The following is a 57,671-nucleotide window of genomic DNA, read 5'->3' as shown; positions in this document are numbered from 1 at the left end:
GTTAAATTTGGTGTGGCACTTACATCATTATTAATCATTATTTTTATTTCTCTTGGTTTTCTAGCCTTAAAGAATGGCCATGAAATGGTCAAGTTTTTTATCCCTGCTGCATTTATGGGCGTTGGTGGTGCGGCTATTTCTGCGGCAATAACGCAGGGGAACTTACCTTATAACACCTTATTATTTCATAGTATTGAGATAGGCATGCTCATTGAAATGTATATTTTGGCACTAGCTTTAGCCTTCAATTTAAAAACAATGGATAAAGCTCGAATTATTGCCGAAGTTAATGCTCAAGTGGACTACTTAACACAATTATATAATCGCCGTGCATTTACTAACATAGCTTCGTCACAATGGCATTTAGGAATTAGACAAAAGAAAATATCTGCTTTGATATTGTTAGATATCGATTGGTTTAAAAAAGTAAATGATGACCATGGGCATGCGGCCGGTGATGCTGTACTTAAGGCAATTGCACAGACGTTAAAAAAGCAAATTAGAAAAAGTGATGTTTTAGCCCGCTGGGGAGGCGAAGAGTTTATTATCTATTTGCCTAATACCAGCAAGTATGAAGCCATGCTTCTTGCAGAGGTTATTCGGAAAAAAATAGAAAAAATGATCATTATTATTGAAACGAAACCTTTAACTGTTTCAGCAAGCTTTGGTGTAGCTGAATACAGTATTGAAACTTATAAATTTGAAGATTTAATAAAGCTTGCCGATATTGCCTTGTATAAGGCAAAAAATAGTGGTCGAAACAAGGTTTGCGAAATACAAGAAAAAAACGACTCGAATGCAAAGCAAGATAAAAGTAACGTTCATTCTTTACGTTAAAGCCATTCTTAATCGAAGAATGTAAATAGTAAGTTAGTAAGCGTCATTGCAGTATAAATAAGTATTATTGGCTGAAACGCTTTCAAACTTTATTTATTAGATTGTTCCATTTGCTTTTCGGCGAATGCTTGCGTTTCACTCAAGGCTTCTATCAAGTTTTTTTCATTTGACAGTACCTTACTTATTTTTTTACCTAGAAAATTACCAATTGCTGGAAACTCTGCAATACCAACATACTGTATTTCTTGATAAGGGCTGTTTTTTAACGCTGCAGCTTGAGCGGTTGCGGTAATTATTTCATTAAACACAAAGTCACTAAACGGGGCTTTATCATGGTAGTGTTTATTATTATAGGTTGAATGTCTTGTTCCTGGCGGAATGGAGATCAAGTCATTATTTAAGGCGACTTCTGTTATGTAATTTTTTGAAGATGCCCACATAATAAAGTCTAAAGCTTCTTTATAGGAGTTTGACGTAATAGGAATTGCTAAAGACCAAATCCATAGCCAATTCGAGCCTTTATCAGCAATCTGCTTCGGAGCTTCAGCATATCCTACTTTATCAGATACAGTTGACAATTTAGGATTAAATAAAGTGCCGGCTGCTACTGTGGCATCAACCCAAATTGCACATTTTCCTTGCGAAAATAAGTCAAGATTTTCTTTATATCCTAAAGTGTCTGCATTTGGAGGGCCATATTTCTGCATAAGCTCTAAGTAGAATGAAACAGCCGAGTACCACTCTTTCGAGGTTAATTGGGGTTGCCAATCATTGTTAAACCATTGGCCACCAAAGCTGTTAACTATGGATGTGATTAATGCAACATTCTCGCCCCAAGCGGGCTTTCCACGTAAGCATATACTGTATATATTGTTATTTTTTTGCTTTAATCGCTTGGCTAAGATAAAAATTTCTGACCACGTGGGTTGACTAGGCATACTTATTTTTGCACTTTTAAATAAGTCTTTTCGATAGTATGTCATCGAGCTTTCAGCATAAAATGGTAGAGCATAGAGGCTATCTTTATATGTCAAACTCGTTTGTATTGGGGGAATTATATCCGCTAGATCATACTCTAATGGTAGATTTTTTATAGGTTGCAACCAGCCTTTTTCTGCCCAAAGCTTAGTTTCGTATGCGCCTATGGTCATAACATCAAATTGTCCAGCAGTATCGGTTAAGTCACTCATTAAGCGTAAGCGTAAAACCGATTCATCTAATACTCGCCACTCTAATTTAATGTTAGGATGTTGTGCTTCGTATAGTTGAGATAACTCTTTTAATAGCAGGAGTTCTTTATTGTTAACGGTTGCTATTCTTAATGTTTTTTTATCTTGTTTATCAGGAAACTCTAGTAAGCCATGCTTGTATAAAATGTTATCTACTTCCCCGGATTCTCTAATTTTCTTTAAACCTTGATTAAATGCTGTTAATACTTTTTCTACATCGGGTCGATTATTATAAAAAGCTAAATGAAAGCTTAAATATTCACTATTTCCAGAGATAAAATCCAATTCACCAATTAAGTATGGCAGCTTATTTACCATTAAGTCAGAAGCGGTATATTTATCTATAAAAACATAATCAAGCCGGCCAATTTCTAACATTTTTAATAGTTGCTCATGACTATTTGCTTCTATAAATATGGCATTTTTAAACTTAGGTTTGGCCACTTTTATAAAGGTACCTCGTAGCACGCCAATCTTTTTGGAGTCGAAAGACTGAGTAAAAGCCGTACTTTTTTTCTTCAACAACTTCAGTTGAATACCTGGTAATGGATCTGAAAGCTTAAAATAATTGGAAGATACCGTGTTATTTAAAACAGGAAAAACTCCTAGATAGTTTCCTTTTTGTCTGGCTGATTTAGCTCTTGCCGCAGGAAAATATGATATGTTTATTGTTATATTTGACTCAGCAAAAGCTGAAGAGATGATTTCGGCTATCGCACCTTCTTGCTCTAAATGAGAGCCAACATAAGGCTCCATCTCAAAACTAGCGAGGTTTAATTCTTTACTTTGTAAAGTAAAAGCACAGATAACAACGAGTAAGCTGATGTGCTTAATAAAGTTAAGATTATTACTCATAAATTTCCCCTAAAGTTATTCATTGATTAATAATGTTATTCTTAGGGGAGTGGCATTTTATGCTGCGTACGACTTTGAATGAGAATATACCCATTAGGTTAAAGCCAAGCGAATAAATCAAACACTTCTGATAATAAAATCGGTAATGGCTCCATAGAGCAGAACGAAAAATATGGCTACATTGAAATGTAAGCTTTATTGTTATTAAGCCAAACGGTAAAATTATTTTGGTCCGCCTAGGGCGGCTGGTTCTAGTAACTTCCATGTTTTACCTCTGTTTAGATTAGACTTTTTACCAAAGTGTATTTCACTGAGGAGTAAAGTTGATAATACTTAAAACAAAAAATGGTCTATCCTTTAAACGGCTATTACTTTAAATGAACTAATTTCAATGAAATACTTTTAATGTTTATATTCAGTAAAAAGGTGAAATTCCAGTTCATTGTTACTGAGTATAGTTATGAAATCACAACAAGCAAAAATAATTAATGTTTTTGAACAGTGAGTTATGAAACCATTCAATAATAGCGATTAACTGTATTCGCCCTGCGAACTTGTCATATAAAGCTAATGTAAAAAGACTTTAAAGAAAATTAAAATGGCAGAAAAAGTTACTCTGAAAATGGAATAAATTCATTGGAAGAAAGGTAGCAAAACTGCATTAGTTTTTATGGAAAGTATTACGAGGTTGTTAGATTTAAATGAAATAGGCTAGCCATTGTATTCGTTAACAGCCAAAACTATAACAAGTTTTGTGTAAGCCCCTAAATATATTGTAAGTAAGTTCTATTTAGGGGCTAAAATTTTAAATTTTATTGTTTAGCTAATATTGCGTCTATTACGACAAATGCTAATTAAACCTTTGGTTGAGCCATCCATGTCTAAAGGCATATCAATGTTAGAAAGCTTACTGAATATTTCATTGCCAAGCGCTTTGCCGAGCTCTACACCCCATTGATCAAATGAGTTTATTTGCCAAATAACCCCTTGTACGAACACTTTATGTTCATATAAGGCTATTAAACTGCCTAAAGCTTTAGGCGTTAATTGCGGCATTAAAAGTGTATTGCTTGGTTTATTGCCTTTCATGACTTTATGAGACGACAAATAACTTATTTCATCTGTACTGCACTTAGCTTTGGTCATGGCAGCGATTACTTGCTCTTCTGTTTGTCCTTCCATTAACGCTTGGCTTTGCCCTAAACAGTTAGCGATTAACATGTCATGATGATTTGAAATATCAGCATGTGGATTAAGTGGTAAAATAAAGTCGACAGGAATAGGCGTTTTACTTTGGTGTATCAGTTGATGAAATGAGTGTTGGCCATTAGTACCTTCACTGCCCCAAATAATTGGGCCGGTATCGTAGTTGGTTTCTTTATTATCTAAATTAACTGATTTACCATTACTTTCCATATCGAGTTGCTGAATATAAGCTGGCAAGCCACGTAAATAATGATAATAAGGTAATAACACTTGCGATTGAGCACCGTGGAAGTTTCTATACCAAATACCCAGTAATGCCATAATTACCGGCATATTTTCTTCAAATGGCGCTTGTCTAAAGTGTTCATCCATTTCAAATGCGCCATTTAAAAATGCTAAGTAATTATCATAGCCAATACCAATAGCAAGCGGTAAGCCAATGGCTGACCAAATAGAATAACGACCGCCAACCCAATCCCACATAGGAAAGATGTTTTTCTCATTAATACCAAAGCTTTTCGCCGCTTCAATATTGCTGGAGACACAAGCAAAGTTATGTTCAATGTCAGTCACTTTGGCTTGTTTTAAAAACCATTCTTTTGCTGACTCTGTATTTCTAAGGGTTTCTTGCGTGGTTAGCGTTTTTGAAGAGGTGATCACTAAAGTCGTTTCAGGATCTAAATCAGATAACACATCATGAATATGACAACCATCAACATTGGCAACGTAGTGCACGTTTAAATGTTTTTGACGATAAGGTTTTAACGCTTCAGACATAATTTTAGGCCCTAAAAAAGAGCCTCCAATACCAATGGCAACAATGTCGGTAAATGCTTTACCGCTATAACCTTTTGTTGTTCCTGATGACACATCATTAACAAAGGTTTTAATTTTTTCTAAAGTGTTTTTGACCAATGGCATGATATTCTCGCCATCAACATAAACCGGTTCATCAGAAAAGTTACGTAATGCTGTGTGTAAAACAGGGCGGTTTTCAGTGGTGTTAATCGGCGCACCTGAAAACATTTTTTCTATTTTCTCTTTCACGCCACATTGCTCTGCCAAATCGACAAGTAATTTTTTTGTTTCAGGTACTAAATGATTTTTTGAGTAATCTAGCGTAAGCCCAGATGCTGATATGGTGAACTTGTCAAACCTTTCAGGGTCAATTCGAAATAAGGACTTTAAGTGAATCGTTTTACTATCTAAGTAGTGAATTTGTAAGTTTTGCCACGCTAGAGTATTAGTCAACATGTATATTAAGCCTTATAAAATTTATGTATGTTTCAAAATGCGACATTGTTTGCCTAAGCATAGTCGACTTATTGTTATTGCGAATGTAGTTACGCTTTTGATTTATTGAATTTAATCTATGCCTAGTAGGCGTTCAGCGGTATATTCATTGGTAATTAAACCATTGATTAGTTTAGATCTTAGGGCACCTAATATCGCAAAAACTTTTTCTTCACCGGCAGCTATAGCGTAAACCGCTTTGTCAGAGTTTGCTTTTAATGGTGAACTGGCAACACGCTTATTCACTGCGCAGTCAATCAGGTTGCCGTTAACATCTAAAACCCAACTAATTAATTCTCCTACAGCGCCTTTAGTTTGTAACTCTTTTAGCTCTTTTGGGGTAACAAAACCGTCGATGTGCAGTGGAGAGTTAATTGCTAAATTACCGACACCAATAAAGGTTACATCTGCTTGTGCTGCTAAGGCTAAATTATTGGCAATATAACGCTGTGCATGTAACTGGTCTTTTTCTTCCTTACTATTTGGAAGCACAGGTAGTGGCATAGGGTAATGCTTAGCGTTAATGTGTTCAGCCATGCGCATTACAACATCGTATGAAGAGGCCGAACCATCGGAAGCCATATTGCCTAATAGTGCGACAATTTGATGTTGTTCACAGTTCAGTAAAGACAGTTCTTCAACGCAAGCACGAAGCACTCGTCCAGTGCCCATTGCTATTATTTTTGGCTCTGTTGCTTTTAGATGTAACTCTATTTCTTTTGCACCAGCTTGGGCAAGACCTAATGTAGAGGTAGGATCACTAGTATCGCTTGGAACAACAATACAAGACTGTAATCCAAAGCGTGTCTTTATTTTTAATTGTAAATCCATACATTTAGCGATTGGATGCTCAAGGCGCACTTTAATTAGGCCTTCGCTAACGGATAGTGCCACCATGCGTTGCGCTGATTGGCGAGAAACATTAAGCTTTTTGGCTATTTCTTCTTGAGTATTACCGGCAACATAATATAGCCAACCTGCTTTAGCGGCATCGTCTAACTTTCTTATTTCGGAATTCGAACGCTTTAACACACTTTACCTCTCGATTTTTGTAGATGAACTAAGCGAAGGTATCTGCTCAAATAGCTCAGTCCAATGATCTATAGTGGTAACATCTTCAGACATTGTAGTCTTTAAACCTGATAGGTGGCTAGCACCTGTATATCTTATTACATGCATGTTCGCCGCTAAACCAGCTCGAACGCCGGCGTTTGAATCTTCTATTACTAAACAGTTTTGTGGTGATACCGCCATTTTATTTGCAGCATGTAAAAATAAATCTGGCGCAGGTTTACCGTTTTTAACTTCTGAAGAGGTAAATACTCGGTTTCCAAAATATTGCTCTAGCTTAGTATAATGCAATGAGTTTTTTACTTTTTCAGGACTGCCGCTAGTGGCGACGCAAGTTTTAACGTTAATTTGAGAAAGCATCCACGCTAAGTCTTGAGTTTGTTGAAGTTCAACAGCAAATACTTTGATTAATTTGTCACGATAGTTTTCACGAAATTCAGCGGTTAATTTAACAGAAAAGTCTGAGAATACTTTAGCGGTAACATGCTCAAAATTATATCCTAAGAAGTGAGTAAGAAAATAATCTTGTGATACAGTTACACCAATCTCTGCTAGCATTTCAATTAGCACACGTTGGCTTAGCACTTCACTATCAACCAGCACACCATCGCAATCGAAGATAATTAAATCTATGGTGCTATTAATCGCTAAATCGTTGGCTTTCATTAATTTTATCTATTCTCATTACTTGTATGCTAGTTATTTAACTAGAATACAAGTTTTTGTAATCTATTGGAATTGTATAAATCATATTGGATTCATAAATTTTTCAATTTCATTTATCGATAACTCTGGGGTTGCGCCATGATTTTGTGCCACCATAGCGCCAACAGCACAGGCAAAATTAACTGCATATTGTGCATTAGTTGTATTACATAGCTGATAAATTAATGCACCTAAAAATGAATCACCAGCGCCTACAGTATCTACTACCTTTATCAGGTAGCCAGAATTATAATAATTTTGGTCATTAATTTTTAATAAAGCGCCATGGGAACCTTTAGTTACACATATATAAGGTGTATTCGTTTGCTCAGCAATAAATTCAAGATTTTGCTCTAATGAATTGAATTTAGAGCCCATTGCATGTGCTATTTCGTATAATTCATCGTCGTTGAGTTTGATAAAGTCAGCACTTTGCATAAGTTGGATTAACGTTTCAAGATCATAGTGCGGCTTACGTAAGTTGACATCAAAAACTTTAAATTGTGCGACTTCAATCAGCTGTTTTAACGTATTCAATGATACTTTTTCACGCCCGACCAAGCTGCCAAAAACAAAAATATCTGAAGACTTAACTTGCTCAATAAGGGCGGGAGTTAACGCTATGTTATCCCACGCGGTATCAGCAACAATTTCGTATGTTGCGCTGCCATTGCTATCTAAAGTAACTTCTACGGTGCTGGTTTTTTTATTGGAATTAACGGTAATAAAGTCAGTATCTATATTGCGCGTTTTAATATCATCTAATAATTCCTCTCCTAAAGCATCGTTGCCAACAGCACTCAGCATTTTCGCTTGAATACCGAGAGAATTTAAACGTAAACAAACATTTAAAGGTGCACCGCCCAAACGTTTTTCGCTAGCAAAACAATCCCATAAAACTTCGCCAAAACAGTTGATTGTTATTTCGTTAGGGCTTTTATGATTGATAAATAAGCTGTTCATTATTTTGTCTCCAGAGCAACTTTATTTGATTTTTGCTCAAGGGTGGTTTTCATTATATTTTTAATATTACTTGTAGGTACATAAAGTAAATTAATAGCGTTAATGTAAAGTTGACTGAAATCTGGCTGATCAATTAAGTCAGTAAACAAGCTGCTTAACTTTAAAAACGCGAGTTTATCTGAGCCAGTTTGTTGAGCGTATTCGTGTAGTTGTTCCTGCATGGCATCTTGAATATCTAAAGCTTGCTGCTGTTGGTTTACCTGTTTGTCGCTGTACAAACACCACGTTGCAATAACTAAAGCCGCTAATGAACAGTCACGCTTTACCGCTAAGTTTTCAGTTATAGTGGCAATTAAAAATTTTGGTAGTTTAGCTGAACTTTCGCTACAAATTCTAGCCAAGCTATCTTTAATATTTGGGTTGGAAAAACGCTCAATTAAGGTCTCTTTGTATGTGACTAAATCAATTCCGTCTAATTCATCTAACAAAGGTGTTACCTCTAAGTCCATAAAAGCGCTTAGATAATTTGCAAAGTCTTGATCAGACACGGTTTCATCTATGGTCGCGTAACCGTGAATAGAACCTAACAACCCTAATACTGAATGCCCAGCATTTAATAATCGAATTTTCATTTTTTCAAAGGGTGTTACATCTTGAACAAATTGTGCGCCGGCTAAATCCCAGTTTGGGCGACCGTTACTGAAGTTATCTTCAATTACCCATTGCGAAAACGACTCACAAGTTATTGGCCACTCATCAATTAAACCAAATGTTTCACTAACATAATCAGTATCAACTTTTGTCGTAACAGGTGTTATGCGATCAACCATAGCATTTGGAAAAGCTACATTTTTTTCTATCCATTGACTTAAGGCAGGATCTTGCTTTTCAGTCAGAGTGAGTAACATTTTACGTGTTACTGCTCCGTTATGTTGGATATTGTCACAAGATTGCACGGTAAAAGCAGGTAAGTTGTTTGCTTGACGAATTTTTAATGCCGCCGCAATATAACCCAAGGCTGTTTTTGGATCATTAGGGCTTGCAATGTCATGAATTATATCGGGGTTTGTTAAGTCGAGATCACCCGTATTCGGATGTAAATTATACCCACCCTCTGTAATGGTTAACGAAACAATTTTAGTGTCGTTATGGGCTAATTTATCGATAGCGGTTTGTTTATTTTCTGGGGCAAATATAAAGTCGATCATTGAGCCAATGACTTTATTATCAATTTGACCATTAGGATGACGTACGACCAGAGAATACAAATAGTCTTGCTTAACTAAAATATCGCGCAGGCCACGGTTATTTTCTAATAAGCCAATACCACAAATAGCCCATTGCTCAGAGCCCGGTGTTTTTAATAATTCATTTATATACATGGCTTGATGCGCACGATGAAAGCCACCAACGCCAATGTGCACAATACCGGCTTTGAGATTTTTTCGGTCATAATTCGGAATATCAATATGTTCAGGTAACTCAGCTAATGTTAACTGGCTTAAATGCTGAGTTAATGGCTGATTATGGCTGTTGTTTTTTGAAATATCATTCATGTTTTTGGCCTTGCTAAATAGGTTTGAACCTAAAATATAATTAGATGAACTCTGCTGCTATTCACCTATTTTTCTGTTGTTTGGGCCCGTTACATTGTTAGTATATTAACAATGTAACGGTGCATTTTTTTACATTAGCGAGTAAGTTAATTGCATAAACGCAAAGTAAAATGAGCTAGCTATTAAGGGCTTTTTGACGTTTAAGCGACATATAAGCACTGGCAAAGTAAGTAATGGTGAAAATAAAACAATAAAACTCAAACTGTGCTTTATTCGTCTCATATACCGCCATCGTTTCACTAAAAAACATTACCTGACATGCAAAAACACTAATCACTAATAGTGAAATTGTTGACACTGCATTTAATATCTTGCTGATAGTACTTGTATCTTCAATGAAGGGATTATCTGTAAGCGCTTGCTGAGTTTGATACAAAACAATTTCCTTTTGCTCAAGTGCTTCAGCGGCTACCTCGTTAGTGTAATCTTTATCTGCGCCGTATTTTTTTGCTAATACCGTATAAATAACAATGCTGAATATCCATGTAGGAATAAATAAGTAATAAAACGACATTACGTCAAGTGCATTTAAGCCAAAACCAAAAGCTAAAGCTAATGCCCAAGTAGCAATGGCAGGAATACTGCGAGATATATTTTGGTATTTGGCCCAATAACGAGTTAAGCCTAATTTGGGAAATAACATATGCTCAGCGAACACAATGCCGCCGACAGGTACAACTAATAAGCCAGCATAAGTAAGTAGCGGTAACATTTGTGAAAATACAAAGGGGAAGCAAGCAATTATTACGGTAACAATGCCAACTATCGCCGTGGTTTTTTCACGTGAATGGTTAACAAAAATTGACTGGGCTGCTAAACCTGCACGGTAAAGGTTTGCATTGGCTGTAGTCCAACCGGCAATAATAATAATAACAAAGCCTGTTAAACCTAAAGCATGGTAAGCAACATCGCCTGGATCTAATGAGGTAATGGTGGTTTTAAGTAATACTGCAGCACCTGCACCCATAATACCGGCTGAAATCCATGCTATGTAATGACCGAAGAACATGCCAACGCCTGACAATAAACCGTATCTTTTGCGTTTGGCAAATCGAAATATTGCCATATCAATAAGGCCAAAATGGGTAATTGAGTTTGCAGCCCAAGCAAAACCGATAACTTCTAACAACCCTATGCCACTTTCACCATCAGGGGTAAAGCCGGTCCAAATGGAACTGTCACCTATAGTGATAAAGTCCCCCCAACCAGTCAGCGTTGTGGACCCTAATACATGGTTCGATAATGCTGGAAATAAGGTGAATGAACCTGCAATAAATATAACAAACAACCAAGGCGCACATATTTTAGAGAAGTCAGCTACGGTGGAAAACCCATACATAGCAACAAACACCACAATTGAACCAACGGCAAGTACAATGGCAACAAACCAAAAGCTGCTGGGGTACCAATTGAGTTGTGCTGGAATATCAAACAAGAACCTAACTGCGGTGGATGATACGGTGATCATGGCGGCTGAGATCACTGAAAATATCACAACGTTTGCCCAGTTATAAAGCTTTGTCATTGAATTACCGGCAATCTTATTAAGGTAATTATATAAACTTAAGCGAGTTTCAACGGCTATTGGTGCGGTTAGTAACCACCAAGAACACATTGCTAATAAATTACCTATTAACAAACCTAATAAAATATCGGTAGTTGCAGCACCTAATGCGACAAAGGTCGCCCCGATAACAAACTCTGTTGCGGCAACATGCTCTCCTGCATACAAACCCGCAAAGTGCTTCCAGCCATGTAGTTTACTTTTTGCTACTGGCATTTGTTCTTCATTTATTTCACTAAATGTATTTTCTCTTTGAATATTAGCCATTTTCAATTCCTATTTATCACTGAACATTTATATTTAGCCAGCTTAGTGATAAGTTTGTAGACTAAAATTATTAATTTTTGATGTTTAAGTATTAATAATTCTATCGTTTTATTTCAGTTTACCCAAATCAATGTAGCTGATTAGATATTTAAGCTAACCATCTGTTTTATAACAGTTGATTATCTTTTTTAATGCTTTTATTAAAATAACTCTACGGCAACTTGCAGCGCACCATGGTTAAGTGCCGGGTTCCACATAGCGGTTGCTGAAACAGGGAACGAAGTATTTAAAAGGTTAATTTTTTTTGAGAAAGTAAAGCCAACATTATTAATATTGGCATTATCAGAGTAGAAGTTTCGTTTATGAACCGGAGAGAATGCACCACCTACAAAGGCATTAACTGTTTCGCCATTTTTTCCGTGCCAAACGGGGGCTGAAACCTCAATATAATTAGTGTAAGAGCGTTCTAGCTCGCCAGAACTATCATCTATATGCTTATCAACACCTTGTATTATAATGGCATAGTATAATGATATTGGTGTGTCACCAGCAAAAGTGTAGCCCATACCAAGATCGGTAAAGTTACCTGTTTTAGAGTCGTCAGAAGAGTAGTTGAATATATCAACCTCGTCATCGGCAATGCCAGAGTGATTGCCATGGTTCACTATTTCAACGAAAAAATTGTCTGAAAATTTATGCGAAGCATAGTAAGTAAATTCTTTGTACTCCCCGTTAAATGAACCACCTGCCCAAAGTCCGAATGTGGTGTTTTTATCTGCAGTTTTATACTCTAATGCACCGGCAGTCATCACACCGTCGGTCACGATAAAACCATGCCACAAATGATTGGTTTTTATGCCAAAACTTAAATCAAACTCACCACCAACCTCTGCCAATACTTGTGCACTCAAGCAGCAAGATAGCAAGGCTGTTGTCATCCCCAATGTTTTTATATTTTTTTTCATAGTTAACTCTTTCTATTTTAGTTTATCAGTAACTCTACAATTGAGTTACATTTATGTTTTTTACTAGCATAACGTGCAATTCGGGCAATTGCTCATTACGCAAGCATAATCCCATTAAGTTTTTGTGTCGTCAACCAGTTTGTTCGAAAAATGTACTGAATTTTTTCGGTAAATATTTTTTATATTAAATTTCAGTAGTTTATTAGATGGGATAAATGTGGCGCTAATGTCAGAATGGGTCGCTCTAGTTAAGAGGATTTTAGTTTTACTGCAAAATAAGTCGGTAGATAAAATAATGCCGCTTAGTAGAAGTCAGGTTGAGCAGTAAATGTAGCAGTGATTTAGTTACGATTTTTTAAGCTCGATACGTCTGATTATTTGAGACTCTTCATGATAAACTTCAGTATATTTTTAGAATTTAAGGAAAGGTAATGCATTTTGTCATTGTAGGGTGTGGTGCTGTTGGTGGTTATTTTGGTGGTCGTTTAGCACGACATGGGGAGAAGATTACTTTTATTGCGCGTGGTAAACAATTGCAAGCCATGCAAAAAACTGGCTTAACTATTAAAAGTATTGAAGGCGATGTGCACTTAGATAACCTTAATGTTGTTAATGCTGAAAACTTGAAACCAAACAGTTTATCTTCACCAGCGGATGTTATCTTTTTGTGTGTAAAGTCTTATCATCTACCAGAATCGCTTGCACAGATAACACCTTTAATCACTGAAAATACAAAAATTATTCCTTTATTAAATGGTGTTAATGCCGCTGAAATAATGCATGAGTACGGTGTAGCAAAAGAAAATATTATTGGCGGTTTAGCAAAAATAATAGCGGAGAAGTCTGCCGAAGGGGTGATAAATCATACCGGGGCTAAACCGCACATTACTTTAGGCTCATTTTCTGCTTCAACCTCAAAGCGCGCAGATGAGAAAACCCAAGCGCAAACAGCTACGCTAGTTATGGATGAAACTGCACAGCTTAGTGAAATAGCCAAACGATTAACCTTGGCAGGCATTAGTGTTGGCGTGACAAGTGATATCGAATTAGCGTTATGGCGTAAGTTTATACTTGTTGCAGCTTGGGGGGCTCTAGCATCGGCAAGAAAGTTAAATTTAGGCGAAATTAGAGCGCAAAGCCATATTGCTTTTTTACTAGAACGCATTGTTAATGAGTATGGCGATATAGCAAGAAAATCAGGTGTAGGCCTTGGCGACAAACATATAAAAGAAACCTTAAGCTTTTTATCACGCTTACCCGATAGTAGTGAAACTTCAATGCAACGAGATTTAGCCGCAGGAGCTAACTCGGAATTCGGCGTATTAATTGCCTACCCAGTTAAGCTCGTTGAAAAATTAAATTTATCAGCACCTGTGCTAATGCAGTGCTATGAAAGAATAACGAAAAGTCTAGCTTAATTGTTTTGGATCATTAAACCTTAACCGTCAATGCAAGGTGAAAGATAAAAAACTTATAATAAATAACAAATTCGCTATCGCTAGCACTTCAGAGGACGTTAAATTTATGCTATCGTATGGCGAATTTTTATCGTATTAATTAAGTGAAGATTAAATAATGTCAGAAAATAAACTTGAAACAATTGAACAACGCGTAAGCTACGGTGTAGGTCGTCAACTTGGTGACCAACTTCGTAACAATCCTTTTAAAGACTTTGATGTATCAGCTGTACAAGCTGGCTTAGCAGATGCTATTGCTAATACTGAAAGCCAAGTATCTGACGAAGATTTAAATGAAGCGTTTGGTATTGTATCTAAAAAGATGCAAGAGCTAGAGCAAGCTGAAGCTAAAGTTAAAGCAGCTGAAGGTGAAGCATTTTTAGTAGAAAATGCAAAACGTGATGAAGTAACTACAACTGAATCAGGCTTACAATACGAAGTAATTGCTACTGGTGAAGGTGAAACGCCAACAGCAGCAAGCACTGTTCGTGTTCATTACCACGGTACATTCATCAATGGCGATATCTTTGATAGCTCTGTTGATCGTGGCCAGCCTGCTGAGTTCCCAGTGGGCGGCGTTATCGCTGGTTGGACTGAAGCATTACAATTAATGACTGAAGGTTCAAAGTGGCGTTTATACGTACCTTACGGCTTAGCATACGGCGAGCGTGGTTCTCAAGGTGCAATTCCACCTTACGCAACTTTGATATTCGATGTTGAGTTATTAGCGGTTGTTAGCTAAATAAGCTTATTTTTAAAAGCCCTCAGTTGAGGGCTTTTTTATAAGCTCAATTTAAATATTAAAAAGAATTGATAGTAGAGCTAAAGGTATTAAGCTATTCATGCATACACAAGCAATAGAAGAGTTATTTCAGCATTATATAGTGGCGTTTCAGCAACAAGAAATGTCGGCTGTAAAACAATGTTATCAGTTGCCTTGTACGTTGCATACGCCAGATAAAGCAGTTTTAATTACTAATGACAAAACCTTTACAGAAGAATTTTTAGATATATTTACAGTATTATCACATGCAAAAATATCACATTTTTTGCCATTAAAGTCGAGCTTTAGTCAGTTAAAAGACGATGTCATACTTGCGTGTGTTGATTGGCAGTTTATTGGCCCTAATGAGGAAGTTTTTACGGACTTCTCTGCTTTTTACCATTTAGTTTTAACAGCAGGGCAATGGCGCATATTTAATGTAGTGTCACAAGAGCTAAGCCAATCTATTGATTTAGAAACCCCTTTTAAAATTGCTTATAAGTAGACTTATAGCATTACCGTATTAGGAATACGTTTTCATGAAAGTAAAAGTAGCTATTCTAGGTTGTAGCGGGCGTATGGGCCGCAATTTAATTCAAGCAGCAATAGAGCATAAATCTGTTGAGCTTGTCGGTGGAAGTGTTCGAGTTGGTTCATCATTCGAAAACTTTGATTTAGGCGAAATAGCCGGAGTTGGTGCTATAGGTCAAAAAACTACAACAGATTATCAAACATTATTAGCAGCAGATGTGTTAATCGACTTTACTTCGATTGAAGCAACACTAGAGCACCTTAATTGGTGTCAGCAACACAATAAAGCATTGGTCATTGGTACTACCGGTTTTTCTGACTCACAAGTCGAAACCATTAAAGCCGCAGGTGAAAAAATTCCCGTTGTTTTAGCGCCAAATACCAGCGTTGGCGTAAATTTGTTATTTAAACTATTAGAAGTTACCGCGAAAGCTATTGGTGACTATACTGATATAGAAATTTTTGAAGCGCACCACAGGTTTAAAAAAGACGCCCCGTCTGGCACCGCAGTTAAAATGGGTCAAGTAATCGCCGATACTTTAGGCCGAGATTTAAATAAAGTGGCAGTTTACGGGCGTGAAGGTATTACTGAAGAACGTAGTCGTGAAACCATCGGTTTTGCTACAGTTAGAGCAGGGGACATCATTGGTGAACATACCGCCTACTTTGCAGATATTGGTGAACGACTTGAGTTAACACATAAAGCGAGTTCTCGAATGACTTTTGCTCTTGGTGCAATGCGTGCAGCCTTTTGGTTAAGTGAAGCAACCCCAGGTTTTTATGACATGCAAGATGTATTAGGTTTAAAAGATTAGAAATCACTTAAGTGAATGAAACCTGACTAAATGGTTAGTATTTACGGGTGTTGTGTATAGTAAAGTGTTGTTTTTGACGTCTTTGTATCAATAACGTTAAAAGCATAGAGTTTTTTACAATTATTACTAGACGAAAGAAGCTTACAAGCGTAAAATAAGTGGATTTTGTCAAAAATTTACACTTCATGTTGAGCATGAGTAAATTTTTGGCAATTTTTGTGCGTATCGCTTTTATCATTAATGGTTAAGTTATTAGTTGTTTGGCCATTAATTTTCTTTCTTCTTAACGGAGGTTACATTGACTAAATCTGCCATTTTAGTGCTTGAAGACGGCACTGTATTTAAGGGCACCGCTATCGGTGCAGAAGGGACGGCTGTGGGTGAAGTAGTATTTAATACTTCAATGACAGGCTACCAAGAAATTTTGACAGATCCCTCTTATGCAGAGCAAATTGTTACCCTTACATATCCACATATAGGTAACACAGGTACCAATAGTGAAGATGAAGAATCTAGCACTATTTGGGCAAAAGGTTTAGTAATTCGTGATTTACCGCTACTCGCAAGTAACTTTCGTAATGAGCAAAGTTTAGCTGGCTACTTAAAAGCAAAAAATATTTTAGGTATTGCAGATATAGACACACGTAAACTTACCCGTATTTTACGTGAGAAAGGCGCACAAAACGGTTGTATAATCGCTGGTGAATTCGACGACGAAAGTGTTGAGGCAGCAAAGGCTTTATCTCAAGCACAGGCATTCCCTGGCCTTAAAGGTATGGACTTAGCAAAAGTTGTTTCTACGAAAGAATCATACCAATGGACAGAAGGCAGCTGGCAGTTAGGAAAAGGTCATGTTACACCTGAAAACTCACAGTTTCATGTAGTTGCATACGATTTTGGTGCTAAACGTAATATTTTACGTATGTTAGTAGACCGTGGCTGTAAACTTACCGTAGTCCCTGCACAAACCTCAGCTGAAGAAGTTTTAGCGATGAACCCAGACGGTATTTTCTTATCTAATGGTCCAGGTGATCCAGAGCCATGTGATTATGCCATTAGCGCGATAAAAACCTTCTTAACAACTGATATCCCAGTATTTGGTATTTGTTTAGGTCACCAACTGTTAGCTTTGGCTAGCGATGCAAAAACTATTAAAATGAAATTCGGTCATCATGGTGGCAACCACCCTGTGAAAGACTTTGAGCGTAATGTTGTGATGATCACTGCGCAAAACCACGGTTTTGCTGTTGACGAAAATAACTTATCTGACAACTTAAAAGTAACCCACACTTCATTGTTTGATGGTTCAATTCAAGGTATTCATCGTACAGATAAACCGGCATTTAGCTTTCAAGGTCACCCTGAAGCAAGCCCAGGTCCAACTGATGCTGCACCATTGTTCGATCATTTTATCGACTTAATCGTTGCTTCAAAAAAAGCTTAGCCCTTAGACAAGAGAAGAGAGAATAGAAAATGGCAAAACGTACTGATTTAAAAAGTATCTTGATCTTAGGCGCAGGACCAATTGTTATTGGCCAAGCATGTGAGTTTGATTACTCAGGTGCACAAGCCTGTAAAGCATTACGCGAAGAAGGTTACCGAGTTATTCTAGTTAACTCGAACCCTGCAACTATTATGACCGACCCTGAAATGGCCGATGCAACCTACATCGAACCTATTCATTGGGAAGTTGTACGTAAAATTATTGAAAAAGAACGTCCTTGTGCTGTGCTACCGACTATGGGTGGCCAAACTGCATTAAACTGTGCGTTAGAGCTAGAAGCTAAAGGCGTTTTAAAAGAATTTAATGTTGAAATGATTGGCGCTACAGCTGATGCAATTGATAAAGCTGAAGATCGTAGTCGTTTCGATAAAGCAATGAAAGCCATTGGTTTAGAAACACCACGCGCTGAAATTGTACACACGCTTGAAGAAGCGCACGCAGCAAGTAAAAATTTAGGCTTTCCGTGTATTATTCGTCCGTCATTTACTATGGGTGGATCAGGCGGTGGTATTGCTTATAACCGCGAAGAATTTACCGAAATTTGTACGCGTGGCTTAGATCTTTCTCCAACCTCAGAATTATTGATTGATGAGTCATTAATTGGCTGGAAAGAATATGAAATGGAAGTAGTTCGCGACAAAAATGATAACTGTATCATTATTTGTTCGATTGAAAACTTCGACCCAATGGGCATTCATACCGGTGATTCAATCACGGTTGCACCCGCACAAACGTTAACCGATAAAGAATACCAAATCATGCGTAATGCATCGATTGCGGTATTACGTGAAATTGGCGTTGAAACGGGTGGTTCAAACGTACAGTTTGGTATTTGTCCTGATACTGGCCGTATGGTTATTATCGAGATGAACCCACGTGTTTCTCGCTCGTCAGCTTTAGCATCAAAAGCAACCGGTTTCCCAATTGCTAAAATTGCAGCAAAACTTGCGGTAGGTTATACGCTTGATGAATTAACCAATGATATTACCGGCGGTAAAACACCTGCGTCATTCGAACCAACTATCGATTACGTTGTAACTAAAATACCACGTTTTAACTTTGAGAAATTTGCTGGTGCAGAAGATCGTCTTACCACGCAAATGAAATCTGTTGGCGAGGTCATGTCAATTGGACGTAATCAGCAAGAGTCATTACAAAAAGCTCTTCGTGGCTTAGAAGTTGGCGTTAATGGTTTTGATTCTATGGTTGATGTAACTCAACCGGGTGCTAAAACCAAAATTATGCACGAGTTACAAGAAGCTGGCGCTGATCGTATTTGGTATATTGGTGACGCCTTCCGCCTTGGTTTAAGTGTTGATGATATTTTCCGCTTAACCAAAATTGACCGTTGGTTCCTAGTACAAATTGAAGATATTATTTTAGATGAAGCGAAAGTTAGCGAAGGTGGCTTAAAAGTATTAACGCCAACTTATTTACGCAAACTCAAACGTAAAGGTTTCGCAGACTCACGTTTAGCTGACTTAATTGGTGTTGCTGAAGCTGAAGTACGTAAAAAACGTCATAATGCCAATATCTTCCCTGTGTATAAGCGTGTAGACACATGTGCGGCTGAATTTAGTTCAGACACGGCTTACATGTACTCAACATATGATGAAGAATGTGAAGCAAACCCTACCGACAAAGAATCAATTATGATCTTAGGTGGCGGTCCAAATCGTATCGGCCAAGGTATCGAGTTTGATTATTGTTGTGTACACGCAGCATTAGCATTACGCGAAGATGGTTTTGAAACCATCATGGTTAACTGTAACCCTGAAACGGTTTCAACCGACTACGACACATCTGATCGTTTATATTTTGAGTCAATTACTTTTGAAGATGTGCTCGAAATTGTTCGCATTGAAAAGCCTAAAGGCGTAATCGTACAATACGGTGGTCAAACACCACTGAAATTAGCACGCGCTTTAGAAGCTGCAGGTGTACCAATTATTGGTACTTCTCCAGATGCCATTGACCGTGCAGAAGATCGTGAGCGCTTTCAACAAGCGGTAGACCGTTTAGGTTTATTACAGCCAGAAAATGCAACGGTTACTTCTCTTGATGAAGCTATGGCAAAAGCTGAAACCATTGGTTTCCCTCTAGTGGTTCGTCCATCTTATGTTTTAGGTGGTCGTGCAATGGAAATAGTCTATGACTTAGATGATTTACGTCGTTACATGACGGAAGCGGTAAGTGTATCAAATGACTCACCAGTGCTACTTGACCATTTCTTAGATGACGCGATTGAAGTTGATATCGACGTTGTATGTGATGGTACAGATGTAGTTGTTGGTGGCATTATGCAGCATATTGAACAAGCGGGTGTGCATTCAGGTGACTCAGCATGTTCATTACCGGCATACAGCTTAAGCCAAGAAGTACAAGACGTTATGCGCAAGCAAGTTACGGACTTAGCGTTTGAGTTAGGTGTTATCGGCCTAATGAATACACAAATGGCAGTAAAAGATGGCAAAGTTTATTTAATCGAGGTTAACCCTCGTGCTGCTCGTACAATACCATTTGTATCAAAAGCAACCGCTGTACCTTTAGCTAAAATTGGTGCCCGTGTAATGGCAGGTAAATCACTGAAAGAGCAAGGTATTACTAAGGAAGTTATTCCGCCGTATTTCTCTGTTAAAGAAGTGGTTATCCCATTTAATAAGTTCCACGGTAGTGATCCTTTAGTTGGCCCTGAAATGCGCTCAACAGGTGAAGTAATGGGCGTTGGCGATACCTTTGAAGAAGCTTATGCTAAAGCTAACTTAGGTGCGGGTGTTTCTGTACCAAAAGATGGTCGAGCTTTAGTTTCAGTACGTCATAGCGATAAAGGTCGTGTGGTAGAGCTTGCTAAACAAATGGTTGCCTTAGGTTATGAACTTGATGCTACACATGGTACTGCGGTTATTCTAGGCGAAGCCAATATACCTTGTCGTTTAGTTAACAAAGTACATGAAGGTCGTCCACATATTCTTGATAGAATTAAGAACGGAGAGTATACCTACATTATTAATACTACCGAGGGTCGTAAAGCAATTGAAGACTCTAAAGTATTACGTGGTGGTGCTTTACGATACAAAGTCGCATATACTACGACATTGAATGCCGCATTTGCAGCGTGTCAATCACATGCCGCAGACGACCGAAATATCGTAAATTCTATACAAGAATTACACAAACGCTGTAAATAAATTGCTTGAAAAGTTAATTTGTTCTGCAATTTGAACAAATTAACGGTAAAGTAAACATAAGCGAATAATTTTCTAAAGGTGGTTACCTTCTATTATTTAGTATAGGTAAGCCGCCTTTATTGTTTGAAAAAGAAGAGTAAAATGACAAAGTATCCGATGACATTGCTTGGTGCAGAGCAATTAAAAGAAGAATTAAGAATATTAAAAACCGAAAAGCGTCCACGTATTGTGAAAGATATTGCTGATGCGCGTGAACATGGCGACTTGAAAGAAAATGCTGAGTACCATGCTGCGAAAGAAGAGCAGGGGTTCTGTGAAGGCCGCATTCAAGATATTGAAGGTCGCTTATGTAACGCGCAAGTTATAGACGTAACTAAAATACCTAATACAGGTAAGGTTATTTTTGGCTCTACAGTTACACTATTAAATATTGAAACTGAAGTTGAAGTAACTTATAAAATTGTTGGCGATGATGAAGCTGACTTTAAAACAGGCCGTATTTCATTAAACTCACCAATTGCCCGCGGTTTAATTGGTAAAGAGGTTGATTCAGAAATTGAAATAACTACCCCAGGCGGTATAGTTGAATATGAAATTGTTGGCGTAGAACACATTTAATCTTCATTATACATTAAGCCCAACAAGGTGGACTTAATGTTCACGGCCTTAATACATACTTAAAACCAGTAAACGCTATTAATTAAACGTTTACTGGTTTTTTTGTGCCTGACAAACTTCATCATGAGAATTGCTAATAGCTTTTACATTTTTATAACCAATACGTTGAAGCTGCTCTGCTGCTAATGTAGCTCGCCCACCAGTGGCGCAATGGGTAAAAATTTCAACTTCTGGATCTTTACAATGTGTAGCAATATGCATCTCCAACACTCCTCGAGGAATAGCTATTGAGTTTGGTACCGGCGAAGTGGCAGTTTCTCCTGTCTCTCTAACATCAATGAAGATTGCATTTTTGCGACTATAAGCATGTGTTGCCCTAACACAGGTAACCGAAGTTTTAGCTTGTGTGACTAGCTCTGGTACTGTTAATAACATTTTTAAATCCTCGAAGTTATGTAAGAAGTATTGAAGAAAAAATAATTGTAAGGCAAGCTACATCTTTTGTATATTAGTTTTTTCTAATGTAGTGTTGGTGATTATTGTTTTACCTTGTAGAGTAAACTTCTTACCTGCTGAAATAGTGATAAGATTTTAAAAGTTATGTTGTTCGTGATAAGGCAGATTGTAAAGTTGAGGTACAAAAAAAAAGGGCTAATGCCCTTTTTTGAAATACCAAAATGTGAAGCTAGCTAATATTTAAAGTGCAGCTGCACTTAAGTTGATAGCACTAACAGATTTAACTTAAAACGAATTAAATTTTAGGAATACGAATTTTCTTTTCATCCGTAGGTCTAAAAATAATTAATGTTTTACCAATTACTTGCACTTTTGTTGCATTTGTTTCACGACAAATAGCTTCAACAATAAGCGCTTTGGTTTCACGATCATCAGTAGGGATTTTAATCTTGATTAATTCGTGATGATTTAACGAATAGTCGATTTCGGCAACTACTGCTTCAGTAAGGCCGTTATTACCTAGCATTACTACGGGTTTAAGGCTATGTGCTAAGCCTTTTAAATACTGAATTTGTTTTTTATTTAGGTTCATGAACAATTTTCGTTACAAGTTAGCTTGAATTATGACTATTTTACCTCCATCTAGTTTGTAATACTAATATTGTTTACAAACAGTCAGCTTTTAACCGTACTTTTATAGTGATTTATGGTTAAAATACAGCTATTACTTTTAAGTAATGCATAAAGTAAACGAGTTTTTAAATAAGCAACTGTTGAAAGCAAAAAAATATAAGTGGATTGAATGAGTAAGAATAAGGTCAGTGTCAGTAGTGCTCGGTGGTTAAAAGAGCATTTTGATGATGAATATGTAAAAAAAGCACAACGGTTGGGCTTACGCTCACGTGCTGTTTTTAAAATTGAAGAGATAAATAATAAAGATAAATTAATTAAACCTGGTATGAAGGTAGTTGATTTAGGTGCGGCTCCTGGCGGTTGGTCAGAATACGCCACGAAAGTGGTGGGTGATAGCGGGCAAGTTGTTGCATGTGACATTTTAGCGATGGACCCTATTGCAGGAGTAGACTTCTTGCAAGGTGACTTTCGTGAAGAAGCAGTACTCGATGCTTTATTAACTCGAATTAATGGTAAAAATATTGATGTTGTTATGTCTGACATGGCTGCAAATTTTACTGGTAATGATGCTGCAGACGCGGCGCGCAGTATGTATTTAGTCGAATTAGCGCTAGATATGTGCAATCAGGTATTAAAGAAAGATGGCGCCTTTGTAGTGAAAGTGTTCCAAGGAGAGGGCTTTGAGCAATTTATGAAAGATGCTCGAGCCGCATTTAAAACCGTTAGAACTCGCAAGCCAGAATCGTCACGTGCTCGCTCACGTGAAGTTTATCTTGTGGCTACGGGCTTTAAATTGTAGTAAATTGGGTGGAATTATTTCATCGCACCATTTTTAACATTATCAAGAGGTCATTAAGTTGAGCGATATGGCAAAAAATCTTATTTTATGGTTAGTTATTGCAGTTGTATTAATGTCTGTTTTCCAAAGTTTTACTCCTGGAAGCGGCAAAGAGCAACAAGTGGATTACACACAATTTGTTCAAGACGTACGTCAAGGGCAGATTAGAGAAGTAGACGTTGATAGAAATGGCGTTATCAATGGTATTAAACGTAGCGGTGAAAACTTTGTTACCGTTATTCCTGGTGGCTACGATCGTGATTTAATCAATGATCTAGTTAAGCAAGGTGTTAACGCATCGGGCGAATTACCAGAAGAACAAAGTTTCTTAATGACAATTTTTGTCTCTTGGTTCCCAATGATATTGTTAATTGGTGTATGGATATTCTTCATGCGTCAAATGCAAGGTGGGGGCGGTAAAGGCGCAATGAGTTTTGGTAAGTCTAAAGCGCGTTTATTGGGCGAAGATCAAATTAAAACAACTTTTGCTGATGTTGCTGGTTGTGACGAAGCAAAAGAAGAAGTAACAGAATTAGTTGATTACTTGAAAGATCCAACACGTTTTCAAAAGCTAGGTGGTCGTATTCCATCAGGTGTTTTGATGGTGGGTCAGCCAGGTACAGGTAAAACGTTATTAGCAAAAGCAATTGCTGGTGAAGCTAAAGTACCTTTCTTTACTATTTCAGGCTCTGATTTTGTTGAAATGTTTGTTGGTGTTGGTGCATCTCGTGTGCGCGATATGTTTGAGCAAGCTAAAAAATCAGCTCCTTGTATTATCTTTATCGATGAAATTGATGCTGTTGGTCGCCAACGTGGCGCAGGTATGGGTGGTGGTCATGATGAACGTGAACAAACACTGAACCAAATGCTAGTTGAAATGGATGGTTTTGAAGGTAATGAAGGTGTAATCGTTATTGCTGCTACTAACCGTCCAGACGTATTAGATCCAGCGTTACTTCGTCCTGGTCGTTTTGACCGTCAAGTTACCGTTGGTTTACCTGATATTCGTGGTCGTGAGCAAATTTTAAAAGTTCACATGCGCAAAGTACCATTAGGTGATGATGTTAAAGCCTCTGTTATTGCACGTGGTACGCCTGGTTTTTCTGGTGCTGATTTAGCTAACTTAGTTAACGAAGCTGCTTTATTTGCTGCACGTGCAGAGCGCCGTGTTGTTGGTATGGCTGAATTTGAAAAAGCGAAAGACAAAATCATGATGGGCTCAGAGCGTCGTTCTATGGTGATGACTGAGTCAGAAAAAGAAATGACTGCTTATCATGAAGCAGGACACGCGATTGTAGGTCGTTTAGTGCCAGATCATGACCCAGTTTATAAAGTGAGCATTATGCCGCGTGGTCGTGCATTGGGTGTAACTATGTACTTACCTGAGCAAGATCGTTTCAGCCACAGTAAGCAGCATCTAGAAAGTAACATTTCATCTTTATACGGTGGTCGTATTGCAGAAGAAATGATTTACGGTTTTGAAAAAGTTTCAACAGGTGCTTCAAACGATATTGAGCGCGCAACACAACTTGCACGCAAAATGGTGACACAGTGGGGCTTCTCACAAAAAATGGGTCCTATGCTATTTGCTGAAGAAGAAGGTGAAGTATTCTTAGGAAGAACATCGTCTAAATCATTAAATATGTCTGATGAAACGGCACGTGCTATTGATGAAGAAATTAAAGATTTTGTTAATCGTAATTACGATCGTGCAGAAAAAATCTTAAAAGACAATGAAGATATTCTTCATGCAATGAAAGATGCGTTAATGGAATATGAAACTATTGATGCTTTGCAAGTTGATGATTTAATGAATCGTACTAAAGTCCGCCCACCAGCTGATTTTGATGCAAGAAGCTCTGATGACAAATCAGACAATAATACTGATTCAAGTAAGCCTTCAGCTAAAAAAGATGAAGAAGTAAAGGAAACTAAAGAGCCGAAAAGCTCAACTGATAATTCAGATATTCCAGCTTCTTAATCGCTAGAGAAATTATTAAAGCCTCAAAGAATTAAACCTAACCGTTTAATTTATATTGAGGCTTTATTATTTTAACTTTTTAAAACACCAAAGCTGTTTCAGAAGTTAAAATAATAAAGAATTTGTTATAAAGAGATTGCAGTGCTAAACCAACTTATTTGCCCGAATTCAGTCATAGATTTATCAACACCACAAGTAATGGGCATTTTAAATGTTACGCCTGACTCGTTCTCTGATGGTGGTAAGTTTGCCGATTTTGAACCTGCATTAACGCAAGTTCAACGTATGATTACTGATGGTGCTACTATCATTGATATTGGTGGCGAGTCTACACGCCCAGGCGCCGAAGACGTAAGTGAAGCAGATGAGCTCGCTCGTGTTATACCTGTACTTAAAGCTATTAAAGAGCGCTTTAATATTTTAGTGTCTATTGATACAAGCAAAGCTAAGGTTATGAGTGCTGCTATCGCGGCAGGCGCTGATATCATCAACGATGTTCGTGCTTTACAAAACGAGGGGTGTTTAGCTGCATTGGCGGCCAGTAACATTCCTGTTTGCTTAATGCATATGCAAGGCTTACCCAGAACTATGCAAAATAACCCAAGTTATGAAGATTTGATTAACGATATTATAGTTTTTTTTAAACAACGTATTGATGCATGTGTTAATGCAGGAATTTCACGTGAACGGATAATTCTAGACCCCGGTTTTGGTTTCGGTAAAACACTCGAACAAAACTTTCACTTACTGGCGAATTTATCGAAATTTTCTTCGCTCGGCTTACCTATACTCGCTGGGATGTCTAGAAAGTCGATGATCGGAAGTTTATTGAATCGAGAAGTTGACCAGCGACTCGCAGGTAGTATAAGTACTGCATTAATAGCTGCTCAACAAGGTGCGCATATAATTCGTGTACATGATGTGCAAGAAACCGCAGATGCACTAAACATATTAAAAGCAGTGACTGATAATCGTTAACAGAGTCAATCACAGTAATTTAAAAATTAATAAAATAAGAATATTGAGATAAAGGAAGATAGAAATGTCACAAAGAAGATATTTTGGTACTGATGGAATACGAGGTTTAGTAGGCCAATACCCAATTACACCTGAATTTGTTATGAAGTTAGGTTATGCAGCAGGGCGCGTATTAGCGGCGCAAGGTACTAAAAAAGTATTGATCGGTAAAGACACTCGAATCTCCGGTTACATGTTGGAGTCAGCCTTAGAAGCTGGTTTTTCAGCGGCAGGTATAGATATTGGCTTATTAGGCCCTATGCCAACACCAGGTATCGCTTATTTAACTAAAACCTTCAGAGCTGAAGCTGGTATTGTGATCAGTGCATCGCACAATCCATTTTATGATAATGGTATTAAATTTTTCTCCCAAGACGGACAAAAATTACCTGACGATGTTGAATTAGCCATTGAAGCAGAATTAGATAAAGACATGGGTTGTGTCGAGTCAGCACATTTAGGCAAAGCCTCGCGCATTGCAGATGCCGCTGGCCGTTACATTGAGTTCTGTAAAAGTAACTTTCCAAGCCAATACTCATTAAAAGGCATGAAAATCGTCGTTGATTGTGCTCACGGTGCCACTTATCACATTGCTCCGAATGTATTTCGAGAGCTAGGCGCAGATGTTATAGAAATAGGTACATCACCTAATGGCACTAACATCAACCATGAGTGCGGCGCTACTTCTATGGCTGCAATAAGTGCCGCGGTTGTAGAACATCAAGCTGACTTAGGCATTGCCCTTGACGGTGACGGTGATCGTCTAATGATGGTTGATCACACTGGTTATGTTATTGACGGCGATGAAAGTGTCTATGTTATTGCTTGTAATGATTTACAAAATGGCAGTATTGATGGTGGTGTTGTAGGTACATTAATGAGTAACATGGGCTTAGAGCTTGCCCTTGCCGATATGGATGTACCTTTTGCACGAAGTAATGTTGGTGATCGCTACGTTATGGAAATGTTAAAACAAAAAGGTTGGAAATTGGGCGCAGAAAACTCAGGCCACGTTATCAACTTAAACCATACCTCTACTGGTGACGGCATAATTGCTGCGTTAAATGTTTTAACCGCAATTTGTAATTCAGGTAAAACGTTATTTGAATTACGCCAAGGCATGACTAAATTACCGCAAGTATTAGTGAACGTTAGGTTCTCTGGCGATAGCGATCCATTAACTAATACTGAAGTTTTGGCATCAGTTGATCGAGTTAATGAAAAACTTATTGGCCGTGGGCGAGTTCTTTTAAGAAAATCAGGTACTGAACCGTTAATTCGCGTAATGGTAGAAGGCCCTGAACATGATGAAGTTACCGCTTTAGCAAATGAAATTGCCGACGCTGTAAAGCAATCTTTTTAGTAAAAAACTTCACTCGACTTTAAAGTCGAATGAATAATGAGCAATTAAACGGGATATTGATTGAAATACTTGTATCTTGCCGATAGGTTAGTTAATATCTCGCCGCTTTGATTTAGGAATGATAAATGAAAAGACTTTCGATAGTTGCAGCAAACTGGAAAATGAATGGCAGTTTAGCTCTAGTCAACTCAATGGTTTCAGAATTAAATAATGTAACGTTAAATGAAAATGTTGAAGTAGTTGTTTGTCCTAGCTCTCCTTACTTAGCGGCTTTTAATGCAACTAGTGCTAGTACGAATTTATCTGCAGCATTTAGCTTAGGTGCTCAAAATTTTAGTGAGCATAATAGCGGTGCATTTACCGGTGAAGTTTCAGCGTCAATGCTACAAGAAGTTGGTGTGAGTTACATCATAGTAGGGCATTCTGAGCGTCGAAGTATTTATAATGAATCAAGCGCTCTAGTTGCTAAAAAAGTTAAAGCAGCGTTAGCATCTGGCCTTAAACCTATTCTTTGTATAGGTGAAAGTGAAAAAGAGCGTGCAGCAGAAAAAACTGAAGTTGTATTAGCTGAGCAGTTACAGCCAGTTATTGACGAAGTTGGTATTGAAAATTTTAAAAATGTTGTTATTGCGTACGAGCCAGTTTGGGCAATAGGTACAGGAAAAACAGCATCGCCAGAAATGGCACAAGAAACCCATCAATTTATACGTGAATTTATCGCTAAACTTGATGAAAACGTCGCAGATAAACTGCCATTGTTGTATGGTGGTAGTGTAAATGCGAAAAACTGTGAAGAATTATTTGCACAAGCTGATATCGATGGTGGATTAATCGGCGGTGCTAGTTTAAAAGCCGAAGAATTTAAAATAATTTGTTCGGCAGCAAAGGGAAAATAAAATGTTGTATCAAGTGTTAATTGTAGTGTATTTGATCGTTGCTTTATGTTTAATTGGTTTAGTACTAATCCAACAAGGTAAAGGTGCTGATATGGGCGCATCATTCGGTGCAGGCTCTTCAGCCACTATTTTTGGTTCAAGCGGTTCTGGTAACTTCTTAACAAAATCGACAACTTACTTAGCGATAGCATTCTTTGTTATTAGTTTAGTGTTAGGTAACTTAACAGCCAACCGTGTTAAAGCCGGTGCTGACTTTGATAACCTAGCTGTGCCAGCTGAACAAAGTATTCCTGCTGATACTATCGTACCTCAAGCAACAAATGACGATGTACCTGCAAGTGATGCCGCTGTAGAGAAAGTTAGCGACGTTCCAAACTAGTTTTAAAAATTTGCAGATATGGCGGAATTGGTAGACGCGCCACCTTGAGGGGGTGGTGCCTTAGGGCGTGAGAGTTCGAGTCTCTCTATCTGCACCACATACAGGTTCGATAAGAACCGATAAAAACCGGTATGACCTTTGTAATTAAGGTGTTCCGGTTTTTTTATGTCTGAAGTTGTATGCATTTGTTTGGATTTTATTCGCAGTGATTTAAACTTTTAGTAACATCGGTGGTAACAGTGTCTTTGACCTTGTAACAATATCTAAAAATTGCTGCAGAAAAATAGGCTCTTTAACCAAATTAATAAGTATCGAATAATTTATAATCGACATTTGGCACAATAATAATGATTAATATAGCGTTCGTAAGCTTTCAATATAATGGCTATTTTAGTTCACCTTCAAACAGCTAGCCAATCTAGTTAACGTATTGTGTTTGTCACCTCTGATCTGCTATGACTAAATCACATCTCTTAAATGTTAACCGTTAACTTTATTGAATAAAGGTTAACTATTTAACGCTTAGTAATTACCATAAAACGCGACTTATACCTCTTATTTATTGATAACTTATCTTAATAATACTCTGGGCGATATTTTGATTATTCATTGTGAAATTTAGCGCTAAGGCGATATAAGTGCTGGGTAGGTTTTAGCAGGGGAAATAACGAAGATGAAAATGCGTGAAATAAAAAAGACCCAGTAGCAAAGTTTGTTACTGGGTCTTAAATACTAATAAAACAAAGTGTCGATAAAGGAAAACTCTCTATATTATCTGTGTGTTAATTTAAAAGGGAATTGTTATTTAATGCCGTCAATTAATGCTTGAGCTTCATCTCGCTCGTAAAAGTTAATTTCACTAGCAAGCGCGCGTTGTAATTCACGTTGTGCTTCAGTAGCTCTATCGAGTTTCAGCAGCGTATAACCTATGTGGTAATTAATTGCAGGGTCATTAGAGTTCATCGTGTAGGCACGCCTCAGAGTGGTTAATGCCTCTTCAAACTTACCCTGTAATGCTTGGATCCATCCGTAAGTATCAAGAATTGCAGCAGATGAATCATCTAAGGATAATGCTTCAAAGGCATATTTTTCAGCTAAATCGAGATCTTCTGTTAATAAAATATTTGCTAAATTATTTAAAACTAATGGTTTGCTTGGCAAGTTGTTAACTTCTTTTAGTATTTCATAATGGCTTTTAGCTTTGGTCGTATTACCAGTATTTAAATAATGATCTGCTAAAAGGTTACGCATAAAATGAAAGTTTTTATTTTTTGCTAAAATGTCAGTGCCGATGTTTTCAAATGCTGCTTGACCAAATCCTAAAGTTGTCATTTGATAAAGTTTAGCTAATGCTTGGGTAAAGTTGTTATCTAATGCAAGTGCTTGTGCATACTTATTGCTCGCTAATGAAAGTTGCTTCTGTTGTAGCAATAAATCACCTCTAACTAATAAAACATTAGGGTTTTTGCTATATGTTTTCTCAATTGCCGTTAACGCGGTATTGGCTTCTTCAAATAAGTTTAACTGTATATCTAGCTTAATTAATTGTAATTGAATTAATAAACTGCTTGGGGCTAATACCTGTGCTCGTTGCAAGGTTTCTTTTGCTTTTAAAGGTTTATTGGTACGCGTATATAATTGGCTAAGTTCATAAAGCTCTCTTGGGCTATCGACTAACCCTTCTAGTATCTCAATTTGCTTGGTTGCCTGCTTAAGGTCATTTAGTGCTAAGTAAATTTCAATTTTTTGTTTTATATAAGCAGGGTTTAAAAATACAACTTTATTCAGCTTGTCTAATTCATTTAACGCTAACTCAAACTCACTTTGTTGCATGTAAATATCGACTAAGGCTTCAGAGGCTTTTATATTAGTTTTGCTAGCGCTAGTTAATTTGGTTAGTTTTCCAACTGCTTGAGTTATGTTGTTTTGGTCTCTATCAAGCTTGGCGTCTAGAATAATCAATGGAGCATATTCAGCTTGTGCTGTTAATAATTTAGTCGTGATGCTTTTAGCTTCGTCAATTTCGCCCAATGCCGCTTTAGCATTGGCAATATTGAAAAGGCTGTTAAAATCATCAGGTTTATTCGACAAAACTTGTTCAAAGGCTGTAATCGCTGAGCTCCATTGTTGCTGTTGTAAAAGCAACACACCCTTAAAGGTTAAAAAGTCGGAGTTAAGTGGTTGTGCTTTCATTAAAATATCGGCGACTTCATTCGCTTCAACTATTTTATTACTTGCACGATAAACCAGGCCTTTTGTTAACAAAAATGTAGGGTTAAACTCTTTTGGCTGGTGTTGATTAAGCAGGGTAATGGCATTATCAAATTGTTCTATTTTGGTTAAGTAATTTACTTTTGCCAAGATTAAAGTAGGGCTGTTTTTAAATTCTGTTTCTAAGTTGGTTATTAATCGCTCTGCTTTATAAATTTTTTGGTTGTTTAAATATAAGTCGATTAATCTTGCGGCTAGCGGTAAATTTTCTATGATTAGCGCTTCTTTAGTTTCCAGCAAATCAAGCGCTTTATCTTGTTGGTTTTGGCGTAAATAAATATCGACCAACATTTTAATTGCCGCAAAATCTTGAGGAACATCTCTTAAATAAGCGAGTAATTCTTTTTGAGCGACTTCAAAATCGTTTTGTAAATATGCTGCAGCACCTGCTACATAGGTTAGGGAAGCGTTAGTATTTTTTTGTTGGTCAGTATACAAAGATAACTTTTGACTAATATCTGCGAGTACAGCTTTAGCTTCTTCAAACTTAGCTGTATTAGCTAAAAGCTCACTTTGAAGTAATTTAGCCATAGGGTCATCAGGAGTGTTAAGTAATATTTTATCAATCAATAATAATGCTTCATCAAATTGACCAGCATTAGTATAAGCATTAGCAAGTGCTCGTTGTACTATGGGATCATTGTTGTCTATGTTGTAAGCGGTTTCAAACGCTTTTAAGGCATTATTGTTGTCTTTTTGGTCTATATAAAGCTGGCCTTTAAGGTGCCACATTCTGCTTTGCTGAGGGTATAAAACGATGGCCTTTTCAATTAAACTTTCGGCTGAAATGTAATTTCTTTGGTTTAATTCAAATGCGGCGAAGGCGCCAAGGGCTCGATCATTTGTGGGCGCTAAATCTAGCGCGAGTTTAAAATATCGTCGCGTTTCTTCTATATCGCCTAACGCACTATAAGCATTCGCGGTTAATAAATACCAGGTGAGCTTATTTTCACTATTTAGCGACTTACCTTTTCCTAAATCAATTACTTGCTGAAATTCACGAGCGATCAATAAGGCGTTACCTAGCTCATTTAAAAATAAGTTAACATCTGCGCCTTCAATTAATGCTTCATCGAGTACTGCTATACCGTCACCAAAGTACTGTTTATGCATTAATACTTTACCCATTAACACCTTAGCTGAAAGGTTTTCAGGTTCGTCTTGCATAACATTCTTCAGGTGAATATAAGCTTCTTCAATTTTATTATTGTTAAAAGCTGTTAGGGCTTTTTCGTAGTTATTAGCATTGGCTTCAATCGAGAAAATAATAAAAATACTGAGTAAAAATAAACGCATAGCAATCCAAATGTTAATGATGAATAAAATGAAATAAATTTAGCAGAAATGATTATTGCTTAATCTACCCTAATCTAAAAGTAAAATTAGTTAATTTAAGCTGATAAGCGGAGATGTTATAAAGTTTCAGGCATAAAAAAAGATGGCTTAGCCATCTTTTTTCACGTTTACATTTCTATTACTTTAGCTTTTTACGGCTAGAAGCAAATAAACCTGCAATGGCTAAACCAAACAATGCAATTGAGCTAGGCTCAGGTACGCTTGTTGCTGGTGCTTGTGAGCCAGTAGTAAAAGTAATACCAGCCAACTTCATGCCGTCATTACCTTCCCAGTTTGTGTTACCACCAAATACGGCTGCATTTAATGCACCAATTAACCAGAAGTTCGAGCTTGTATTCGCTAAGTTTGAAGCATTACCACTACCTGTTTGGCCGAAGTTAGTATAGTAAGCTTGACCACCAGTGCCAGAATAACGCATTTGAGACCAGTTTGAAGCGATTGTTTGATTATCCTTTACATCTTGCCATGTACTACCATTAAGTGCATTTGAGTCTAATGCAGCAACACTAACTTGGGTTCCTGATGAGCCAGCACTTACCCAACTGTATGTAGCACTATTTAACGTTACCGCTTCTGAAAACTCTAACAGAAAAAAGTCGTAATCTTGATAGTTACAATTAGCACCAAAATTATCTGCAGAATGAGAATAACCACAATTACGTGAGTTCATCTCATCAGTATTTTCCATCGACCAGCCATAACCATTTTTATCAAAGTCTACTGCACGCTCGATCGTTGGGTCGAAGTCTTCTGAGTTTGATGCAGTGTTACCAGCAGTATCTGACCAACCAGAAACGTTAACATCAACGCCACCGAAAGTAACTTCAAATTGATTGAAGTTGCTACCAGTATCAGAAACACCACCAAAATGGCCTGATGTAGTTGTTACACTAGCCATAGCTGACGACGATACTAATAACGTAGCGATTAAACTCATTTTTTTTATGTTGTTTAACATATTAACTCCATTTACCTTTCTAAGACGACTATTTAGATTTTTTATTCAATCTAACATAGAGATAAAATTACATATTGATACACAAGCAAATATCGGGCCAATAAGTTTAATTTCATGTGATTCAATGCTTTACCGTTGTGTGTTCGTTTTGCTTTGGTACTTATGTAAAAAAAACTGACACATAACGTGTGTTTATTCTGGCAATTATAGCGCAATAATAAGGCAAGTTATAGTGGTTTAACCAGTTGTTCTATCGTTTAATAAGAGGTTAAGTTTTATACTTCCAAAGTTCTCAAGTTAGCAAAATCAATTGGTAGATATTATTTCTTTTCAAGTAATCGTCTAGATAACCCGAACTCTGGATAATGACTGCTAGATACTAAAGTGAATCAAAAGCTTAGTTGGTAAGGTAAATGCTATAGCAAAGTGAACATCACGAATAGACACCATCAAGGCTTATCCAGAGTTCAGGTTAGATAGTACTAAGGTAGCACTTCTTTTAAACGCATTGTTTATTACAGTTAACCTTGTTCATTTAATGAATATTCGTAATAACTATAATTAATAAGCGAGCAACCAATGAAAGTTATATATTTTATACCGAAAATTAAAATACTGTGTTCTCTGATCTTAATCTTTATATCACAAAGTGTTTATGCTGCTTGCGTAGACAGCGTTGTTTTAGTGCATGGTAATACCGGCACACCATCTGATTGGGATAATACATACGATTTATTGAAAGCGAAAAACTACAACGACAACCAAATTTTTAGACCATCGTGGGGCGGCTCGTCTGCCAGCTATAACAATCATAGTGGCTCTGAGGAAACACCGGTTAAAAATGCGATTAATAGTGCAATTTCCAGTTCTTGCACAGGAAAAATCGATATTATTGGCCATTCAATGGGGGTTACTTTAGCGGCACAGCAAGTTATAAAACTAGGTGAAAGTAATAAAATAGATGCGTTTGTTGGTGTTGCTGGAGCTTATCGAGGTTTATGGACCTGTGGTGCATACCCTTGGAATGTATGGACACCAACTTGTGGTGCTAGCGGTTTGTCTGTGTCGAGCCCATTTTTAGATTGGCTTGAGGGACAAACAATTGCAAGTCGTGTGTATTCAATAAAAAGTTGGAGTGATCAAATAGTCTGCGGCAGTGGCACATGTCTTGTTGGTGGTGTTCATTCAAGCCAGATTGACAATGAAGATGCGACCTATACTTATAACTTAGGTCACTTTGGCTTACAAACTTATACTGCTAATAAGCAATATGATTTAATTAAATAGCGACAATTATTAAGCTTAACGTTGATTTTAAGCTTCGCTTTTGAAAATGTTGTCGATTCTAAAGTCGGCAACATTTTTATTTAAAATTTAACGTCGAAAACTATGTTGAAGTCTGCCATAAACTTATTGATTAATCTCTTCTAAAAGGCATTTTTAATAAAGATAATAACCCAGCGGATTTTTTATTGGCAGGGTAGCTTTTTAGACCAACATCTAAATCTTCATCTTTTTTTTGCGCTTGTGACTTATAGCTGCCAAATAACCTATCCCACCAACTAACACTAAAACCATAATTACTGTTAGTTTCTTCAACGATTTGGCTATGATGAATACGATGCAATACTTGCGTTATCAGTATGGCGCGTAAAGGATATTCTAACCATCGAGGTAACCTAATATTTGCGTGATTAAACAGCGCAAAGCCATTTAGCGCAACTTCAAAAATAATCACTGCAATGGCTGGCACGCCAAGTATTAAAACGGCTAAACCTTTCAGTAATATGCTCAACACAATTTCAACTGGATGGAAACGCAAGCCAGTACTGGCATCGATATGGCTGTCGGCATGGTGCACCTTATGAAAGCGCCATAATATAGGGACGAGATGAAAAACTCTATGCTGCCAATAAATCATTAAATCTAGTAACACTATACTTAGTGTTATAACTAGCCAGCTGGGTAAGTTAACGTTATTGAATATTCCGATGTTTTGTGAAGTAGCAAACAAGGCAATACCCGCAACACCAATAGGCACTAATAACCTAGCGATGACTGAAGATATAATTAAAAGTGAAAAGTTACCTAACCAGCGAACGCGTTTCGTTAGTTTGCTTTTTCGTGCCGGGAAGCAGCTTTCTAACACTAGCATCGCGAGTAATATAGTAAAAAATATACTTAATCGTAAACTTGCGTCGGTCATTTATTTATCCGTTTCGATATTCTTTTTATTAGTGTTTTTATTAGTGTTTTTATTAGTGTTTTTATCAGTGTTTTTTACCGCACGTGTTTGCTGAGTTATATGTTGTTTCTTTAAAGTATGATAGCCACCGTACACGCGTGTAAAAATTGTGATACCCGCTAAAAAAGCAAAGGCATAGGCGAGTTCAGCAAAATACTGCGGCCATAAACAAAATGCTATAAAAACAGCAATGGTTTCGGTGCCTTCGGTTAAGCCATTTAAATAGTAAAAACTTTTGTAGGAAAATTGGGGTTTATCTAAGTTGAACTTTTCGGCTGGAATAGCAAATGCTAAAAAGCTTGAGCCTGTACCAATAAATACGGCTAATAATACAGCAGCTGCTATCGCATTATGCTCAGGATTTGCTAATGCAAACCCTAAAGGTATGGCTGCATAAAACAAGAAATCGAGACAAATATCTAAAAAGCCACCCGCACTTGAACTGCTGTTTTGATACCTTGCTAGTGCGCCGTCTAAGCCGTCAAATATCCGATTTAAAATAATAGCAACTAAAGCAAAATCCCATAAGTTGAAAGCTAATAGCGGCACGGCTAATAAACCTATAACAAAGCCAATAACGGTGAGTTGATCAGCTGTTACATTTTTTTTATCTAACAGCATAACTACTGGGTGTAATAAGGGCTTTATCACTGGAGTAATATATTTATCTAACATGAACTTCTTCTTAAATTATTTATGTTCTTAGCATGTTGATGTTACTAATTAGTTTGTTGATTTATCTGCAAATTAATCACTTTACCATTAGCGGCAATCGCATCTGACTCATCATGGGTTACCATTATTGCGGGTAACTTGTGCTGCTTAATTTGCTCAAATACGAGTTCACGAGTTTCTTGGCGTAATTGGCTATCTAACTTGCTAAATGCTTCATCTAATAATATAGCCTTTGGCTGGCTTAATAACACCCTTAAGAGTGCAACACGCGCTTGTTGCCCGCCTGACAAACTGTCAGGGTGACGATGATCTAAACCGGCTAAGCCAACCTCAGCAAGGGCGAAACTAATTTTAGTTGCCCGAGCTTTTTTATCGCCTTTTGGCATCGCAAAAGCGATGTTATCGGCAACAGATAAATGCGGAAACAACAAGGCATCTTGATACAATAAACCTATATGACGTTGGTAGCTTGGCGTGTGAGAAATATTAATGCCATTTAAATGTACTTTTCCATCGGCATTAAACCCTTTAGGTAACTGGCCTGTTAGCCAGTTTAACAAGGTCGACTTACCACTACCTGAAGGTCCCATAATCGTTAACACCTCACCACCTCTGATTGTTTCATTAAGTGATAATAGCGGCGTTTTATCTCGCGATATGGTTAAATTTTCAATGTATAAACTGTTGTGCTCATTAGTGGGGCTCATAAGCTGACCTCGGTTTTCATCTTTTGTGCTCTTTGTTTATTTTGCCATGTTGACACTAGCCATATCATTGAAAAAGCGATAGCAGGTAGTAGCATTTGTATCAGTGCATAAACTGCACTTGTGCGGCGACTAGCGCCATTAGCTAAGCTGACGGCTTCAGTGGTTACGGTATTTAATCGGCCACCGCCAACAAGTAAAGTAGGTAAATATTGACTAAAACTAACGGCTAGCCCTAAAGCACTCGCCATTAAAATAGGAATAAGTAGTTGGGGTAAACTTACCTGGATAAATATTTTTAATGGTGATGCCCCTAAACTTGCCGCTACTTGGGCATAACGGGGATCGAGTCGGCGATAACTCACCGCTAACGATAAAAATACATAAGGTAAAACAAATAATAAATGCGCTAAGGAAACATTAATAAAGGTCGCGTTAGCGTGCAAGGTTTCTTGTAACCAAACTAAGCCAAACAAAAAAGCAATGCTAGGTATCATCATCGGTAAATAAATAATTAAGCTGCTGTAGTTGGAAAGCTGAGATCCGTTTTGTTTTTCATATTCTAAGGTTAGCAAAGTTAAAATAACAGCAACACTTGTTGATACTAAAGCAATGCTAAGAGAGTTTATAATAGGTGTTTGTACTTGTTGTAAAGCAGATTGCCAATGCAGTAAGACCCATTGATCAGGCATAGCTTGCGGAAACTGCCAGTAGCCTGCAAACGACCAAAATATCATGCCGAGTAGAGCTAGCGCGATAGTGCTTATCAAAAAAACAGTAAAAATCTGCATGCTTTTAGCAATAAAAGCATCGCCGTAATTTCGTTTACCATTGCTAAGGGGTTTACAGGTTATGGCTAGCGTAATTTTTTCTAATAACCACCAGGTAATGAGTACAGCAACGGTAATCAATAGTTGTAATAATGCGCCCGCCGAGGCTTTTATTCGCAGGCTTAAATCAACGTCATGAAACCAATTTATAATCGCCACGGCTAATGTTGGTGGTGTGTTTGGTCCGAGTATTAATGGCATTTCTACACTTGCACTGGCGTAAGCTAGAATGGCTAATATAGGTAAACGCATTAACGGATATATATTTGGTAATACTGCTTTGAAAAAAGCGGTCATTGGGTAATAACCTAAACTAAGCGCAAGTCGATATTGTGCACGTAATTTACTATTGAGCGCTGGCTGTGCAATAGCACTTAGCGTCATCAGTAATAAAAACGGTAATTCTTTTAACGTTAACCCCATAATAATGCTGATGCCGTAAGGGTCGTGAGGAAATAGCCAATCAACTGGACTTTGCCATCCCGTTAGCCATGGCGACAGGAGTCTGGCGATCATACCTGATGGCGCGATTAAAAATGCAATGGCGATAGCGGCTGCTGCATGAGGTATAACGAGAATAGGTCCTAATAGCTTTTGAATACGCGCCAACCAAGGGCTATCAAAATAGGTCGCTAATAGTAACAAGGTAATAACGAAAGCTAGCAAACCACTAACAATACTGCTAAAAAAACTCAACGCTATCATTTTTATTATGCCTGGCGTTTGTATTAGCTGTTCAAAGCCTTGCAAATTAAACTGTGTTTTATCTAATGCTGGCAGCCAACCAAAGGCCGGTAAAATCACGCCAAGCAAACCGCCAAGCACTGGTAAAATTAATATAGCCATAAGTAGTTTAGGGCTAAATTTAACCAGCGCACTAAAAAACCGAACACTGGCTTTAGTTTTATGTGGTTCCTGAGGTTGAGCGATAAAAGCATGGCTCATAAATTATTGCGCCCCATAACGTTTTAGCCACTCAACACCAATGAGTTTCGACCAGCTAGGGTGAGGTTCGCTTAACGCTTTTATTTTACTACTAACAGGTAACGCACTTGGGTGTGGTTTATTTGAGTTGAATAGTTTTTGTTGCTCTGGCGCTAATTGCGAGATATCGATAACCGTGCTGTCACCCCAAACGTGGGCTTGTTGTTTTTTTGCTTGTGCTTCAACACTCAGCATAAAATTAGCAACAACTTTTGCTGAGTTACTATTGGCGGCATTATAAGGTAAAGCAACAAAGTGAATATTGCTTAAGCTACCATCTTGCATAACAAAGCTACGTGTTTGCTTTGGTAAATTATAGCGATTAACCGAGGCCGGAATTTGTGCGGCAGAAAAGGTAAAGCCTAATTGAATTTCACCGTCGCCAACAAGTCTTTGCAATGCGGTACCACTGGTAACAAAATATTGCCCTTTACGCCATAAATATGGGTGCAGTTTATCTAAGTAACGCCATAAAACAGGTAACAAAGTAGCTTGGCTTTGTGGTGTAACGGCTTGGTATAATCCTGATTTTATCTGTTCATTCTTATCTTGATTTAAAGTGATTAAAGCATACTTTAAAAAACTTAATGATAAAAAATCAGCAGGTTTAGGATAAGTAAATCGACCTGGGTTTTTCTCAGCCCAATCGAGTAATTGATGAATGTTTTTAGGTGCACTTTGAGTACTTTCTAGATAGCTACTCTTTGTGAAATCAACACTATTGCTATGTTCAGGCGTGTAATAAAACGTTAGTGATGCTTGTCCCCATGGTGCCTCCATGCCTTGTGTAGGCAAACCAAAATCGCGGGTCATCGCTTCGTTTTCGGTTGGGTTTGTTAAGCTAAAGTTTGGTAATTGTTCAACCCAGTTTTTTGTTAGTAGTTGGTACTTAGCCATTGATGCAAAGTTTTGGCCGTTTATCCAAACCAAATCAACTTGTCCTTGTTGGTGATTTTCTGCTGATTTCTCCGCTAACACGCGACTTACGGCTTCACTGGTGTCGGTGAGTTTTACATGGTGTAAATCTATGTTATGCAATTGTTTAACTCGGGTCGCTAGCCATTGAATGTAACTATTAATTTGTGGATCACCACCCCAAGCATGGAAGTATACGGGCTGATTCTTCCCTAATTTTTCTATGGTATTCCATTGCGCTGCTCTAGGAGAGTCGCTTGTTATTTTTAAAGTGTTTTTTGCTGTGGTTTCTTGTGCAAATATAGCGGTTTGAACAGCTGTTTTTACCGATGTAGATTGAGCATAACTCAATGTTGATAAGGAAAGTAAGGCTAGAAACTTTATTACAACAATGATTATTAACAGCCAAAATCTATAGATATAGGTTTTTGGAAACGAGGTTTTTGGCTGTTTAGCATATTGCTTTCTCAAGCCCAGTGTTCGGATATTGGTTAATACAACAACAAATTTGCTCAGAAGGAAGTAAACAAAAAGAGTCGATAAACGACTCTTTTTACTGAACATTAACTGCTGTAGCTTATTTAACAGCATTGAGCGCCCAATCGTAATTTAAAAACTTCTTATCCATATCATCAGAGCTTAATAATGCTTGTTGTGCTGACGTTAAATTTAATGCTTGATGATAAAGCAATATAAATGCGGATAAAGAATTACTGCCACGAAAACCTAAGGTGAAGTCATCGCCATACCATTTAAAAATAGCAGAAAGCTCGATGCTATCTTCGTTAAAGCGATTTCGGCTGGTATCCGTTAAAAAGCGCACAGTTTGTTCACTTAATTGTTGCTCTAATTTGTCCGCAGTATAAGCTTCCTCACGCAAAGCAGGGCAGCCAATACTGGCACAGTTAACGGCAAAGTGAATACGCGGGTCGCCATATTTATTGTCACCACGAATTAATTCGTGCTCAATATTATCTAAGCTTCGTGTTTCGCCTAATAAAGGAATAAATTTTTTACTCCACGGTGAACTAAAAAAACTGCCCAAATCTTTTATTGATTCGATATCAGGATAAGCGGTTAAAATAAATTCAACCGTCCAAGCATTGTAAGCATTAATTAAAAAGGCTAATTGCTTGGCCGCTGACCATTGTGAAAATACTGTCTCGTCAACAGCGCCTAGCGCCGCTAAATAAGTTTTTAACTGCACGCGTTCGCTTTTAAAACCGGCGTAATCTACCTGGCTTGAATGACCATTATTTATTGGCTTAACATGTTGAGCTAATAATGCTTGCCATGGCTGATGTAAAGCATGGTGCAAAGGCTCTTGCGCCACGCTTATGGCGCTAAAAACTCCAGTTAGCAACAGCAATAAAGCTAATTGCAAGGATTTAATCTGGGTAGTTAATCGCTTGTATTTCGTTTTAACCATAACGATTAACCTCGTTTCCAAGTGTGGTACTTCTCTAACCAACTTAAAACTGTTTCAGGAGCATGGTTACGTTTCCATTCACCGGCAGCATATTTATTACCTTCAGCCCATGTTGGGTAACTGTGAATAGTGCCTAATATTTTGTTCAAGCCTAAGCCGTGCTTCATTGCTAATACAAACTCTGCTATTAAATCACCAGCATGCTCAGAAACAATAGTCACACCCAAAATTTTGTCTTTTCCTTTTGGCGTGATCACTTTAATAAAGCCATTAGCTGCGCTGTCAGTAATTGCACGGTCTAACTCTTCAAAATCAAAGCGAGTAATTTCATAGTCAATGCCTTGCTCGATTGCTTCTTGTTCGTTAATACCCACACGAGCGACCTCAGGGTCAATAAAAGTTGCCCAAGGAATAACACGATAATCTACTTTGAACTTTTTAAAGGTACCAAATAAAGCATTAACCGCAGCATACCAACCCTGATGAGCAGCAACGTGAGTAAATTGATAAGGACCTACAATATCACCGGCAGCAAAAATATTAGGGTATAAAGTTTCTAAATAATCATTGGTTTGAATCGTTCGGTTAGTTTCAATACCTAGTTCTTCAAGACCATAACCTTTTAAACGGGCAGAACGGCCAACAGCGCACAATAACTCGTCGTATTCTATCGCCATTTCTTCTTCTTGCGCTGAACCTTGTTCGTGCTTAAGGTTTTTAACAATGATGAATTTCTTACCATCACGTTGTTCACAACGTAAAGCTTGGTGTGAGGTTAGAATATTTACGCCACTTTTTTGTAACGACTGGCTAGCAAACTCAGAGACTTCAAGGTCTTCTCTGATCATAATACGATCAGCCATTTCAATCTGTATAACCTCTGAACCTAAACGTGCAAAGCTTTGTGCAAGTTCACTACCGATAGGCCCACCGCCTAACACGACTAATTTTTTAGGCGCGGTATCTAGCTTGGCAAACTCTGTCCATAACGTGTCACTGGTAACATAACCACTCTCTTCAATACCCGGTAATGGCGGTACAAATGGGCGAGCGCCTGTTGCTATAACAATGCTACGTGCGGTTAGGGTTTGCATGGTGCCATCGTTAAGTTTAATTTCTACCGTCCATGGGTTAATTAACTTTCCGTAACCTTTTATTACTTCTACACCTAAGTCAGTGTAACGCTCAACACTGTCGTGTGGGGCAATATCAGCAATAACTTGATGCACACGTGCCATTACTTTTTTAAACGAAAATTGTGGTGTTACGTTCTCTAAACCGTAATTTTCACCGTGTTTGATTTGGTCTACAATTTTAGCACTTTTAATAATAGCTTTACTTGGCACACAGCCATAGTTTAAACAGTCACCGCCCATTTCGCCGGCTTCTATTAAGGTAACTTTCGCTTTAACTGCAGCAGCTATGTAGCTTGTTACCAAACCACCGGCACCTGCGCCGATAACGAGTAAGTTACGGTCAAACTTTTTAGGTTTTTGCCATTTTTTATAGACTTTGCGTTGCTTTATTTTGTTAACAATAGCTTTGCCAATTAAAGGTAAAAGCCCGAGTAAAACAAAAGAGAATATAAGCTTAGGTGATAAAATACCTGACAAGCTTTCTATATCAGCTAGTTGTGTGCCGGCGTTAACATAAACTACCGTGCCAGCTAGCATACCTAGTTGGCTTACCCAGTAAAATGTCCAAGCTTTTATACCGGTAACACCCATTAATAAATTAACTAAAAAGAATGGAAATACAGGAACTAAGCGCAAGGTAAATAGATAAAATGCGCCTTCTTTTTGTACGCCTTCATCAATAGCCTTCAAACGTTCAGGAAATTTTCTTTTAATGCTGTCACGCAATAAATAACGTGAAACTAAAAAGGCTAGTAATGCGCCAATGCTTGAAGCAAATGAAACAATAATAAAACCTTCAACTAAACCAAATAAAGCGCCTGCGGCTAACGTTAAAATGGCTGCACCTGGCAAAGACAACGCCGTAACTAGAATATATAAAGCAAAGAAACCACCAATAACCAATAGCGGTGATTGCTCGCGCCACTCGCCAAATTGATCCATCGAGCCTTTTAAGCCATCCAGGGTTAACAATTGGTTTAAATCATAGTGAAAAAACAATGCCACTAAAGTAATGGCAATCACTAATAATAATATTTTTTTAAACATGGTATGGGTCCTTAAAAGCTATAAGTTACTGTAAGTTTGGCATTAATTGGTAACTCTGGAAAAACCAGGGTAGAGCCAAAGTATCCGCCTTCAAAAACAGGGCGCCAGTTTTTTTGATTCGTTATGTTGTTTATATCAAAGCGTACTTTAGTGTTTTCGGCTAGGGTATAACTGGTATTCAGACCTAAGGTGTATTGATCTCGAATGTTAACCGTAGCTAAAAAGTCTAATGGGTAGCTAGAGGTATATAAAGCGGCAAAACCTGCTTGCCAAAACTCGGTAAGATAAATACCACCATTAACACTTAAAGATTGTTCTGGAATACCTTGAACACGTCTAGTGGATGGTGCAAATGCAGTAAAGCTTGGTGCACCAACGCTCGTACCTTGAATAATATCGGGGCGCGAATTATCAAAGGCATCGGCTATTTGCGATGAACTTTGGCTGCTCGCTGAGTTGTCATATCGTGCATCAAGGTAGCTATAACTCACGTTAAACCAGTAGGGAGCAGCATCATAAAAAATTTGTAATTCAACCCCTTTAGTTTTTATACCTGTGTTACTGCCATCGCGATTACGTAAACTACGGCGTTGATTAAATATAGAGCCATCAACATACCAAGCGCTATTGTCTGGGATGTATTTAATACCAAATTCATTTAAGGTGTTTTCAGTAGCAAAATTTTGCTCACTAATTAAGTTATCAGAACCGAGAGAATTCCCCCCTGCCATACTGTTTGATGTAGCTTCGTTGTAACTGGTGGCGGCATAAATGGTTAAATCTGATCTAAGTTTATAATTAATGCTAGCTTGGCCTGAATGAAGTATTTCATTGATACTATCTCGTGCCGCAACTTGCCCTGCAGGTGCAATAGGGTCTTTAGCTTCAACATCGTAAAAGTCGATACGGTAACCAAAGTTTGTGCGTAAACGCTCGCTCCATTGACTGTCTTGTTGAATAGCAAAGCCTGTTTGCCAGCTAGTTGAGTCGGTAGTATCAGATAATGAAAAATCGCCAACATTATCGTTATTAATATCATATTGCCCGCCAGGAGAAACAAATACACCTGGTCTGAGTTCAACGAGTCTAGCTTGTTGTTCTGGGGTTAGAGGAATGCGTCGGTTTTCAATCGGCCCAGTTAAATCGATTGGATCGTCAGCCTCAGTAGTAAACTGACTAAAACCACGAACCTTGTTGTAACGTACATCAAAAGCTAAAATAGTTTGCTGTTCGTTGTTCCAGTCATGACTTAACTCTAATCGGTTTTGAGCGGTATCGGCGGCATCAATAATCTCTACAAAGCTGTTTTGTGCAACTTCATCGCGTGTTAAGTGCTGATAATAAGTGCTGTTTTTTAATCGAGTTTGCCCACTTAATTCATAAGTGTATATGCTATGTAAAAGAAAAGTTTCAGCTTCGTTGGCATTGTCAGGATCTGTTAAAACGGTACTGCGACTTAATTTTACTTGTCCGGTAGGTGATACGATAGCGCCAGCGCCCGGTATTAGGCTGCCGTTAGGTTGCACACCTTGGCCAGTAATATATAAACCATGATCGATGAGTGCTTGTGTCGGGCGATTAATACCTGCATTGTCGGTAAACTCTACTTGATAATACTCAACGTTGATGTCCCACGTGCTTTTTTCATTAGGTAGGTATCTAAATGCAGCAAAGATGCTGTCGCTCTCGAAGCTTGAATGATCGTAAAAGCTACCATTGTCAATATGCTCAGCGCTAATTCTAAAGCCACTTTCACCTTCGACAATAGGCGCTGAAATATCAAGTTGTGCACTATAGTGGTCCCAACGACCGGCAGTAAACTTTACTTTTGCGGCACTTTCTTGTGTTGAAGCTCGTTTAGATTGTAAATTTACAAAGCCGCCATTACGCTGACTACTACCAAATAATACCGGTGGCGCACCTTTAATAACATCTAGTTGCTCAACTGAGTTAAAAGAAAGTGGTACACCAAAGCCATTATTACCGGCTTGACGACGCATTCCATCTTGGAATAGTTCGCCTAGTTGCCCCCGTAATGTTGGTAGGCTTGGTGCACCAAAACCACTTGCGGAGTAACTGCTTGGTGTAATGGCTAAGATATCTTGCAAATCAGTTATGTTTAATTGTTCCATCATAGCGCTGGTAATTGGTGTCATTGAGCGCGCAATATCAGCTAAGCCTAAGTCATCACCGAACGGACCGTTCACAGATGTGTTTTTTGGCGAAAAACCATGGTTAATAATACGTTGCCCTGAGACTTCTAGTACTTCAACGTCTGTTTTTTCTGTTTCTTGTGCATTGGCTATTTGAGTTTGAAAAAACAAGTGAATACTCAGAGCGACTAAACTGTACTTCATTTTTTTATACCTAATTTTTTGTTATTAATCATGGTCAAAATTACTTAATATAATGACTTAAAAAGTGCTATGGGTGACTAGACCTGAATTAAAACTAATAAATTTCAAGCGCAGTTAAGTAACAATACGTTTAATGCTGATTTTAGTTCATTAAACTGATGACATAAAGCTGTTAAAGACTCACGTTAGGAGAATTAATACAAGGGTTACAGCGAATTTACTGTATGTTGAAAACTGAAAAGTCAGAAAATATATAATTAAGGTTTAATTTTGTGTGTAATTTAATTATTTATACTTTCTATATGGCATTTTGGTCAAAACAGAGTTTTATTAGGAAGAAAAGGGGAGTGGCTTGAAGTAAAGCTTTTAGGAAATACTTATTGGTTTAATTTGCTAGCTATAGTTTTCAGCAATTTTAAGTGTTGCCAAACAAGCAGGCGATGAAGAAGATGTTGTTGGCTGTGAATTTAACTGAGGAGCACTGCCTTTAGTAGGAGTGTCAGTAATATCATGTTGTTTTCGAAGCGGGTATGACGATGCTTGGGCATTTATATTAATATTTTCATTAATAAAATCTAACGTTGTTTTGCTTATTTTTTTCATCATAAACCTTTTAATTTAAAAAATACCCAACTTATTTACTCGCTAGGAATCTACCAGCATTTAAATTGGGTATATATATGTTTTAAATAAATAATTAATTCAAGAGCGAATTATTACGTTCGCTCTTGTTAATTAATAATGCTTATTTAGTAACTACTTTTTTTGCACTAGTTTCGATTTTAGCTACTACACGACGGTTTAATTGATTCGCTGTACGTGTGTTTTCTGTAGATAATAACTGAGTCTCACCGTAGCCTTTAGACGTTAAACGACTAGCGTCAATGTTAAACTTATTAACTAAAACACTCTTAACTGCGTCTGCACGTTTTTGTGAAAGCATTAAGTTGTAAGCGTCGTCACCAGGAGCAGAGCTATGGCCTTCAATTTCAACTGAAGTACGAGTATATTCATTCATGAAATCAGCTAAACGTCTAATATCGTCAACTAACGCAGGTTGAATTACTGAGCTGTTGTTAGCAAAAGCAATGTTAAGCTTAATTTCAACGGCATGTTCAGAGTATAAAGTACAACCTTTAGAATCTACTTTAACTGTTGATGGAGTATTCGCACAACGGTCAACATTGTCAGCAACACCATCGTTATCAGAATCTAAAACGGTAACAACAGCTTGAGCTACAGGCTCAGCAGCTTTAGGCTTTGCCATTACTGGTGCTTGTTTAACATCACCAAATGCATATTTAAGACCTAATTTTAAGCCTTGGTCGATAAAGCCATAGTCTACATCTTTATAAACAGCGGCTTCTGTATAAAATGATAAACGATCGTTCACTGGGAAGTTGTAACCAGCGCCAACATTTACGGCGTTGTAGCTTCTTACGTTGCTAAAACGTTTTACACCAGCAAACATATAGATATTGCTGTCTTCTAGTTTGTAAATAGCGTCGATACCACCACGGATACCGTAGTCTTTATCGCCACCGTTGTTTACGTCATAGCGCGTTTTAGCAAGTTCAACACGTACATCCCAGTAATCGTTAATAACTTTTTGTAAATCAAGACCAATAGTTTTACCGGCTTCGATACGATCCCAGTCTAAGTTTGTTTCTTTGTTAGTGTCTGACTTCATATATTCGCCAAACACGCCTAATTCCCATGTTTTATCAATGTTTTGTGCAGCTAGTGGTGAGCTGATAAGTGCTGCAAGTAGAGAGACTTTAAATGCTTTCATTGGTAATTCCTTGTTTAAGTGTAAATAAATTTTTATTAATTTCTGATTTGTATAACGAGTGAGTCAGAAGAAAGTCACAAATTAATTTAATTTATTTTAAATTTAATAATTTTTTAAATTTTAAAATCTAGTATTAACAAAAAATATCTAATACTTCGACTGCCATTACGTTGTAAGTTTTGATTAAGATCAAAATTAATTAGATATTTCTCAATTAATTACTGAGAAGTCTGCAACTAAGTAGCGTAGAATCGCGCCCAATGCTGTAAAGGACGGTTTTCTGTTACTAAAAAAATAAAATTATTGTGACTTTTTACTTTACAAATCGTTGTTGTAATAGCAGGTAAGTTTTAGCTAGGGGAATAAAATGAATAATATAGAACAGAACTTAACAAAGGCGCTTCAGCGTGAAGATGATATTGCTTTTGTTTTGTCAGATGAAGAGTTATTTGAACGGGCTGAGGTTACAGCCAATGTAAAACAAGGCAGTAAAGACTTAATTTCACTCGGTATGGCCTCTATTTGGGTGGTTTTTGCTGGGTTGTTTATTAATGTATTAAAGCCAACTTTAAAAAATCAGGCGAATAAAGGCGTAAAAAATAATGGAAAATGAAGATATTACAGAAAAAACTTTCAATGGTCTTATTGCCGTTTGGCATAAAGTTGTTACTTTTCTGCCTGATTTAATTGTCGCATTAGTTTTTTTACTTGTTGGTTGGGTTATTGCAAATTTAATTAAGCGCTTACTGAATAAATCATTAATTAAAATCGGCTTTAATAGCTTTTTAGATAAGCTAGGTTTAGGGGCTTTGCTGAAAAAAATGGACTTAAAAGTTCAGGGCAGCCAAGTAGTCGCTAGTCTAATTTCATTCTTTATCTTTTTGATATTTCTATTAGCAGCATTAGATATTGTCGGCCTTGATATGTTGTCAGGCTTAATTGATACCTTGGTACTGTTTTTACCTAAGTTGCTGGCTGCATTAGCGGTATTGCTTTGTGGTTTTTTTACCGCGCAAATCGTTTATAACGCGGTGAAAATTGCCTCTAAAAATACAGGAGTTGATTACGGCCGTTCTGTGGCGGAGGTTTGTCGTGGTATCATTATTATTATTACCGTTTCACTGTCTATCACTCAACTTGATATTGATGTGTGGTTACTAAACAGTATTATTTCGGTAATAATTGCCAGTGTGGGCTTAGCTGCCGCTATTTCTTTAGGTATAGGTACAAAGTCGATGGCTCAAGAAATTGTTGCGGGCGTTTACCTAAGAGATATGTATAAAGCTGGCGACAACCTTGAAGTTGAAGAAGTTAAAGGTACGTTGGTTTCTATTGGTAGTGTTGCTAGTAAAGTTATAGGTGAAAATGAAGTGATAATTACCGTGCCTAATACCTTTTTGTTAGCAAATAAAGTGACTAAGCAATAGGTTATTGTTGATTTGAGTTCATTCAACGAACGCCAGCTCGTTGCCTTAGTGCAAGAGAGTTTACCTTATGATACGCGCTATTTTCAGCAGCTGATCACACCATACCTGCCTAAATTAAAAGGCTATTGTGTAAAGGTGCTTGGCAATCAGCCTGATGCAGAAGAAGCTGTACAAGAAACTATTATTAAAGCCTTAACAAACTTAAACGGATTTAAGTGGCTAGTATCGTTTCAATCTTGGTTATTTAAAATTGCTCACAACGAATGTATTAATAAAATAAGAGAGCGTCGTTGGGATATTATGCAATATGATGATGACTACCTTGATAGCTTGGAAGCTGAACAACCATCAGAAAACGATATTAATTCAGTGCTTGCCACCATGATAGACAGCTTATCTTTTGACGATCGTAATATTATGCTATTGCGTTATCGTACAGGGTTAGATTTTCAGGAAATTGCCGATATTTGTGAGATAAAATTATCCGCGGTAAAAATGCGTCACAAAAGGGTACTTGAGTACTTGACCAGTCATATGAGCTCTGAGCAATAGTAGATTAGAAAAGCTAAATAAATACATTAAGTCATTATTGAGCGGTTAACACAACCAAGGTAGCTAGTTAAAAGGGGCATTAATTTGCCCCTTTATAAATTGATTATTGTTTTTTTACCCACTTACCTGCTGAGTTTTGAATAAAATGACCAGACTGGGTTTTGCTAACCGCTTTATTACCTGCCAGAGCCGTGACTTGCTCAAGAGTTATTTTGTTTTTTCGAGCTAAGTTAAGATAAATGTTTTTACGTTTTTCGTTTACCTCATTCACTAAACTTTGTGCTTGAGCACTATCGACCACAACACCTAGGTAACCATTTTGCATTTCGCCAACTAAACCTTGCTGCTTTGCATCGTCAAGCGACATAGCCCATGCGGAAAAAGCTATTGAACTGGCTAATATTACACCAGTAATTCTTTTAGATATGCTTGTTAAGTTGTTTATAAGTTTGTTCATGATCACTCCTTAAAATATGTCGCTATCGTCACTAAAAATATCATCAAGTTGTTTGTCTACTTTTACTTTAATCTCATGATCAATTTTTAGGTTTAAGTTAATGGTAATAGGTTCTTTTGCGCTAACTTCTACCCTGTGTGTACAACCGCTTATGATTAACACAGCGATTATTATCGATAGTGCTTTTTTCATAGAAACTCCTTAATGTTTTTGTAAACCTTTGAGAATACGTTCTTCAAATTGTTTGGTAATTGATATTGATTCCAGCAAGCCTAATAGGTCATAACTTAAATTTAAGTTCAGGTTTACATCGTTGTCGATGTCAGGGTTTCGACCTTTAATAACCGTTTCCAACAACATATAGCCATCATCTGCCATAGAAACATCAGAAGACAGCTGATGATAATGTAAGTTTTGTAGCGCATCAAACGCTAACTGTAATTGCGTATTATTAGCTTTGAGCTTTGCTACCGCTGGGTTGTCTTTGACTTGAATTAAGCCATTACTCACATTATGCAATTCGCCTTTTTCTATCGTGTACTTTTCACCATCAAAAAGAATAGGTAATTGCCCTGAGATATCACCAGTAACCACAATACCTTGCTTTTTATCTAACGCCAACACTTGTGCTAAGTCTATATGAGTAAGCTGAACGTCAACTGAATGATCATGCTGAAGTGGCCATTGTATTTTAGGAATGGCAAAGCTACCGCCTAAAATATCACCTTTAAGGTTAGTGGCTGAAATTTTAAACTCTTTTTGATAGTGCCAATGGGTGTTAATTGAAAACTGAGATACTGGCGTTGGTGTTTCTATCAGTGCAATGGTGAGGTTATCTTGTCTTGTTTTATTCGTGCCGTCGATTGAGCTCAGTTCATTGTTTAAAAATTTGAAGTTCTGTTGCCAATTTAATTCTTGGATCCAAATGTCGGCTACTTCGCCACTAAGTGATGATACATGCAAAGATAGCTCGAAAGTGGAGTCTTGAAAATTATTTAAATCAATAACTTGACCGTTCACACTATAACTTAATGTACCCGCCACTAAATTAATTTCTGTCGGTAATTTAATATTAAGCGCGAGTAAGTCTGTTAGGGGCAGTTGATTTACTGCGAGCGAAATTTTCGGTTTTTCTACCGCGCCAGATACCTTCAACTCACCCAAGAGTAGACTGTCAGCAATAATTGAAGTCTGTAATTTAATATCGTCAAAACTCCCTGTAATACCGCTACTTAATGATAGCGTTTTTATTTCGGCAATATTGGCATAGCGTAATTTTTTAGCTTGAGTATTAAGACTTAAATTCAAACTAATAGGCGGTTGGTGATTTTCCTGGTTATTACTCTGAGTGTTATTACTACTTTTTACTCGGGTTGATACTTTAATATCACCTTGTACTTTTGTTGTAACTTGTTTAATCGCAAGTCGATTTTTATCTGTTGTTTTTTCGGCGCTAAATCCAATGATATTATTACCTGTTATGGTGGAGCTTTCATCAAAGTGTATTTTGCTTTTCAGTGAGTCTTGTTCAAAAGAGCCTTGTAATAATAACTCGACTGGAGATTGACTATAGTTTTTCAGTGCATTAATAATTAAAGGACTGTTAAGTTTAAAGTCTAAGTAAACCGCGTTTTTAGTTTCATCCATTGCATTTTGGTGAAGTGGTTTTTGTAGGTTTTTATGTCTTAGAAAGTGCGCTATATCTACTTTAATATTGTTTAAAGCAAGTTGATGTTTTTGTTTGTCGTTTTTTGCCGCTAGGATTAACGTCGACAAGGATATTTTATGATTGTTCAGGTTGTAAGTTAACTTGCCTTCTGGGGTTACTGCTATTTGTTCAAAGGGGTTGTCAGCTAAAAGCGTGGTAAGTTCATTTGAAAACGCCTCTTGCTTTAAATAATCCAGTAAATTTTGAGGGCTAAACTTAAGCTGTAAACGGTTCTGCTTTTTAAATTCAAGATCAACATTAGCAGATTTATTTGTTAATTCGTCACTAGCAGATAATAAGCTAGTGGAAGGCAGCGTTATTTGGCTATTTATATTAAGCGCACCGCTTAACGCAAACGGCCCGCTAGTTTGAATGCCTTTAGTCGATAAAATCGCTACATTATTTAGCTGACTTACAATCGATAATTTTCCTGCATCATAATCTACATCGCTTTGAAAAAAACCTTCAAGAGTCGTTAATGCCAAGGTATCTAACAATGATGCTTGCAAAGGGAGTTGATGCGATAAAATAAAGTTTTTTAATGGGGTTAAATCACTAATGATTTCAGCTTTAAATTGCTTGTTTTTAAGCTCGAAAATGTTAGCGCTAAAAACTGTTTTTTGCTGCGGGTCTTTTAACGCTAATTGCAAGTTGGTGTTGGTAGCTGAAAACTTACCGCTATAGCTATTACTTTTGGTGTTAAATGGTGAATAATGAAACTCATTAACATTAAGGGTAAAAGGTAGCTGAAGCTTTGACAGTTTTGTAAGGGTAATATTAAGTCGTTGTGCAGCACTTAACGTGTTGTTTTCCTCTGGTTGCTCTTTAAATGCATCGAGTAGGGCTGTGTTAGCATCGATTGACATAGACCTAATCTCTACATGTTTAATTTTTTGCTCAGCAATTAAGTCTAACTTTACTTTAACCGTGTTGAGTTCGAAATCAGCTTGCGGAGTTTTTAAACATAGCTTTTTTATGTTCAGTGTTAAGTCATTGGCGATGGTGAAATCAAGACACGAAATATTAGCCTGATATAGCGCTAGTTGCTCTTGTGAAATGCTTTTTACTATCGCTACACGGGCAACGTAAAACGTCATAAAAGCGATAATAAATAAGCTAAATAATAGGGCGACGCTTAGGTAAACTTTCTTGGCTAATGTCATTGTTTTTATTTGGTCTCTGCCTTAATAAATTTGTTTTAGCTTTGTTTTGGCTCGAATTTATCCGAAGTGTAAACAAGCTTAGGCTAACTACTTTATGAGTGTTAAGTCATAGTTTCAATCAAATTCGCAGAATAAAACCAACAGCTGAATATAGCTTAAGGTAGTATTGTTATTTTCTCACCTTAGCGGATATTTTAATTGTGCGTTATACACGTTATGATATCGGCATTTTTTACTGTAACCATTATAAAGAGAGAAGCATGTCTGCTGCCCCATTAGAACGAATTACCATCGAACCAACTTTACCTGCTACCGCCTGTGTTATTTGGTTACACGGCTTAGGCGATTCAGGCGCTGGATTTTCACCCATTGTGCCAGAGCTAGGTTTACCTAAAAATCATGCGGTACGTTTTATTTTCCCACATGCACCAGAGCAACCAGTAACCATTAACCAAGGTTATGTAATGCGTTCATGGTACGACATTAAAAGTATGGATTTGCATAACCGTGCTGATATGCAAGGTGTGCTTGAGTCTGAAGTTAAAGTACATGCTTTAATTGCTGAGCAAATTTTAGCGGGTATTCCGGCAAGTCGTATTGTTTTAGCCGGCTTTAGTCAAGGTGGTGTGGTTAGTATGTTTACGGGTTTACGTTATCCTGAAAAGCTTGCTGGCGTTATGGCGCTTTCATGCTACTTACCCAATGCCGATGCCCTGCCAGAACAACTCAGCGAAGCTAATAGCAATACCAGTATTTTGCAACTTCATGGTGAAAACGACGATGTAGTGCCATTAAGTGTAGGTAAAATGGCGAATAAATTATTAAATGAGAAAAACTATCCAGTAACTTGGAAAACATACCCGATGGCGCATAGTGTTCATCCGACGGAAATTCGTGATATTGCTTCGTGGTTAGTTGCGCGTTTAGACTTAGCTTAAGAAATAGTAATAATTAACCTACACAGCGAAAGTCAAAATACAGGACAATATAATGCCCGAAGTTAATGTGAAACTTGTTTTCGAGAAAGAAAACAAAAATAGTATCCGTTTCAAAGAAGTGCCAGAGCCCGGTAAAGCTGAAGCTGTAGGGAGTGTGTATTTACAAAAATGGTTGGCCGGCGATGCTAAAGCCATTGAAATTACGGTAAAGACTCCAGACTAGACATGTAAGCTTAGGTATTTATTTAGGCTTGATTTCAACAGTTGATTTAACTTTAAGTTTTTGATTTGTCTTTAAATACTTAATTTTATTTTAAACTTTGGGGTTAACTATAAAGTATTAATAATGCGCTAGTTTTTTATTAGCGCATTTTCATTTCTACGGTATTATTTTAATAAATATCTACTCTAGTTTGTCTTCGAAAATTCCAGTAAACGATTATTAGCCGGCATGGCGTGATCATTTTCTAGCGTCAAACCCGCTTGTTCAGCAAGTGCTACTATAGCTTCAAAATCGCGAATGGCACTTTCGTTATCACGCTCTTTAAGCCAAATGTCAAAACTGGCATTACTTTCACTACTGTATTGGCCTTGATAATTAAAAGGGCCATAAATACAGAGTTTACCTTGCAGGTTTAAATGTTGTGATACGCCTTTAAAGAAGGCTTGCACTAATGGCCAACTGACAATGTGTAATGTATTGGCGGTGTAAATAGCGTCAACTTTTTCAATGGGCCATGGGTGGTTAAGATCAAGCTCAATGGGCGAGAGTAAATTCCCGGCAGGATACTCCTGTAACCATTGACTAATACCTTGATGATTTATAAGTATATCACTGGTTTGCCAGCTTAACCATGTCATATTTGGCGCAAAATATACCGCATGTTGTCCAGTGCCAGAGCCAACTTCTAATACGGTCTTACATTTACTCAAGGCTTGAGTTAATAGGGCGAGTATCGGTGATTTATTATTTTCACATGCTTGTGAGAAAGGTTTATTCATGATTTTATGCTCAATGTTTTATTAAATTTAATGTGCAAATTTTTATTTATTTTATCTGTGGCGTTGTTATCTATTGTTATCTATTGTTATCTATTGTTATCTATTGTTATCTATTGTTATCTATTTTCATCGTTTGAATTAAACGGAAGTAACTGCATACACTGCGCTTGATAAGCTCGCATTTGCTGTTGTTCTTGTAAACAAAAGGCTTTAATTGCAGGTCTAAATCCGTCATGTTTAATCCAATGATAAGAAGTGGTGAGTTTTGGTTCAAAACCACGTTGTATTTTATGCTCACCTTGTGTGCCTGGGTGGAATAAAGCGAGTTTGTTCTCTATGCAGAATTCTATTCCTTGGTAGTAGCACAATTCAAAATGCAAGTTGTTGTACGATTTGGTGCAGCCCCAATAACGGCCATATAACGTTTGCTCGTCAAAAAAGAACCAAGCACAGGCAATGTCTTCGCCATTGCATTGGGCAATAATTAACAATATGTTCTCAGGTAACTTTTCTATAATTGCTTGAAAAAACTCAAAAGACAAATGCGGCGTATGTCCCCGTCTTATATAGGTTAATTGATAAGTTAAGTAGAAGAAATCTAACTCATTTTTACTGATATCTTTACCTAGTACGCGCCGAACTTCAATGTTTTGTTGGCTGATTGAAAGACGCTCTTTACGGGTGTTTTTTCTTTTTCTGGCCGTAAAGCGCGATAGAAATTCATCAAAATCTCGATAGTTACGATTAAGCCAATGAAACTGTACGGTATTGCGTTGGTAGACATCTTCTGCTTTATACTCGGCAGGCGAGCAATATAATATGTGCCAGCTATTTAATGACTGCTGCTGACAAAGCTGAGTCAATATATCAAAAGTGTCTGCAAGTACAATTTCATCAGACAAAAGTTTATTACTGGTAACGGGTGTAAAAGGTGCAGTAGCAACTAATTTCGGATAATAGGGAACATTATGTTGTTGATAAGCGTCAGCCCATGCCCAATCAAAAACATATTCTCCCCATGAGTGCGATTTAACGTACATGGGCAATAGCGCATTAACTTGATTACTCTTGTTATTTCGAAATTGTAAGTGATGAGGTTGCCAGCCCTGAGCAGCAGATACTGAACCACTGCTTTCTAAGCACTGAAAAAATTGATAATTTGAGAATACTGACGGTTGAGTATTAAGTCGTTGCCAATCTTGTTCAGCAATATCTGAAATGTTATTTATAATTTCAATTTTCAATGAATTATCTGTTCTTTATCTATCTTATCGTTGCAGCTTAGCAGATGACTTATTTAATAGGTATACTCTAATTTGTACCGACAGCATAATTAGTTTAAAAGGTATTTTAAAATTTAGTATCAAGGCTGATCTTTAATACTATCTCGGCGCTTCAACAATAATTAAGGAAAATAATATGTGTGGCAGGCTCAACATTATTAACACTTCGTTATGCAAGATTGTTAGCGACACCATAGGCTTAAATTTTCACAGCGAAAGTAATGATAACTTATCTCCAAGTGAGTTGTTATCGACCATAGTGCAAAGTAATGAACATGTTAGCCAAGTTAATATGCAGTGGGGCATTCAACCTTCGTGGTCGAAACGTTTATTAATAAATGCGCAAAGTGAAACCGTTGCCATTAAACCCACCTTTGCGAAAGCCTTTGTTGCACATCGGTGTTTAATTCCTGTAAGTGGTTGGTATGAGTGGCGAAAAGAGGGCAGTAAAAAACAAAAATATTATTTTAGTCATTCACAGAATATTCCTTTGTTTATGGCGGGAGTGAGCTATCATAACTTCAACACACCGCCTCAAGTGGTAACATTAACCACTAAACCGAACCAGTTGTGCGAGCAGTATCATCATCGTATGCCGGTATTTATTTTACCTGATAGCATAAACGCCTGGCTAGCACCTCAAAACTCACAAGCTAATTTATCGCGATTAATGTCAGCAATACCTGATGAGTATATTAGTGTTACAACAAGCTAGTCGCTAGCATTATAATTCACGTATAATATCAAAAACGTTATTAAGGTAATTAAACCAATGAGTACAGATATAACAGTAAAGTCATTTTTGCAGCAAGTTAAAGACACACAAGAGTTTTGGGCTCTACAAGATAAAAATAGCGAAGATTGGGTGGTACTTGACTCAGTAAATTTTGAAAATACAGAAGTTATGCCGCTTTGGTCAACCGAGACATTAGCGAAAAGCCATTGTGTCGAAGAATGGGCAGACTATATGCCTGCTGCTATATCTGTTGCTGATTGGATGGAGTTTTGGGTTGAAGACCTACTCGAAGATGGCGTTATTATTGGTCTTAATTGGCAAGAAAACGAAGACTGTTTTGAACTAGAGCTTCCTGAGTTTACTCAAGCTTTAGCCGAGATCGAAACGTTATAAGCCTTCGCTATAATCTTTAAAATGGCGCTGTGTTTCTAGAAGTAGTGTAACTGAAAGCATTATTTATAAAGTGAAATAGAACAGAACAAAGCAGAACTAACCAGAGCAGGCTGTTTATTATCTTGAATAAACAAGATGTTTTTGACAGAGCAAGACAATAATTCTGGTGAAATACTGAGTTAATAACATTCTATTATCACTTTTATCACTGCGTTTTTACTGTTTTTAGTTGGTAAAAAGTAATTTTTTACCAACATATAGCATCATAGTGATGTGTTAATTATCGACCTTACTTATAAAACT

At 37.4% G+C, this 57,671-nt stretch carries 49 protein-coding genes and 1 tRNA gene (1 of these 50 running past the window's edge); 23 read left to right on the top strand and 27 right to left on the bottom strand.

The window, feature by feature from the left end:
• Positions 1-837 carry the final stretch of a diguanylate cyclase gene (locus AC27H3_RS11350; protein WP_487106289.1) on the top strand. 837 nt of this gene lie to the left of the window's left edge, so only the last 837 of its 1,674 coding nucleotides appear in the window; its start codon lies off the left edge, out of view; it ends in the stop codon at positions 835-837.
• Positions 838-926: 89 nt separating this feature from the next.
• Here the strand turns inward: AC27H3_RS11350 and AC27H3_RS11345 are convergent, their stop codons facing one another.
• The 8 genes from AC27H3_RS11345 to AC27H3_RS11310 form a co-directional block, all read right to left on the bottom strand.
• Positions 927-2,921, bottom strand: coding sequence for an extracellular solute-binding protein (locus AC27H3_RS11345; protein ID WP_487106288.1), 1,995 nt, complete (start codon positions 2,919-2,921; stop codon positions 927-929).
• Positions 2,922-3,740: 819 nt separating this feature from the next.
• Positions 3,741-5,387, bottom strand: coding sequence for a glucose-6-phosphate isomerase (gene pgi, locus AC27H3_RS11340; RefSeq protein ID WP_487106396.1), 1,647 nt, complete (start codon positions 5,385-5,387; stop codon positions 3,741-3,743).
• Positions 5,388-5,492: 105 nt separating this feature from the next.
• A complete protein-coding gene (locus AC27H3_RS11335; protein ID WP_085302782.1) occupies positions 5,493-6,452 on the bottom strand; it encodes a sugar-binding transcriptional regulator in 960 nt (319 codons plus the stop codon).
• 3 nt (positions 6,453-6,455) lie between these two features.
• Positions 6,456-7,157: an HAD family hydrolase gene (locus AC27H3_RS11330; RefSeq protein WP_487106286.1), complete on the bottom strand. Its 702-nt coding sequence runs from the start codon at positions 7,155-7,157 to the stop codon at positions 6,456-6,458.
• 81 nt (positions 7,158-7,238) lie between these two features.
• The gene (locus AC27H3_RS11325; RefSeq protein ID WP_487106284.1) at positions 7,239-8,159 is read right to left on the bottom strand and encodes a carbohydrate kinase family protein; all 921 of its coding nucleotides are present in this window, start codon (positions 8,157-8,159) and stop codon (positions 7,239-7,241) included.
• Positions 8,159-9,715 carry a mannitol dehydrogenase family protein gene (locus tag AC27H3_RS11320; RefSeq protein ID WP_487106282.1) on the bottom strand — a complete coding sequence of 519 codons (1,557 nt, stop codon included), beginning with the start codon at positions 9,713-9,715 and terminating at the stop codon, positions 8,159-8,161. Before AC27H3_RS11320 ends, AC27H3_RS11325 begins: the two co-directional genes overlap by 1 nt.
• A gap of 175 nt (positions 9,716-9,890) precedes the next feature.
• Positions 9,891-11,606, bottom strand: a complete 1,716-nt coding sequence (locus AC27H3_RS11315; RefSeq protein WP_487106280.1) for a purine-cytosine permease family protein — start codon at positions 11,604-11,606, stop codon at positions 9,891-9,893.
• A 200-nt stretch (positions 11,607-11,806) separates the two neighbouring features.
• Positions 11,807-12,571, bottom strand: coding sequence for a hypothetical protein (locus AC27H3_RS11310; protein ID WP_487106278.1), 765 nt, complete (start codon positions 12,569-12,571; stop codon positions 11,807-11,809).
• A gap of 431 nt (positions 12,572-13,002) precedes the next feature.
• On the opposite strand from AC27H3_RS11310, the gene AC27H3_RS11305 reads away from it, so the two are divergent.
• The 7 genes from AC27H3_RS11305 to greA all read left to right on the top strand — a co-directional run bounded on the left by AC27H3_RS11305 (position 13,003) and on the right by greA (position 21,447).
• Positions 13,003-13,989, top strand: coding sequence for a ketopantoate reductase family protein (locus tag AC27H3_RS11305; protein ID WP_487106276.1), 987 nt, complete (start codon positions 13,003-13,005; stop codon positions 13,987-13,989).
• Between the two features lie 157 nt (positions 13,990-14,146).
• Positions 14,147-14,770 (top strand): BamJ family beta-barrel-assembly machinery protein, encoded by a 624-nt coding sequence (gene bamJ / locus AC27H3_RS11300; protein WP_487106274.1) that lies wholly within the window; start codon positions 14,147-14,149, stop codon positions 14,768-14,770.
• Positions 14,771-14,870: 100 nt separating this feature from the next.
• Positions 14,871-15,296, top strand: coding sequence for a hypothetical protein (locus AC27H3_RS11295; RefSeq protein ID WP_487106273.1), 426 nt, complete (start codon positions 14,871-14,873; stop codon positions 15,294-15,296).
• Positions 15,297-15,330: 34 nt separating this feature from the next.
• A complete protein-coding gene (gene dapB, locus AC27H3_RS11290) occupies positions 15,331-16,137 on the top strand; it encodes a 4-hydroxy-tetrahydrodipicolinate reductase (RefSeq protein ID WP_487106271.1) in 807 nt (268 codons plus the stop codon).
• Between the two features lie 298 nt (positions 16,138-16,435).
• Complete coding sequence (gene carA / locus AC27H3_RS11285; protein WP_487106269.1) at positions 16,436-17,581, top strand: glutamine-hydrolyzing carbamoyl-phosphate synthase small subunit; 1,146 nt, start codon at positions 16,436-16,438, stop codon at positions 17,579-17,581.
• Positions 17,582-17,610: 29 nt separating this feature from the next.
• On the top strand, positions 17,611-20,829 hold the full coding sequence (carB, locus tag AC27H3_RS11280) for a carbamoyl-phosphate synthase large subunit (protein WP_487106267.1): 3,219 nt from the start codon (positions 17,611-17,613) through the stop codon (positions 20,827-20,829).
• A 141-nt stretch (positions 20,830-20,970) separates the two neighbouring features.
• Positions 20,971-21,447, top strand: a complete 477-nt coding sequence (gene greA / locus AC27H3_RS11275) for a transcription elongation factor GreA (RefSeq protein ID WP_487106266.1) — start codon at positions 20,971-20,973, stop codon at positions 21,445-21,447.
• A 90-nt stretch (positions 21,448-21,537) separates the two neighbouring features.
• Here the strand turns inward: greA and AC27H3_RS11270 are convergent, their stop codons facing one another.
• Together AC27H3_RS11270 and yhbY are read right to left on the bottom strand one after the other, a co-directional pair.
• Complete coding sequence (locus AC27H3_RS11270; protein ID WP_487106264.1) at positions 21,538-21,882, bottom strand: rhodanese-like domain-containing protein; 345 nt, start codon at positions 21,880-21,882, stop codon at positions 21,538-21,540.
• 316 nt (positions 21,883-22,198) lie between these two features.
• A complete protein-coding gene (gene yhbY, locus AC27H3_RS11265) occupies positions 22,199-22,495 on the bottom strand; it encodes a ribosome assembly RNA-binding protein YhbY (protein WP_085302762.1) in 297 nt (98 codons plus the stop codon).
• A 210-nt stretch (positions 22,496-22,705) separates the two neighbouring features.
• On the opposite strand from yhbY, the gene rlmE reads away from it, so the two are divergent.
• The 7 genes from rlmE to AC27H3_RS11230 all read left to right on the top strand — a co-directional run bounded on the left by rlmE (position 22,706) and on the right by AC27H3_RS11230 (position 29,107).
• Entirely contained in the window at positions 22,706-23,335 is a 630-nt protein-coding gene (gene rlmE / locus AC27H3_RS11260; protein WP_487106262.1) for a 23S rRNA (uridine(2552)-2'-O)-methyltransferase RlmE, read from the top strand.
• Positions 23,336-23,402: 67 nt separating this feature from the next.
• Positions 23,403-25,355, top strand: coding sequence for an ATP-dependent zinc metalloprotease FtsH (ftsH, locus tag AC27H3_RS11255; protein ID WP_487106260.1), 1,953 nt, complete (start codon positions 23,403-23,405; stop codon positions 25,353-25,355).
• A gap of 198 nt (positions 25,356-25,553) precedes the next feature.
• Positions 25,554-26,333, top strand: coding sequence for a dihydropteroate synthase (gene folP, locus AC27H3_RS11250; protein ID WP_487106394.1), 780 nt, complete (start codon positions 25,554-25,556; stop codon positions 26,331-26,333).
• A 64-nt stretch (positions 26,334-26,397) separates the two neighbouring features.
• Positions 26,398-27,735 carry a phosphoglucosamine mutase gene (gene glmM / locus AC27H3_RS11245; RefSeq protein ID WP_487106258.1) on the top strand — a complete coding sequence of 446 codons (1,338 nt, stop codon included), beginning with the start codon at positions 26,398-26,400 and terminating at the stop codon, positions 27,733-27,735.
• Between the two features lie 125 nt (positions 27,736-27,860).
• Positions 27,861-28,631 carry a triose-phosphate isomerase gene (gene tpiA / locus AC27H3_RS11240; protein ID WP_487106256.1) on the top strand — a complete coding sequence of 257 codons (771 nt, stop codon included), beginning with the start codon at positions 27,861-27,863 and terminating at the stop codon, positions 28,629-28,631.
• Positions 28,632-28,635: 4 nt separating this feature from the next.
• Positions 28,636-29,010 (top strand): preprotein translocase subunit SecG, encoded by a 375-nt coding sequence (gene secG, locus AC27H3_RS11235; RefSeq protein WP_198946888.1) that lies wholly within the window; start codon positions 28,636-28,638, stop codon positions 29,008-29,010.
• A 12-nt stretch (positions 29,011-29,022) separates the two neighbouring features.
• Positions 29,023-29,107 (top strand) — tRNA-Leu (locus AC27H3_RS11230).
• Positions 29,108-29,811: 704 nt separating this feature from the next.
• Here AC27H3_RS11230 and prsT read toward each other — a convergent pair.
• Together prsT and xdp1 are read right to left on the bottom strand one after the other, a co-directional pair.
• Positions 29,812-32,577: an XrtA/PEP-CTERM system TPR-repeat protein PrsT gene (gene prsT, locus AC27H3_RS11225; RefSeq protein WP_487106254.1), complete on the bottom strand. Its 2,766-nt coding sequence runs from the start codon at positions 32,575-32,577 to the stop codon at positions 29,812-29,814.
• A gap of 178 nt (positions 32,578-32,755) precedes the next feature.
• Positions 32,756-33,595, bottom strand: coding sequence for an exosortase-dependent surface protein XDP1 (gene xdp1 / locus AC27H3_RS11220; RefSeq protein ID WP_487106252.1), 840 nt, complete (start codon positions 33,593-33,595; stop codon positions 32,756-32,758).
• 579 nt (positions 33,596-34,174) lie between these two features.
• Here xdp1 and AC27H3_RS11215 point away from each other — a divergent pair.
• Positions 34,175-34,882: an alpha/beta fold hydrolase gene (locus tag AC27H3_RS11215; RefSeq protein WP_487106250.1), complete on the top strand. Its 708-nt coding sequence runs from the start codon at positions 34,175-34,177 to the stop codon at positions 34,880-34,882.
• Between the two features lie 130 nt (positions 34,883-35,012).
• Here the strand turns inward: AC27H3_RS11215 and AC27H3_RS11210 are convergent, their stop codons facing one another.
• From AC27H3_RS11210 to AC27H3_RS11165, 10 genes are all read right to left on the bottom strand, one after another.
• Positions 35,013-35,801 carry a sterol desaturase family protein gene (locus tag AC27H3_RS11210; RefSeq protein WP_487106248.1) on the bottom strand — a complete coding sequence of 263 codons (789 nt, stop codon included), beginning with the start codon at positions 35,799-35,801 and terminating at the stop codon, positions 35,013-35,015.
• A complete protein-coding gene (locus AC27H3_RS11205; RefSeq protein WP_487106246.1) occupies positions 35,802-36,515 on the bottom strand; it encodes a CDP-alcohol phosphatidyltransferase family protein in 714 nt (237 codons plus the stop codon).
• A 44-nt stretch (positions 36,516-36,559) separates the two neighbouring features.
• On the bottom strand, positions 36,560-37,222 hold the full coding sequence (locus AC27H3_RS11200; RefSeq protein ID WP_487106244.1) for an ATP-binding cassette domain-containing protein: 663 nt from the start codon (positions 37,220-37,222) through the stop codon (positions 36,560-36,562).
• Positions 37,219-38,994, bottom strand: coding sequence for an ABC transporter permease (locus AC27H3_RS11195; RefSeq protein WP_487106242.1), 1,776 nt, complete (start codon positions 38,992-38,994; stop codon positions 37,219-37,221). Before AC27H3_RS11195 ends, AC27H3_RS11200 begins: the two co-directional genes overlap by 4 nt.
• A gap of 3 nt (positions 38,995-38,997) precedes the next feature.
• A complete protein-coding gene (locus AC27H3_RS11190) occupies positions 38,998-40,539 on the bottom strand; it encodes an ABC transporter substrate-binding protein (protein WP_487106240.1) in 1,542 nt (513 codons plus the stop codon).
• The gene (locus tag AC27H3_RS11185) at positions 40,526-41,377 is read right to left on the bottom strand and encodes a DUF547 domain-containing protein (protein ID WP_487106238.1); all 852 of its coding nucleotides are present in this window, start codon (positions 41,375-41,377) and stop codon (positions 40,526-40,528) included. Before AC27H3_RS11185 ends, AC27H3_RS11190 begins: the two co-directional genes overlap by 14 nt.
• Positions 41,378-41,382: 5 nt before the next feature.
• Positions 41,383-43,560, bottom strand: coding sequence for an FAD-dependent oxidoreductase (locus tag AC27H3_RS11180; protein WP_487106236.1), 2,178 nt, complete (start codon positions 43,558-43,560; stop codon positions 41,383-41,385).
• A gap of 11 nt (positions 43,561-43,571) precedes the next feature.
• On the bottom strand, positions 43,572-45,917 hold the full coding sequence (locus AC27H3_RS11175) for a TonB-dependent receptor (RefSeq protein ID WP_487106234.1): 2,346 nt from the start codon (positions 45,915-45,917) through the stop codon (positions 43,572-43,574).
• Between the two features lie 393 nt (positions 45,918-46,310).
• On the bottom strand, positions 46,311-46,520 hold the full coding sequence (locus tag AC27H3_RS11170; protein ID WP_487106232.1) for a hypothetical protein: 210 nt from the start codon (positions 46,518-46,520) through the stop codon (positions 46,311-46,313).
• A gap of 142 nt (positions 46,521-46,662) precedes the next feature.
• Positions 46,663-47,709, bottom strand: coding sequence for an OmpA family protein (locus AC27H3_RS11165; protein WP_487106230.1), 1,047 nt, complete (start codon positions 47,707-47,709; stop codon positions 46,663-46,665).
• A 367-nt stretch (positions 47,710-48,076) separates the two neighbouring features.
• On the opposite strand from AC27H3_RS11165, the gene AC27H3_RS11160 reads away from it, so the two are divergent.
• From AC27H3_RS11160 to sigX, 3 genes are read left to right on the top strand one after another with little or no spacing between them, the layout of a single operon-like run.
• Positions 48,077-48,322, top strand: a complete 246-nt coding sequence (locus AC27H3_RS11160; RefSeq protein ID WP_487106228.1) for a hypothetical protein — start codon at positions 48,077-48,079, stop codon at positions 48,320-48,322.
• Complete coding sequence (locus AC27H3_RS11155; RefSeq protein WP_487106226.1) at positions 48,312-49,136, top strand: mechanosensitive ion channel family protein; 825 nt, start codon at positions 48,312-48,314, stop codon at positions 49,134-49,136. The genes AC27H3_RS11160 and AC27H3_RS11155 overlap by 11 nt, the downstream gene beginning before the upstream one ends.
• Before the next feature lie 12 nt (positions 49,137-49,148).
• Positions 49,149-49,688 (top strand): RNA polymerase sigma factor SigX, encoded by a 540-nt coding sequence (sigX, locus tag AC27H3_RS11150; protein ID WP_487106225.1) that lies wholly within the window; start codon positions 49,149-49,151, stop codon positions 49,686-49,688.
• A 103-nt stretch (positions 49,689-49,791) separates the two neighbouring features.
• Here sigX and AC27H3_RS11145 read toward each other — a convergent pair whose 3' ends face one another.
• Genes AC27H3_RS11145 through AC27H3_RS11135 form a run of 3 tightly spaced genes read right to left on the bottom strand, consistent with a single transcriptional unit; the run spans position 49,792 to position 53,016 of the window.
• Positions 49,792-50,145 carry a YdbL family probable chaperone protein gene (locus AC27H3_RS11145; protein ID WP_487106223.1) on the bottom strand — a complete coding sequence of 118 codons (354 nt, stop codon included), beginning with the start codon at positions 50,143-50,145 and terminating at the stop codon, positions 49,792-49,794.
• A gap of 9 nt (positions 50,146-50,154) precedes the next feature.
• Entirely contained in the window at positions 50,155-50,337 is a 183-nt protein-coding gene (locus AC27H3_RS11140; protein WP_487106221.1) for a YnbE family lipoprotein, read from the bottom strand.
• Between the two features lie 9 nt (positions 50,338-50,346).
• The gene (locus AC27H3_RS11135) at positions 50,347-53,016 is read right to left on the bottom strand and encodes an intermembrane phospholipid transport YdbH family protein (RefSeq protein WP_487106219.1); all 2,670 of its coding nucleotides are present in this window, start codon (positions 53,014-53,016) and stop codon (positions 50,347-50,349) included.
• Between the two features lie 260 nt (positions 53,017-53,276).
• On the opposite strand from AC27H3_RS11135, the gene AC27H3_RS11130 reads away from it, so the two are divergent.
• Both AC27H3_RS11130 and AC27H3_RS11125 read left to right on the top strand, forming a co-directional pair.
• Positions 53,277-53,954 carry an alpha/beta hydrolase gene (locus tag AC27H3_RS11130; RefSeq protein WP_487106217.1) on the top strand — a complete coding sequence of 226 codons (678 nt, stop codon included), beginning with the start codon at positions 53,277-53,279 and terminating at the stop codon, positions 53,952-53,954.
• 52 nt (positions 53,955-54,006) lie between these two features.
• Positions 54,007-54,177: a hypothetical protein gene (locus AC27H3_RS11125; protein ID WP_198946881.1), complete on the top strand. Its 171-nt coding sequence runs from the start codon at positions 54,007-54,009 to the stop codon at positions 54,175-54,177.
• Positions 54,178-54,362: 185 nt separating this feature from the next.
• Here the strand turns inward: AC27H3_RS11125 and AC27H3_RS11120 are convergent, their stop codons facing one another.
• Entirely contained in the window at positions 54,363-54,956 is a 594-nt protein-coding gene (locus tag AC27H3_RS11120; RefSeq protein ID WP_487106215.1) for a DUF938 domain-containing protein, read from the bottom strand.
• Positions 54,957-55,072: 116 nt separating this feature from the next.
• On the bottom strand, positions 55,073-56,200 hold the full coding sequence (locus tag AC27H3_RS11115) for a GNAT family N-acetyltransferase (protein WP_487106213.1): 1,128 nt from the start codon (positions 56,198-56,200) through the stop codon (positions 55,073-55,075).
• A gap of 175 nt (positions 56,201-56,375) precedes the next feature.
• Here AC27H3_RS11115 and AC27H3_RS11110 point away from each other — a divergent pair, with 175 nt between their 5' ends.
• Positions 56,376-56,954, top strand: coding sequence for an SOS response-associated peptidase (locus AC27H3_RS11110; RefSeq protein WP_487106211.1), 579 nt, complete (start codon positions 56,376-56,378; stop codon positions 56,952-56,954).
• A gap of 57 nt (positions 56,955-57,011) precedes the next feature.
• Positions 57,012-57,368 carry a DUF2750 domain-containing protein gene (locus AC27H3_RS11105; RefSeq protein WP_487106209.1) on the top strand — a complete coding sequence of 119 codons (357 nt, stop codon included), beginning with the start codon at positions 57,012-57,014 and terminating at the stop codon, positions 57,366-57,368.
• Positions 57,369-57,671: the final 303 nt, after the last annotated feature.

The sequence above is a fragment of the Colwellia sp. NW0002-52-1 genome (genome assembly GCF_057550865.1).
Note: the sequence above shows the minus strand (reverse complement) of the source record. Positions and strands in the feature narration are given on the sequence as shown.

What these genes read in the sequence shown, in the direction of transcription:
- bamJ (WP_487106274.1), top strand. Translation starts at nt 14,147, where the DNA reads ATGTCAGAAAATAAACTTGAAACAATTGAACAACGCGTAAGCTACGGT.
- AC27H3_RS11305 (WP_487106276.1), top strand. Translation starts at nt 13,003, where the DNA reads ATGCATTTTGTCATTGTAGGGTGTGGTGCTGTTGGTGGTTATTTTGGT.
- AC27H3_RS11110 (WP_487106211.1), top strand. Translation starts at nt 56,376, where the DNA reads ATGTGTGGCAGGCTCAACATTATTAACACTTCGTTATGCAAGATTGTT.
- AC27H3_RS11205 (WP_487106246.1), bottom strand. Translation starts at nt 36,515, where the DNA reads ATGTTAGATAAATATATTACTCCAGTGATAAAGCCCTTATTACACCCA.
- AC27H3_RS11325 (WP_487106284.1), bottom strand. Translation starts at nt 8,159, where the DNA reads ATGAACAGCTTATTTATCAATCATAAAAGCCCTAACGAAATAACAATC.
- AC27H3_RS11175 (WP_487106234.1), bottom strand. Translation starts at nt 45,917, where the DNA reads ATGAAGTACAGTTTAGTCGCTCTGAGTATTCACTTGTTTTTTCAAACT.
- AC27H3_RS11200 (WP_487106244.1), bottom strand. Translation starts at nt 37,222, where the DNA reads ATGAGCCCCACTAATGAGCACAACAGTTTATACATTGAAAATTTAACC.
- AC27H3_RS11310 (WP_487106278.1), bottom strand. Translation starts at nt 12,571, where the DNA reads ATGAAAAAAAATATAAAAACATTGGGGATGACAACAGCCTTGCTATCT.
- AC27H3_RS11155 (WP_487106226.1), top strand. Translation starts at nt 48,312, where the DNA reads ATGGAAAATGAAGATATTACAGAAAAAACTTTCAATGGTCTTATTGCC.
- AC27H3_RS11160 (WP_487106228.1), top strand. Translation starts at nt 48,077, where the DNA reads ATGAATAATATAGAACAGAACTTAACAAAGGCGCTTCAGCGTGAAGAT.
- AC27H3_RS11210 (WP_487106248.1), bottom strand. Translation starts at nt 35,801, where the DNA reads ATGACCGACGCAAGTTTACGATTAAGTATATTTTTTACTATATTACTC.
- AC27H3_RS11315 (WP_487106280.1), bottom strand. Translation starts at nt 11,606, where the DNA reads ATGGCTAATATTCAAAGAGAAAATACATTTAGTGAAATAAATGAAGAA.
- AC27H3_RS11105 (WP_487106209.1), top strand. Translation starts at nt 57,012, where the DNA reads ATGAGTACAGATATAACAGTAAAGTCATTTTTGCAGCAAGTTAAAGAC.
- AC27H3_RS11130 (WP_487106217.1), top strand. Translation starts at nt 53,277, where the DNA reads ATGTCTGCTGCCCCATTAGAACGAATTACCATCGAACCAACTTTACCT.
- AC27H3_RS11170 (WP_487106232.1), bottom strand. Translation starts at nt 46,520, where the DNA reads ATGAAAAAAATAAGCAAAACAACGTTAGATTTTATTAATGAAAATATT.
- folP (WP_487106394.1), top strand. Translation starts at nt 25,554, where the DNA reads ATGGGCATTTTAAATGTTACGCCTGACTCGTTCTCTGATGGTGGTAAG.
- AC27H3_RS11295 (WP_487106273.1), top strand. Translation starts at nt 14,871, where the DNA reads ATGCATACACAAGCAATAGAAGAGTTATTTCAGCATTATATAGTGGCG.
- dapB (WP_487106271.1), top strand. Translation starts at nt 15,331, where the DNA reads ATGAAAGTAAAAGTAGCTATTCTAGGTTGTAGCGGGCGTATGGGCCGC.
- AC27H3_RS11190 (WP_487106240.1), bottom strand. Translation starts at nt 40,539, where the DNA reads ATGCTGTTAAATAAGCTACAGCAGTTAATGTTCAGTAAAAAGAGTCGT.
- AC27H3_RS11215 (WP_487106250.1), top strand. Translation starts at nt 34,175, where the DNA reads ATGAAAGTTATATATTTTATACCGAAAATTAAAATACTGTGTTCTCTG.
- greA (WP_487106266.1), top strand. Translation starts at nt 20,971, where the DNA reads ATGACAAAGTATCCGATGACATTGCTTGGTGCAGAGCAATTAAAAGAA.
- AC27H3_RS11185 (WP_487106238.1), bottom strand. Translation starts at nt 41,377, where the DNA reads ATGGTTAAAACGAAATACAAGCGATTAACTACCCAGATTAAATCCTTG.
- AC27H3_RS11135 (WP_487106219.1), bottom strand. Translation starts at nt 53,016, where the DNA reads ATGACATTAGCCAAGAAAGTTTACCTAAGCGTCGCCCTATTATTTAGC.
- AC27H3_RS11320 (WP_487106282.1), bottom strand. Translation starts at nt 9,715, where the DNA reads ATGAATGATATTTCAAAAAACAACAGCCATAATCAGCCATTAACTCAG.
- xdp1 (WP_487106252.1), bottom strand. Translation starts at nt 33,595, where the DNA reads ATGTTAAACAACATAAAAAAAATGAGTTTAATCGCTACGTTATTAGTA.
- AC27H3_RS11125 (WP_198946881.1), top strand. Translation starts at nt 54,007, where the DNA reads ATGCCCGAAGTTAATGTGAAACTTGTTTTCGAGAAAGAAAACAAAAAT.
- glmM (WP_487106258.1), top strand. Translation starts at nt 26,398, where the DNA reads ATGTCACAAAGAAGATATTTTGGTACTGATGGAATACGAGGTTTAGTA.
- rlmE (WP_487106262.1), top strand. Translation starts at nt 22,706, where the DNA reads ATGAGTAAGAATAAGGTCAGTGTCAGTAGTGCTCGGTGGTTAAAAGAG.
- AC27H3_RS11270 (WP_487106264.1), bottom strand. Translation starts at nt 21,882, where the DNA reads ATGTTATTAACAGTACCAGAGCTAGTCACACAAGCTAAAACTTCGGTT.
- yhbY (WP_085302762.1), bottom strand. Translation starts at nt 22,495, where the DNA reads ATGAACCTAAATAAAAAACAAATTCAGTATTTAAAAGGCTTAGCACAT.
- prsT (WP_487106254.1), bottom strand. Translation starts at nt 32,577, where the DNA reads ATGCGTTTATTTTTACTCAGTATTTTTATTATTTTCTCGATTGAAGCC.
- AC27H3_RS11120 (WP_487106215.1), bottom strand. Translation starts at nt 54,956, where the DNA reads ATGAATAAACCTTTCTCACAAGCATGTGAAAATAATAAATCACCGATA.
- carB (WP_487106267.1), top strand. Translation starts at nt 17,611, where the DNA reads ATGGCAAAACGTACTGATTTAAAAAGTATCTTGATCTTAGGCGCAGGA.
- AC27H3_RS11180 (WP_487106236.1), bottom strand. Translation starts at nt 43,560, where the DNA reads ATGTTTAAAAAAATATTATTATTAGTGATTGCCATTACTTTAGTGGCA.
- tpiA (WP_487106256.1), top strand. Translation starts at nt 27,861, where the DNA reads ATGAAAAGACTTTCGATAGTTGCAGCAAACTGGAAAATGAATGGCAGT.
- AC27H3_RS11330 (WP_487106286.1), bottom strand. Translation starts at nt 7,157, where the DNA reads ATGAAAGCCAACGATTTAGCGATTAATAGCACCATAGATTTAATTATC.
- AC27H3_RS11195 (WP_487106242.1), bottom strand. Translation starts at nt 38,994, where the DNA reads ATGAGCCATGCTTTTATCGCTCAACCTCAGGAACCACATAAAACTAAA.
- AC27H3_RS11345 (WP_487106288.1), bottom strand. Translation starts at nt 2,921, where the DNA reads ATGAGTAATAATCTTAACTTTATTAAGCACATCAGCTTACTCGTTGTT.
- AC27H3_RS11165 (WP_487106230.1), bottom strand. Translation starts at nt 47,709, where the DNA reads ATGAAAGCATTTAAAGTCTCTCTACTTGCAGCACTTATCAGCTCACCA.
- AC27H3_RS11140 (WP_487106221.1), bottom strand. Translation starts at nt 50,337, where the DNA reads ATGAAAAAAGCACTATCGATAATAATCGCTGTGTTAATCATAAGCGGT.
- AC27H3_RS11145 (WP_487106223.1), bottom strand. Translation starts at nt 50,145, where the DNA reads ATGAACAAACTTATAAACAACTTAACAAGCATATCTAAAAGAATTACT.
- ftsH (WP_487106260.1), top strand. Translation starts at nt 23,403, where the DNA reads ATGGCAAAAAATCTTATTTTATGGTTAGTTATTGCAGTTGTATTAATG.